Origin of the sequence: Pseudomonas sp. Pse35, from assembly GCF_024519715.1 — a bacterium.
Taxonomy (GTDB): domain Bacteria; phylum Pseudomonadota; class Gammaproteobacteria; order Pseudomonadales; family Pseudomonadaceae; genus Aquipseudomonas; species Aquipseudomonas paracarnis.
The window spans coordinates 125,298-182,968 of the sequence record NZ_JALJRP010000008.1; the positions used below are offsets into that span (position 1 = coordinate 125,298).

47 protein-coding genes (1 of these 47 only partly in view) are annotated in these 57,671 nt (G+C 61.0%); 26 read left to right on the top strand and 21 right to left on the bottom strand.

The features are described from left to right. Nucleotides 1-29 precede the first annotated feature (29 nt). Nucleotides 30-1,193: an MFS transporter gene (locus tag OC445_RS10015; protein WP_410055952.1), complete on the top strand. Its 1,164-nt coding sequence runs from the start codon at nt 30-32 to the stop codon at nt 1,191-1,193. Nucleotides 1,194-1,617: 424 nt separating this feature from the next. On the opposite strand, the gene OC445_RS10020 is transcribed toward OC445_RS10015, so the two are convergent. Further along, entirely contained in the window at nt 1,618-1,932 is a 315-nt protein-coding gene (locus tag OC445_RS10020) for a DUF2834 domain-containing protein (RefSeq protein WP_034127600.1), read from the bottom strand. Between the two features lie 191 nt (nt 1,933-2,123). On the opposite strand from OC445_RS10020, the gene OC445_RS10025 reads away from it, so the two are divergent. Beyond that, nucleotides 2,124-3,833, top strand: a complete 1,710-nt coding sequence (locus OC445_RS10025) for an amidase (RefSeq protein WP_198791711.1) — start codon at nt 2,124-2,126, stop codon at nt 3,831-3,833. Between the two features lie 161 nt (nt 3,834-3,994). Here the strand turns inward: OC445_RS10025 and OC445_RS10030 are convergent, their stop codons facing one another. Beyond that, on the bottom strand, nt 3,995-4,228 hold the full coding sequence (locus OC445_RS10030) for a DUF6434 domain-containing protein (protein WP_198791710.1): 234 nt from the start codon (nt 4,226-4,228) through the stop codon (nt 3,995-3,997). Between the two features lie 153 nt (nt 4,229-4,381). On the opposite strand from OC445_RS10030, the gene OC445_RS10035 reads away from it, so the two are divergent. Continuing rightward, the gene (locus tag OC445_RS10035; protein ID WP_198791709.1) at nt 4,382-4,813 is read left to right on the top strand and encodes a nuclear transport factor 2 family protein; all 432 of its coding nucleotides are present in this window, start codon (nt 4,382-4,384) and stop codon (nt 4,811-4,813) included. 7 nt (nt 4,814-4,820) lie between these two features. On the opposite strand, the gene OC445_RS10040 is transcribed toward OC445_RS10035, so the two are convergent. Continuing rightward, nucleotides 4,821-6,146, bottom strand: coding sequence for a PLP-dependent aminotransferase family protein (locus OC445_RS10040; protein ID WP_198791708.1), 1,326 nt, complete (start codon nt 6,144-6,146; stop codon nt 4,821-4,823). Between the two features lie 89 nt (nt 6,147-6,235). On the opposite strand from OC445_RS10040, the gene OC445_RS10045 reads away from it, so the two are divergent. Genes OC445_RS10045 through yghX form a run of 3 tightly spaced genes read left to right on the top strand, consistent with a single transcriptional unit; the run spans nt 6,236 to nt 8,604 of the window. Beyond that, nucleotides 6,236-7,126, top strand: coding sequence for a DMT family transporter (locus tag OC445_RS10045; protein ID WP_072446345.1), 891 nt, complete (start codon nt 6,236-6,238; stop codon nt 7,124-7,126). Between the two features lie 51 nt (nt 7,127-7,177). Further along, the gene (locus OC445_RS10050) at nt 7,178-7,672 is read left to right on the top strand and encodes a PaaI family thioesterase (RefSeq protein ID WP_054897340.1); all 495 of its coding nucleotides are present in this window, start codon (nt 7,178-7,180) and stop codon (nt 7,670-7,672) included. Between the two features lie 44 nt (nt 7,673-7,716). Continuing rightward, the gene (gene yghX / locus OC445_RS10055) at nt 7,717-8,604 is read left to right on the top strand and encodes a YghX family hydrolase (RefSeq protein WP_089041807.1); all 888 of its coding nucleotides are present in this window, start codon (nt 7,717-7,719) and stop codon (nt 8,602-8,604) included. A 121-nt stretch (nt 8,605-8,725) separates the two neighbouring features. Here the strand turns inward: yghX and OC445_RS10060 are convergent, their stop codons facing one another. Next, nucleotides 8,726-9,598, bottom strand: a complete 873-nt coding sequence (locus OC445_RS10060; protein ID WP_089041808.1) for a LysR family transcriptional regulator — start codon at nt 9,596-9,598, stop codon at nt 8,726-8,728. 129 nt (nt 9,599-9,727) lie between these two features. Between OC445_RS10060 and ampC the strand changes: the two genes are divergently transcribed. Next, nucleotides 9,728-10,870, top strand: coding sequence for a class C beta-lactamase (ampC, locus tag OC445_RS10065; protein ID WP_181125321.1), 1,143 nt, complete (start codon nt 9,728-9,730; stop codon nt 10,868-10,870). Between the two features lie 193 nt (nt 10,871-11,063). Here the strand turns inward: ampC and dctM are convergent, their stop codons facing one another. From dctM to OC445_RS10105, 8 genes are all read right to left on the bottom strand, one after another. Beyond that, a complete protein-coding gene (gene dctM, locus OC445_RS10070) occupies nt 11,064-12,344 on the bottom strand; it encodes a C4-dicarboxylate TRAP transporter large permease protein DctM (protein WP_014718351.1) in 1,281 nt (426 codons plus the stop codon). Then, the gene (locus OC445_RS10075) at nt 12,344-12,976 is read right to left on the bottom strand and encodes a TRAP transporter small permease (protein WP_198791707.1); all 633 of its coding nucleotides are present in this window, start codon (nt 12,974-12,976) and stop codon (nt 12,344-12,346) included. Before OC445_RS10075 ends, dctM begins: the two co-directional genes overlap by 1 nt. A gap of 200 nt (nt 12,977-13,176) precedes the next feature. Continuing rightward, on the bottom strand, nt 13,177-14,160 hold the full coding sequence (locus OC445_RS10080; protein WP_262020139.1) for a TRAP transporter substrate-binding protein: 984 nt from the start codon (nt 14,158-14,160) through the stop codon (nt 13,177-13,179). A gap of 218 nt (nt 14,161-14,378) precedes the next feature. Further along, a complete protein-coding gene (locus OC445_RS10085) occupies nt 14,379-15,194 on the bottom strand; it encodes an HpcH/HpaI aldolase/citrate lyase family protein (protein ID WP_198791705.1) in 816 nt (271 codons plus the stop codon). Nucleotides 15,195-15,208: 14 nt separating this feature from the next. Continuing rightward, nucleotides 15,209-16,402: a CaiB/BaiF CoA transferase family protein gene (locus OC445_RS10090; protein WP_198791704.1), complete on the bottom strand. Its 1,194-nt coding sequence runs from the start codon at nt 16,400-16,402 to the stop codon at nt 15,209-15,211. 10 nt (nt 16,403-16,412) lie between these two features. Next, a complete protein-coding gene (locus OC445_RS10095) occupies nt 16,413-17,762 on the bottom strand; it encodes an MmgE/PrpD family protein (RefSeq protein WP_198791703.1) in 1,350 nt (449 codons plus the stop codon). Nucleotides 17,763-17,773: 11 nt separating this feature from the next. Next, the gene (locus OC445_RS10100; protein ID WP_072446330.1) at nt 17,774-18,937 is read right to left on the bottom strand and encodes an acyl-CoA dehydrogenase family protein; all 1,164 of its coding nucleotides are present in this window, start codon (nt 18,935-18,937) and stop codon (nt 17,774-17,776) included. A gap of 28 nt (nt 18,938-18,965) precedes the next feature. Continuing rightward, nucleotides 18,966-19,784, bottom strand: a complete 819-nt coding sequence (locus OC445_RS10105) for a MaoC family dehydratase N-terminal domain-containing protein (protein WP_127881906.1) — start codon at nt 19,782-19,784, stop codon at nt 18,966-18,968. Between the two features lie 245 nt (nt 19,785-20,029). Here OC445_RS10105 and OC445_RS10110 point away from each other — a divergent pair, with 245 nt between their 5' ends. The 3 genes from OC445_RS10110 to OC445_RS10120 all read left to right on the top strand — a co-directional run bounded on the left by OC445_RS10110 (nt 20,030) and on the right by OC445_RS10120 (nt 23,677). Then, nucleotides 20,030-20,929 (top strand): LysR family transcriptional regulator, encoded by a 900-nt coding sequence (locus OC445_RS10110; RefSeq protein WP_034126002.1) that lies wholly within the window; start codon nt 20,030-20,032, stop codon nt 20,927-20,929. A 116-nt stretch (nt 20,930-21,045) separates the two neighbouring features. Beyond that, entirely contained in the window at nt 21,046-22,869 is a 1,824-nt protein-coding gene (locus OC445_RS10115) for a serine hydrolase domain-containing protein (RefSeq protein WP_262020140.1), read from the top strand. A gap of 16 nt (nt 22,870-22,885) precedes the next feature. After that, on the top strand, nt 22,886-23,677 hold the full coding sequence (locus OC445_RS10120) for a MipA/OmpV family protein (RefSeq protein WP_072446325.1): 792 nt from the start codon (nt 22,886-22,888) through the stop codon (nt 23,675-23,677). A gap of 137 nt (nt 23,678-23,814) precedes the next feature. On the opposite strand, the gene OC445_RS10125 is transcribed toward OC445_RS10120, so the two are convergent. Both OC445_RS10125 and OC445_RS10130 read right to left on the bottom strand, forming a co-directional pair. After that, nucleotides 23,815-25,092 carry an ATP-binding protein gene (locus tag OC445_RS10125; RefSeq protein WP_054897953.1) on the bottom strand — a complete coding sequence of 426 codons (1,278 nt, stop codon included), beginning with the start codon at nt 25,090-25,092 and terminating at the stop codon, nt 23,815-23,817. Continuing rightward, entirely contained in the window at nt 25,093-25,800 is a 708-nt protein-coding gene (locus OC445_RS10130; protein ID WP_054921321.1) for a winged helix-turn-helix domain-containing protein, read from the bottom strand. Nucleotides 25,801-25,957: 157 nt separating this feature from the next. On the opposite strand from OC445_RS10130, the gene OC445_RS10135 reads away from it, so the two are divergent. Continuing rightward, nucleotides 25,958-27,157: an MFS transporter gene (locus OC445_RS10135; protein ID WP_198791701.1), complete on the top strand. Its 1,200-nt coding sequence runs from the start codon at nt 25,958-25,960 to the stop codon at nt 27,155-27,157. Here OC445_RS10135 and OC445_RS10140 read toward each other — a convergent pair. Continuing rightward, entirely contained in the window at nt 27,113-27,715 is a 603-nt protein-coding gene (locus OC445_RS10140) for a tRNA-(ms[2]io[6]A)-hydroxylase (RefSeq protein WP_032892116.1), read from the bottom strand. The genes OC445_RS10135 and OC445_RS10140 overlap by 45 nt on opposite strands. A gap of 149 nt (nt 27,716-27,864) precedes the next feature. Here OC445_RS10140 and OC445_RS10145 point away from each other — a divergent pair, with 149 nt between their 5' ends. Beyond that, nucleotides 27,865-28,728, top strand: a complete 864-nt coding sequence (locus tag OC445_RS10145; RefSeq protein WP_034126007.1) for a universal stress protein — start codon at nt 27,865-27,867, stop codon at nt 28,726-28,728. A gap of 130 nt (nt 28,729-28,858) precedes the next feature. Here the strand turns inward: OC445_RS10145 and OC445_RS10150 are convergent, their stop codons facing one another. Continuing rightward, nucleotides 28,859-29,329 carry a DUF1289 domain-containing protein gene (locus tag OC445_RS10150; protein WP_032892118.1) on the bottom strand — a complete coding sequence of 157 codons (471 nt, stop codon included), beginning with the start codon at nt 29,327-29,329 and terminating at the stop codon, nt 28,859-28,861. A 395-nt stretch (nt 29,330-29,724) separates the two neighbouring features. Between OC445_RS10150 and acnB the strand changes: the two genes are divergently transcribed. Continuing rightward, a complete protein-coding gene (acnB, locus tag OC445_RS10155) occupies nt 29,725-32,334 on the top strand; it encodes a bifunctional aconitate hydratase 2/2-methylisocitrate dehydratase (RefSeq protein ID WP_003190828.1) in 2,610 nt (869 codons plus the stop codon). 211 nt (nt 32,335-32,545) lie between these two features. On the opposite strand, the gene OC445_RS10160 is transcribed toward acnB, so the two are convergent. Then, nucleotides 32,546-33,823, bottom strand: coding sequence for a serine/threonine transporter (locus OC445_RS10160; RefSeq protein ID WP_057975748.1), 1,278 nt, complete (start codon nt 33,821-33,823; stop codon nt 32,546-32,548). 551 nt (nt 33,824-34,374) lie between these two features. Here OC445_RS10160 and OC445_RS10165 point away from each other — a divergent pair. The 5 genes from OC445_RS10165 to OC445_RS10185 all read left to right on the top strand — a co-directional run bounded on the left by OC445_RS10165 (nt 34,375) and on the right by OC445_RS10185 (nt 38,448). Further along, a complete protein-coding gene (locus tag OC445_RS10165; RefSeq protein WP_262020141.1) occupies nt 34,375-34,875 on the top strand; it encodes a DUF4822 domain-containing protein in 501 nt (166 codons plus the stop codon). Between the two features lie 54 nt (nt 34,876-34,929). Then, the gene (locus OC445_RS10170) at nt 34,930-35,364 is read left to right on the top strand and encodes a hypothetical protein (RefSeq protein WP_054921314.1); all 435 of its coding nucleotides are present in this window, start codon (nt 34,930-34,932) and stop codon (nt 35,362-35,364) included. Nucleotides 35,365-35,508: 144 nt separating this feature from the next. Next, nucleotides 35,509-36,462: a 2-hydroxyacid dehydrogenase gene (locus OC445_RS10175; protein ID WP_057975747.1), complete on the top strand. Its 954-nt coding sequence runs from the start codon at nt 35,509-35,511 to the stop codon at nt 36,460-36,462. Between the two features lie 129 nt (nt 36,463-36,591). Then, the gene (locus tag OC445_RS10180) at nt 36,592-37,659 is read left to right on the top strand and encodes a phosphotransferase family protein (protein ID WP_198791700.1); all 1,068 of its coding nucleotides are present in this window, start codon (nt 36,592-36,594) and stop codon (nt 37,657-37,659) included. Nucleotides 37,660-37,680: 21 nt separating this feature from the next. Further along, the gene (locus tag OC445_RS10185; protein WP_034126013.1) at nt 37,681-38,448 is read left to right on the top strand and encodes an SDR family oxidoreductase; all 768 of its coding nucleotides are present in this window, start codon (nt 37,681-37,683) and stop codon (nt 38,446-38,448) included. Nucleotides 38,449-38,489: 41 nt separating this feature from the next. On the opposite strand, the gene OC445_RS10190 is transcribed toward OC445_RS10185, so the two are convergent. Together OC445_RS10190 and OC445_RS10195 are read right to left on the bottom strand one after the other, a co-directional pair. Then, nucleotides 38,490-39,971, bottom strand: a complete 1,482-nt coding sequence (locus OC445_RS10190) for a hypothetical protein (protein ID WP_233097400.1) — start codon at nt 39,969-39,971, stop codon at nt 38,490-38,492. A 291-nt stretch (nt 39,972-40,262) separates the two neighbouring features. After that, on the bottom strand, nt 40,263-43,631 hold the full coding sequence (locus OC445_RS10195; RefSeq protein ID WP_262020142.1) for a calcium-binding protein: 3,369 nt from the start codon (nt 43,629-43,631) through the stop codon (nt 40,263-40,265). 197 nt (nt 43,632-43,828) lie between these two features. On the opposite strand from OC445_RS10195, the gene OC445_RS10200 reads away from it, so the two are divergent. After that, nucleotides 43,829-45,262, top strand: a complete 1,434-nt coding sequence (locus OC445_RS10200; protein WP_054897961.1) for a PLP-dependent aminotransferase family protein — start codon at nt 43,829-43,831, stop codon at nt 45,260-45,262. A gap of 84 nt (nt 45,263-45,346) precedes the next feature. Continuing rightward, nucleotides 45,347-45,748 (top strand): cupin domain-containing protein, encoded by a 402-nt coding sequence (locus OC445_RS10205; RefSeq protein ID WP_019820196.1) that lies wholly within the window; start codon nt 45,347-45,349, stop codon nt 45,746-45,748. A 143-nt stretch (nt 45,749-45,891) separates the two neighbouring features. Here OC445_RS10205 and OC445_RS10210 read toward each other — a convergent pair whose 3' ends face one another. Next, nucleotides 45,892-46,521, bottom strand: coding sequence for a DNA-3-methyladenine glycosylase I (locus OC445_RS10210; protein WP_198791697.1), 630 nt, complete (start codon nt 46,519-46,521; stop codon nt 45,892-45,894). A 215-nt stretch (nt 46,522-46,736) separates the two neighbouring features. Here OC445_RS10210 and OC445_RS10215 point away from each other — a divergent pair, with 215 nt between their 5' ends. The 3 genes from OC445_RS10215 (at nt 46,737) to OC445_RS10225 (ending at nt 49,625) form a co-directional block, all read left to right on the top strand. Further along, the gene (locus OC445_RS10215) at nt 46,737-48,062 is read left to right on the top strand and encodes a C4-dicarboxylate transporter DctA (protein WP_169918802.1); all 1,326 of its coding nucleotides are present in this window, start codon (nt 46,737-46,739) and stop codon (nt 48,060-48,062) included. A gap of 158 nt (nt 48,063-48,220) precedes the next feature. Then, the gene (locus OC445_RS10220; RefSeq protein ID WP_054897963.1) at nt 48,221-48,922 is read left to right on the top strand and encodes a FadR/GntR family transcriptional regulator; all 702 of its coding nucleotides are present in this window, start codon (nt 48,221-48,223) and stop codon (nt 48,920-48,922) included. A 16-nt stretch (nt 48,923-48,938) separates the two neighbouring features. Continuing rightward, a complete protein-coding gene (locus OC445_RS10225) occupies nt 48,939-49,625 on the top strand; it encodes a GntR family transcriptional regulator (protein ID WP_054897964.1) in 687 nt (228 codons plus the stop codon). Between the two features lie 183 nt (nt 49,626-49,808). Here the strand turns inward: OC445_RS10225 and OC445_RS10230 are convergent, their stop codons facing one another. After that, on the bottom strand, nt 49,809-54,677 hold the full coding sequence (locus OC445_RS10230; protein ID WP_105227007.1) for an NAD-glutamate dehydrogenase: 4,869 nt from the start codon (nt 54,675-54,677) through the stop codon (nt 49,809-49,811). A 482-nt stretch (nt 54,678-55,159) separates the two neighbouring features. On the opposite strand from OC445_RS10230, the gene OC445_RS10235 reads away from it, so the two are divergent. The 3 genes from OC445_RS10235 to OC445_RS10245 form a co-directional block, all read left to right on the top strand. Further along, entirely contained in the window at nt 55,160-55,513 is a 354-nt protein-coding gene (locus OC445_RS10235; protein ID WP_054897966.1) for a hypothetical protein, read from the top strand. Nucleotides 55,514-55,883: 370 nt separating this feature from the next. After that, nucleotides 55,884-56,843 (top strand): AAA family ATPase, encoded by a 960-nt coding sequence (locus OC445_RS10240; RefSeq protein ID WP_020301524.1) that lies wholly within the window; start codon nt 55,884-55,886, stop codon nt 56,841-56,843. 5 nt (nt 56,844-56,848) lie between these two features. After that, nucleotides 56,849-57,671, top strand: partial view of a DUF58 domain-containing protein gene (locus OC445_RS10245; RefSeq protein ID WP_198791696.1) — the 5' portion only. 110 nt of this gene lie beyond the right edge of the window; 823 of the gene's 933 nt are visible here — the first part of the coding sequence; its start codon is at nt 56,849-56,851; its stop codon lies beyond the right edge, outside the window.

A 57,671-nucleotide genomic window follows, 5' to 3' on the forward strand; every position in this document is an offset into this window, starting at 1 on the left:
CACCCGCCGCACCTTCGACCAGCCCGCAAATAAGCCCCTTAGTCATGCGCGTCCTGGGCGCCTGTGCCCTGGCGCACCTGATCAATGACTTGATCCAGGCTGTGCTGCCATCGATCTACCCGATGCTCAAAGCCAACTACGGCCTGAGCTTCACCCAGGTCGGCCTGATCACCCTGACCTTCCAGTTGACCGCCTCCCTGCTACAACCGTGGATCGGCTACCACACCGACCGCCACCCCAAACCCTGGTTATTACCAGCGGGCATGGTGTGCACCTTGATCGGCATCCTGATGTTGGCCTTTGTCGGCAACTTCCCGGCGATATTGCTCGCGGCGGCGCTGGTGGGTGTGGGCTCATCGACCTTCCACCCGGAAACCTCCCGCGTCGCACGCCTGGCTTCCGGTGGGCGCTACGGCCTGGCGCAATCGACCTTCCAGGTCGGCGGCAACACCGGCAGCGCTTTCGGCCCGTTGCTGGCGGCGGCGATCATCATTCCCTACGGCCAAAGCCACATTGCCTGGTTCGGCCTGTTTGCGGTGTTCGCCATCCTGGTGCTGTACGGTTTGAGCCGCTGGTACCGCCACCACCTCAACCTGTTCAAGCTCAAGCAAGGCAGCCAGGCGACCCACGGTTTGTCCAAAGGCCGCGTGACCTTCGCCCTGGTGGTATTGGCTGTGCTGGTGTTCTCCAAATACTGGTACATGACCAGCCTGACCAGTTACTTCACGTTCTACCTGATCGAGAAATTCCAGCTGTCGGTGGCCAGCTCGCAGATGTACCTATTCCTGTTCCTCGGCGCGGTGGCCGTGGGCACCTTTGCCGGTGGCCCGATCGGCGACAAGATCGGCCGCAAGAAAGTCATCTGGTTCTCGATCCTCGGCGCCGCACCGTTCACCCTGGCCCTGCCCTACGTCGACCTGTTCTGGACCGCGGTACTCAGCGTGGTCATCGGCTTTATCATCGCCTCGGCATTCTCGGCCATCGTGGTGTTTGCCCAGGAATTGGTGCCGGGCAATGTGGGCATGATCGCCGGGATATTCTTCGGCCTGATGTTCGGCTTCAGCGGGATCGGCGCGGCGCTGCTCGGGATGCTCGCTGACCATCACGGCATCGAATACGTGTACAAGCTGTGCTCGTTCCTGCCGTTGGTGGGTATCCTCACGGTACTGTTGCCGTCGACCAAAGGCGTTTGATCGGTTGCGTCGCCCCATAGCCGTAGTTATCTACAACTTTGGGGCGACGCGGGACCTGTGGCGAGGGAGCTTGCTCCCGTGACGGCCTGCCAGCCGATGCATATTTATCTGACACCACTAGATCCAAATGGGGGAGCTGGCTTGCCTGCGATGGCGGCCTGCTAGCCGAAGCCTATCTACCTGCCCCCCCACGATCCAGATGTGGGTGGCTTGCCTGCGATGACCATAGGTATCGACACAATTCCGTAGCGCTCAACGGTAACCACGATGCGAAGCGAGCCGCTCTTGATCTGCTATGGATATGTCCACAATCCAACTGTGTTGACTGCCAGGCCGCCTTCGCGAGCAAGCCAGCTCCCACTTTGGATCGTGGTGTGTCAGTCAGATCAGCGTCGCTGGCAGGTCGTCACGGGAGCAACAAGCCTCACTTCATGGCCCGGCGAGAAAATCCATTAACCACGATATAGAGCAAAGGCCCTACCGACACAAACACTGCCGTCAGTAAAAAATACGGCAGCACTGAGACCATCGACCGCCCTCGCCTACGCGCATCCCGGTACATCCACACACACGCCAGCACCGCCATCAGATACAGGTCAATCACCACCTGCGCCGTATCGGGCCGGGACATCAGTTCCCATCCAAATGCCAGCAGGGACTGCTCGGCCGTGAGCATGGTCGCCACCGTATAGAGGGTAAACCCGAGCAAGGCAGCCAGGGCGATATAAGGTCTGTGCATGGTCTCTTCCTTGAAGTGCAACGTTAATCAGCGCGGCCACCTTAGCGACAAGAGGCTGCCGCTCGCAATCCTGCAGACGTCTTTCCCGAGATGTCCTGCGCGCCGCCTACACGAAGTATGCCGCGCTGGTTTTGTGAAATATCTGTACGTAGACTGCCGCCATACCCCCACTTGAAGGCGGCGAAAAAAACGTGATGCAAGTTACTGAAGTCTCTATTGCCCAATTGCGCGCTGCGCTTGAAGCCGGCCAGACCACGGCAGTTGAACTGGTGCAGGCGTACCTGGCGCGGATCGATGCCTACGATGGCCCGCAGACGGCCACTGCACTGAACGCCGTGGTGGTACGCAACCCCGATGCGCTCAAAGAAGCCCAGGCGTCCGATGCGCGCCGTGCCAAGGGGCAAACCCTGGGGCCGCTGGATGGCATTCCTTACACCGCCAAGGACAGTTACCTGGTCAAGGGGTTGACGGCTGCATCCGGCAGCCCGGCGTTTGCCAAGCTGGTGGCCCAGCGCGATGCCTTCACCATTGAGCGTCTGCGTGCCGGTGGCGCTATCTGCCTGGGCAAGACCAACATGCCGCCGATGGCCAATGGCGGTATGCAGCGTGGCGTGTACGGTCGCGCCGAAAGCCCCTACAACGCCGACTACCTCACCGCGCCGTTTGCGTCGGGTTCCTCCAACGGCGCTGGTACCGCCACCGCCGCCAGCTTTGCCGCGTTCGGGCTGGCTGAAGAAACCTGGTCCAGCGGTCGCGGCCCGGCCTCCAATAATGGCTTGTGTGCCTACACGCCGTCCCGTGGCGTGATTTCGGTGCGCGGCAACTGGCCACTGACCCCGACCATGGACGTGGTGGTGCCTTATGCTCGCACCATGGCCGACCTGCTGGAAGTGCTCGACGTCGTGGTGGCCGAAGACCCGGACACACGTGGTGACCTGTGGCGCCTGCAACCCTGGGTGCCGATCCCCAGCGTCACCTCGGTGCGCCCGGTGTCCTACGCCGCGCTGGCAGTCGACAGCGAAAACCTGGCCGGCAAGCGCTTTGGCGTGCCGCGCATGTACATCAACGCCGACCCGGATGCTGGCACCAGCGAAAAACCGGGTATCGGCGGCCCGACCGGACAAAAGATCCACACCCGCGCCACGGTGATCGAACTGTGGCAAGCCGCGCGCCAGGCATTGGAAGCGGCGGGTGCCGAAGTGATCGAAGTGGATTTCCCGCTGGTGTCCAACTGCGAAGGCGACCGCCCCGGCGCGCCGACGGTGTTTACCCGTGGCCTGGTCTCTAAAGAGTTCCTCCACGACGAGTTGTGGGAGCTGTCTGCATGGGCCTTCGATGATTTCCTGCGTGCCAACGGCGACCCGCACCTGAACCGCCTGGCCGATGTGGACGGGCCGAACATCTTCCCCCACGACCCCGGCACCCTGCCCAACCGTGAAGACGACCTGGCCGCCGGCATGGACGAATACGTGCGCATGGCCCAACGCGGCATCACGCCATGGGACCAGATCAGCACCGTGCCCGATGGCCTGTGCGGCCTGGAGCAAACCCGGCGCCTGGACCTGGAAGACTGGATGGACACCCTCGGGCTCGACGCCGTGCTGTTCCCCACCGTGGCCGACGTAGGCCCGGCGGATGCCGATGTGAACGAAGCGTCTGCCGACATTGCCTGGAGCAACGGCGTGTGGGTGGCCAACGGCAACCTCGCCATCCGCCACCTGGGCGTGCCCACCGTCACCGTGCCGATGGGGGTGATGGCAGACATCGGCATGCCGGTGGGGCTGACCTTCGCCGGGCGTGCCTATGACGATTCGGCGCTGTTGCGCTTTGCCTCGGCGTTCGAAGCCACCGGCAGCAAACGGATGATCCCGCCGCGTACGCCACCGCTGGCGACTATCTAGCTGGGCTCCTCACTCAAATGCGGGCTTGCTGTGGCGAGCAAGCTTGCTTGCGCTGGGGTGCGTAGCGCCCCCAAAAAGCCGGCTCCAGCTGCGCTGTCGAGCGGGAGCAAGCTCCCTCGCCACAGCAAGCCCGCTCCCACACTTTTTGTTCATATTTCAGTTCAAACACCGTGGTGCGAGGACCGAAGCACCTCGTTGCGACGCAGCCACTCCTCCACCACATCCCCCAAAGTCTTGGGTGCGCCGTTACGAATCCACGCCATGAATGGACGGTTGAACCTGAACGCCGGGCCACACTGCTCAAGCATAAAGCGGCGCACGTTCTGGGTGTTTTTATAGCTAGGGGTGACGGCTGTAGCGCGGGTGATGACGTCGCTGTGCCAGTCAAAATCCATGATGTACCTCGGCTGCGCGGATGGTGATGGAACTCTAGCGCCTCCTCACCTCAAGCTCCTGCAAAATTTCACTTTGCTTCCCGCTTGAGAATATTGCATCGTTGTACGACGACGTACCTCGTCGCATTTCCCAACAACAATAAGGAAATACCCATGCCCAACTTCAAAGTGCTGATCGGATTTCTGTGCCTGTTCTCCGGCTACGTCGCCGCCGCGCCCGGCACCGCCGAGAAGGATGTAGCCCAGGCAGTTGATCAATTGACCCAAGCCATGCTGCATCTGGACCTCAAGCAGCTTCATGCACTGACGTCCGACAAGCTCACCTACGGCCACTCCAGCGGCAAGGTGCAAAACAAAGCGCAATTCATTGCCGACCTGGAAACCCATACCAGCGCATTCAAAACCCTGGAGATGCAAAACCAGACCATCACCCTCAACGGCGATACCGCTCTGGTGCGCAACCACTTCCACGCCTTGGCAGTGAACAGCGGTGTGGACACACCAACCGATATCGACAACTTCCAGGTCTGGCAAAAACAGCATGGCAAATGGCTGCTGATTGGTCGCCAGGCTTACAAGTACTGAAGATCGCTCACCACGCCACCACCTTGCGCACCTTCACCAGCGCCTCACGCAACGCCGCCATGGGCACCGAACCCAGGGCCAGGCGCAGCGCGTGGGGCACCTGGGCCGAGACCGCGAAAGGTTCGGCGGTTGAAACCGAGATGCCCGCGCGCTGCAAGGTCATGGCGACCTGATCGGCGCGGGCGTCTTCCGCCAACGGTAGCCACAGAAAGTAGGAGGACGGGTGACTGATGGTCTTCACCCCTCTCAGCACCTGCGCCGCCAACGCTTGACGGGCCTGGGCATCCGCACGCTTTTGCGCCTCCAGTTGCGCCACCGTGCCGTCCTCGAGCCAGCCCACCGCAATCGCGCTCATCACCCCCGGCACGTTCCAGGTAGTGGCCATGATCGTGCGTTCCAAGCCGCTCACCCAAGCCATAGGCGCAGCGATAAAGCCCACGCGCAAACCGGTGGCGACACTTTTGGACAACCCGCCGATGTACACCGTGCGCTCCGGTGCAAGAGTTGCCAAAGGCGGCGGCGCTTCTTCGGCGAGAAACGCATAGGCGCCATCCTCGATGATCATCAGGTTGTGCTGCCGGGCGATTGCCACCAAGCGCTCGCGCTGCTCCAGGCTCATCACCCAGCCCAGCGGGTTATGCAGGGTCGGCATGCTGTACACCGCTCGCACCGGGCGCTGGCGACACAGGCTGTGCAGGTGGTCAAGATCAGGGCCGTTGGCTGTGACTGGGATGGCGACCAGTTCCAGGTGCAGGGTTTCGGCCAGTACCTTAAACCCCGAATAGGTCAGCGCATCCACCGCGACCACATCCCCAGGCTTGAGCAAGGTCATCATGCTCACCGCCAGGCCATGCTGGGCGCCGCTGACCACCAGCACCTGCTCGGCTTGCACCGTCAACCCTCGGTTCAACAAGTGCCGGGCCACGGCGGCGCGCTCGTGCACACGTCCGGCATGGGGCTGGTAACGCAGCAACGCCTCCAGATCGCCGGACAGGGCGAGTTGGCGCAACGCCGTGCGCAGCAGCTCGGCCTGGCCCGGCAAAGACGGATAGTTGAAATTCAGGTCCAGCAAACCCGCCGCAACCGTCATCTGCCCGCTGCCCTGCCCCGGTGGCAAGGCAATCTCACGTACGAAGGTGCCGCGCCCGGTTTCGCCACTGACCAGGCCCATGGCTTCCAGCTCGCTGTACACCCGGCTGGCGGTGACCAGTGCCAGGCCATGCTCGGCGGCCAATTGGCGATGGGTAGGCAACCGCGTGCCGGGCTGCAATTGGCCGCTGCGGATGGCCTCGGCGAAGGTATCGACCAGCGTCTTGTAGCGAGCACGGGGCATAGGGATGTATCCATGACAATTTTTTGATTGTCTTAATCTTCAATCCTAGGATGCCCAGCACGCAACTGCCATTTTCGGACAGGTCCCCCATGGAACGCACTTCTCCTCTCGGCACTCTGGACAGCAGCACCCAGGGTTGGATCAACGGTTTTATCGGTGTGGTGATTTTCAGCGGCTCGCTGCCAGCCACGCGCCTGGCGGTCATGGAATTCGATCCGGTGTTCCTGACCATGATCCGCGCCACTCTCGCGGCGCTACTGGGGTTGTGCCTATTGGGGGTATTCAAGGAAAAACGCCCCACGCGCCAGCAATGGGCACCGCTGGTTATCGTCGCGCTTGGCGTGGTGATCGGCTTTCCACTGCTGACGGCCCTGGCCCTGCAGTACGTGACCTCGGCCCACTCCATCGTCTTTATCGGCCTGCTGCCACTGGCTACGGCGGTGTTCGGTGTGCTGCGCGGCGGTGAACGGCCGAGGCCGGTGTTCTGGTTGTTTTCGATCCTGGGCAGCCTATTGGTGATGGGATATGCCGTTACCCAAGGCTTGAGCGCCGCACCCGCGGGCGATGTGTTGATGCTGTTGGCCGTGCTGGCATGCGGCCTGGGGTATGCCGAAGGCGCCAAGCTGTCGCGCAGCCTGGGCGGCTGGCAGGTGATCTGCTGGGCGCTGGTGGTGTCGCTGCCGGTGGTGGCGCCCTTGAGCCTGTTGTTGGCGCCGTCTACCCTCAGCGGTATCAGCTTGCCGGCCTGGTTGAGCCTGGGCTACGTGGCGGTGTTCAGCATGTTGATCGGCTTTGTATTCTGGTACCGCGGCCTGGCCCAGGGCGGGATTGCCGCGGTCGGCCAGTTGCAGTTGCTGCAACCGTTCTTCGGCCTGGCGCTGGCAGCGGGTTTGCTGCATGAACAGGTCAGCCTGGGCATGGTGCTGGTGACGGTGGCGGTGATCGGCTGCGTGGCCGGGGCGAAGAAGTTTGCTCGCTAACCCCTGGCCTGCTAAATAGAAGCGTCGCCCAAACAACAACAAGGACTCTGCATGCACAGCGCTTCTCTCCAGGACACCACGGCGCCGGAAGGCATCTGCTACGGCTGCGGCAGCAGCAACCCTCATGGCCTGCACATCAAGAGCCGCTGGGATGACGATGGCGTACACGTCATTGCCGAGCATCAACCCGAGGCCAAATACAGCGGCTGGCCAGACCTGGTCTACGGTGGCCTGATCGCCATGCTGGTGGACTGCCATTCCAACTGGACCGCCATGGCCTACCACTACCGCGCCGAACAGCGTGAACCCGGCAGCCTGCCGCGCATCGACTGCGTCACCGGTAACCTGGGGATCAAATTCATCAAGCCCACGCCCATGGGTGTGCCCCTGGTCCTGCGGGCGCGGGTCGAAGGCGAAATCGGTCGCAAAAGCCGGGTGGTCTGCGAAGTGTATGCAGGCAGCGTGCTCACCGCCGTCGGCGACTCGGTGTTCGTGCGCGTCGACACCGGGCAACTGGCCGCCGCCGCCCATGGCCGCGAGGTTTGATCCTGGTCTACAGTGACGGCAACCGCTAATCGAGGACTGCACCGATGACTCGTCTGACCGCGAAAGACTTTGCTCCCGAACTGCTGGAACTCTACGACGGCTATGCCCACGGCAAGATCAACCGCCGCGAATTTCTCGACCGCGCCGCGCTGTTCACCCTCGGTGGCCTCACCGCTTCGGCATTGCTCGCGGCCCTGAGCCCCAATTACGCCCTGGCCGAGCAGGTGAAATTCACCGACCCGGATATCGTCGCCGACTACATCACCTACCCCTCGCCCAAAGGCAACGGCACCGTGCGCGGCTATCTGGTGCGCCCAGCCAAGGCGGCAGGCAAGCTGCCCGCCGTGGTGGTGGTGCATGAAAACCGGGGCCTGAACCCCTATATCGAAGACGTCGCCCGACGCCTGGCCAAGGCCGGCTTTATCGCCCTGGCCCCGGACGGCCTGACCTCGGTGGGCGGCTACCCTGGCAATGATGAAAAAGGCGTGGCCCTGCAGCAGACCGTCGACCCGACCAAACTGATGAACGACTTCTTTGCCGCCATCGAGTGGCTGATGCAGCACGACAGCAGCACGGGCAAAGTCGGCATCACCGGGTTCTGTTACGGCGGTGGCATGACCAATGCAGCGGCGGTGGCCTACCCGGAACTGGGCGCGGCAGTGTCGTTCTACGGGCGCCAACCCGACGCCAAGGACGTGCCGCGCATCAAGGCGCCGGTCATGTTGCATTTCGGTGAGCTGGATACGCGCATCAATGAAGGCTGGCCGGCGTATGAACAGGCATTGAAGGCCGCGGGGACGAGGTATGAGGCGTTTATCTACAAGGGCGCCAATCACGGGTTCCATAATGATTCGACACCGCGCTATGACGAAGCAGCGGCGAACCTTGCCTGGGAACGCACCCTGGGATGGTTCCGCCAATACCTGATGTAGGAGCGAGCTTGCTCGCGAAAAACGACAACGATAACGCGGGCGTCCTGGATAGACGCGGCGCCTGGGAGTTTTTCGCGAGCAAGCTCGCTCCTAGATAAATGAGGGTCTGCCTCCCCAAATGTTATCCAACACTTGCCTGCAACCACCCTTTGAACGCCAACATCGCGGGTGTCTCAGCCCGCGACTGCAAGCGCGTCAACCAATAGCTGCCGGTGGTGATCCCCACCTCGAACGGCTGGCGGATCACATCGTTCTCCAATTGCCGTGAAAACATCAGGGCTGGCGCCAGTGCTACGCCAGTCCCTTGCAGCGCGGCCTCCATCATCGCCAGCGAAGAGTCGAACACCACGCTGCGCGGCATCCGTGTATCGCTGGGCAAACCGGCGGCCTGGAACCACAGGTTCCACTCATCGGCACGGTAGGAACGCAGCAAGGTGTGTTTCAGTACGTCAGCCGGGCTGTGCAGTTGTTCGGCAATCTGCGGCACGCACAACACCGTCAGCGGTGCCTCAAGCAAGGGGCAGGCGTCGGTGCCGTGCCACGCGCCGGCGCCAAAGCGGATGGCATAATCCAGGCCCTCGGCAGCGACATCCACGCGGTTGTTGTGGGTGGACAAGCGCAAGTCGATCAACGGGTAGCGGCTGTGAAAATCCGCCAGGCGTGGCAACAACCAGCCCACCGCAAAGGTACCGACCGCCCCCACCGTCAGGACTTCACGGTAATGCCCGCCTTCAAACTGATCCAAGGTCAGGGCAATACGGTCGAAGGCGTCACGCAGCACGGGCAGCAGGGATTCGCCTTCGCTGGTGAGCATCAAGCCCCGTGGCAGGCGCTTGAACAGCGTGACGTTGAGTTGCGCTTCGAGACTTTTGACCTGATGACTGACCGCCGCCTGGGTCACGCACAGCTCAATGGCCGCACGGGTAAAGCTCAAATGGCGCGCCGACGCTTCGAAGGCGCGCAACGCATTGAGCGGCAGGTGGGAACGCAACATGGCTTGACCCAAATTTTTCTAATGGCAGGTGCGAGATATCATCGTTTGCCGACGCCCGGAAATCTACCTACATTTGCCACGCCTGCGCAGGCTCCGATCGTCATTGCCTTATTTACATGGAAGCGAACCATGAAACACACTCTGAAAAAATATGCGGTTTCAGCTTTGTTGCTTGGCGCTGGCAGCTGCATGGCCGCCACCGATATGCGCCAGGTCGTGGACAGCCACGTCACCCCTCTGATGAAACAGCAAGGCATCCCGGGCCTGACGGTCGCGGTCGTCCAACACGGCAAGGTGCAATACTTTAACTACGGCGTCGCCGCCAAAGACACCCAGGCACCCGTCACCGAAAACACCCTGTTCGAAATCGGCTCAGTGAGCAAAACCTTCAACGCCACCCTCGGCGGATATGCCCAGGCCATCGGCAAGCTCAAGCTGTCGGACATGACCAGCCAACATCTGCCCGTCCTGGCTGGCAGCGCGTTCGATCGCATCAGCCTGCTGCAACTGGCCACTTATACCGCCGGCGGCCTGACGCTGCAGTTTCCGGATGCCGCCGACAGTGCAACCACCATGATGGATTACTTCCAGCATTGGAAACCCACTTATGCGCCGGGGGAACAACGCCTTTACTCCAACCCCAGCATTGGCCTGTTCGGTTACGTGACCGCAAAAAGCCTGGGCCAGCCTTTCACCGTCGCCATGGAAAAAACCCTGCTGCCCAAGCTGGGCTTGACCAATACCTATACTCGCGTCCCCGCCGACAAGGCTGGCCAATACGCCCAGGGCTATGACAGCCAGCAGAAACCGGTACGCGTCAACCCTGGCGCCCTGGACTTCGAAGCCTATGGCCTCAAGAGCAGCAGCCAGGACCTGGCCCGCTACGTGATCGCGAACATGCACCCGCAAACCCTGGAACAACCGGTGCAACAGGCCATTGCCACCAGTCACGCCGGCTACTACACCGTCAACGGCATGACCCAGGGGCTGGGCTGGGAACGCTACCCCTACCCCATCGGCCTGCAAGCGTTACTGGACGGCAACTCCACACCGATGGCGATGGAGCCGCACAAGGTCACCTGGTTGACACCCGCCCAGGCCGAGCCGGCCAACGTGCTGTACAACAAAACCGGGTCCACTGGCGGCTTTGGTGCTTACGTGGCGTACGTGCCAAGCAAGGACATGGGGGTGGTGATCCTGGCGAACCGGAACTACCCGAATGCCGAAAGGGTGAAAGTAGCGCACGCGATCTTGAGTGCGATGGACCAATAAGGCCGCCATCGCAGGCAAGCCTGCTCCCACATTTGGATCGCGGCGCGTCAGTTAGATCAGCGTCCGCCGTTGGGTAGTCACGGGAGCAAGCGCCCTCGCCACAGGGCCTGCGTCGTCCCTGAGTTATGTAGATACCTATGCCCCGATGAGGGAGTGTCTGACCCACCGCCATCGGGGCAAGCCCCCTCCCACCCTACATTCCGAGCCACTGCGGCAGCGCAAGGGAAATGAACGGCAAGTAAGTCACCATGATCAGGAACACCAGCAAAATCATCAGCCACGGCATCGCCGCGCGAATAGTCTGCCCCAATGTCAGCCCGGTCACCGCCGAGGTCACGAACAGGTTCAGCCCCACCGGCGGGTGCACCAGGCCGATTTCCATGTTCACCACCATCACGATGCCCAGGTGAATCGGATCAATGCCCAGCTTCATCGCAATCGGGAAAAAGATCGGCGCCAGGATCAGCACAATGGCCGAAGGCTCCATAAAGCTGCCGGCAATCAGCAGCACCACGTTGACCATGATCAAAAAGCCAATCGGCGTCAGCCCTTCCGAGATTACCCACGCAGTGATTTGCTGGGGGATCTGTTCGGTGGTCAGCACGTGGGCAAACAGCATGGCGTTGGCGATGATGAACATCAGCATGATCGACAAGCGCCCCGACTCCAGCAGCACCTTGGGGCAGTCGCGCAGCTTCATGTCCTTGTAGACGAACAGCGCGACGAATGCTGAATACACGGCCGCCACTGCCGCCGCTTCGGTCGGGGTGAACATGCCGCTGTAAATGCCGCCGAGGATGATCACCAGCAGCAACAGGCCCCAGAATGCCCGGCGTGCACAGCTCAGCCACTCACGGAATGTCGCCCGGGGTTGCGCAGGCAGCTTCTTGATGCGGGCGACGATATAGATCGCGACCATCAACATCAGGCCCAGCAGCAAGCCCGGAATCACCCCGGCCATGAACAACTTGCCCACCGAGGTTTCGGTCGCCGCCGAATACACCACCATCACGATCGACGGCGGAATCAGAATGCCCAAGGTCCCGGCATTGCAGATGATGCCCGCACCAAATTCCTTCGGATAACCGGAGCGCACCATGCCCGCCACGGCAATCGAACCCACCGCTGCCACCGTGGCCGGTGACGACCCGGACAGCGCTGCAAATAGCATGCACGCCAGCACCGCCGCAATCGCCAGGCCACCGCGGATATGCCCGACACAGGCGTTGGCAAAGTCGATCAGCCGCTGGGCCACGCCGCCGGTGGTCATGAAGGCACCGGACAACAGGAAAAACGGAATCGCCAGGAAGGTGTAGGCATCGCTGGTTTCAAACAGTTTGATCGCCAGGGAACTCACCGAGTCCTGGCTGAACATCAAAATCGACACCGCACCGGACAGCCCCAGGGCAATCGCAATCGGCACGCCCAGGAACATGAACACGAACAACAGCAAAAACAGACAGAGCACGGCCATCAGTGACGCTCCTCATGGCTGCCGGCCAACTTGCTGGCCTCACCGGCCTCGTCGGCCAACCCCAACCCGACCTGGCGGTGGGTAAAGATGCGGTAGAAAATTTCCAGGTAGCGGATCAATACCAACGCAAAGCCAATGGGCACGATCACCACGATGTCGCCGACATCGATGCCGAACTGGTCGAGGTCTTCGGCGCCGATATGCGCGGTCATCACCGCACTTACCCACTTGTAGCTGGCCACCATGAACAGCCCGGCATAGGCCAGGCAGCACAGGCAGGCGAGCATGCCGAGCAGGCGCTGCACCGGGCGCCGGGTCAGCCGCACCAGCGCGTCCACGCCCAGGTGGCCGGCGGTGCGCACGCCGTAGGAAATGCCGAAGAAAATCAACCAGCCGAACATGGCCTTGGTCAGCGCCACACTCCAGGTCATCTCTTGGGCCCAGGTCATGCTGCCGTCGCCCAGGGCATTGAAGAAGGGGCTGCTCCAGGCCCATTTGTCGGCCAGGGAAAAGAACAGGGTGTAGACGTTGTTGAGCATGACGTAGACGAATGTCACCAGGGTCATGGCGGCCAGCAGGAAAGCGATAAAGCCTTCCTCCAGGTGCTCCCAGACGCGCCTTAGCGTTTGCATGGCAAAACCTCGCGAGGCAGAGATAGGTAAAAGCCAGGTCAACCTGCTAGATCGTTCCCACGCTCCGCGTGGTAATGCCGCCCCGGACGCTCCACGTCCTGTATCACGCCGTGCGTATGGCAACGCGGAGCGTCACGGGATGCATTACCACGCGGAGCGTGGGAACGATCAGTCGCGGGCAAGCCCGCTCCCACAGGGGATTACTGATTGGACTGGTCCGCCGACTTGATCAGGTCTGCCCCAATCTCGCCTTCGAACTTCTGCCACACCGGGCGCATGGCTTCGCGCCACAGCGCACGTTGCTCGGGGGTCAGTTCGATGATTTCGCTGGTCTTGGCGTCGATGATCTTCTGCTTGGCCGACTGGTTCAGCGCTTCGGCCTGCTTGTTCACCTCCACGGTGACCTCGGCCATGATCTGTTCCAGGGTGCTGCGCACATCCGGCGCCAGGCCATTCCAGAACTTCGCGTTGGTGATCACCATGTAGTCGATCAGGCCATGGTTGGACTCGGTGAAATACTTCTGCACTTCATTGACCTTCTGGCTTTCATAGTTCGACCAAGTGTTCTCGGTGCCATTCACGGTACCGGTCTGCAGGCCCTGGTAAACCTCGGCAAAGCTCATCTTGCGCGGGTTGGCGCGGATCGCCTTGAACTGTTCTTCGAGCACACTGGAAGCTTGCACGCGGAACTTCAGGCCACGGGCGTCCTTGGGTTCATGCAGGGCCTTGTTGGCAGAGAGTTGTTTGAGGCCGTTGTGCCAATAGGCCAGGCCGAGGATGTTTTTATCCTGCATCGAGGTCAGCAGTTGCTTGCCCTGGGCCGCCTGGAAACGGTCGACGGCGGCCAGGTCGTTGAACAGGAACGGCAAGTCGTAGATCTGCACTTGCTTGGTGTAGTGCTCGAATTTGGCCAGGGACGGGGCCAGCATCTGCACATCACCCAGCAGCAATGCTTCCATTTCCTTGCCATCGCCAAACAGCGACGAGTTCGGGTACACCTCGACCTTGACCTTGCCGGGCAGGCGCTCTTCAGCAAGTTTTTTGAACAGCAGCGCGCCCTGGCCTTTGGGGGTGTTTTCGGACACCACGTGGGCGAACTTGATCACAATCGGGTCTGCCGCCTGGGCCAGGCCAGCGGTAAACAAGGTGGCGGCGCACAGCAGCGCCCGGGAAAGCTTGAGCATGGGAATCACCTTCTTATTGTTGTGTTTAAGGCAAGGTGCCTGATGTAACGCGTGTCGTGAATTTCGAATTTTAGATACCTGCGTTCGGCCTGGCCGAACGCGCCCAGTGTGGGAGCTGGCTTGCCTGCGATAGCGGTGTGTCAGGCAACACAGACATTGACTGTTCTGCCGCTATCGCAGGCAAGCCAGCTCCCACACTTTGTTCCCGGTTTTGTCAGTTACAGTTGCGCGGCCAGCAGCCTTTGAGCGCGCAGCAACACCGGCGCATCCACCATCTGCCCATCAATCTGATAAGCCCCTGCCCCATGGGCGCCCGCCTCCACCACCCGCCTGGCCCAGGCCAGCTCTTCGGCGCTCGGCGCCAGCGCGGCATGGATCACCGCGACTTGCTTGGGATGAATGCACAACGCCCCGGCAAAACCCATCTCATAGGCGTGCCGGATCGAACGGTGCAGGCCTTCTGGGTCGTCGATGGCCGGGTGCACGCCGTCCAGCGGCGCCGCCAGGCCCGCGGCGCGCGAATGCACGATCAACGCCAGGCGCGCCTGGTCGAGGGCCAATTCGGCGGCACGGGAGTGACTGCTCAGGTTCAGGTCCAGCGCCAGGTCCAAGCCACCGAACGACAGGCGCTCCACCTGGGGCGCCTGGGCAATCTGCGCCAGTGCCAGCAAACCGCGTGCGCTTTCGATAATCGGCCAGATAGCCTTGCCGGTCGCGGCCACCACCGCCACCTGGGCCGCGCTTTCGACCTTGGGCAGCAATACCCCGGCGACATTTGCATGGGCCTTGCAGAACGCCACGTCCTCAAAATGCTCGGCATGTTGCGGCGCGTTGGTGCGCACCCACACCTGGGCCTCAGGATGGACGTGCAGGAACGCGCCCAGATTATCCCGGGCCTGACGTTTGAGCGGCTCTTCCACCGCGTCTTCAAAATCCACAATCACTGCGTCGGCGCCGCTGGCCAGGGCCTTGGCAAACCGCTCCGGGCGGCTGCCCGGCACAAACAGCGCAGAACGTACTAAAGGCTTTGGCATCACTTGATTCCTGATTAGATAACGCCGCGCTCGCGCAGGTGGTTAATGGCCTCAACGGAGTAACCCAACTGGTCGAGGATGCCTTGGCTGTGTTGCCCCAGCGCCGGCACGCCGTCCATGCGCGGGGTAAACGCGGCGTTACGGGCCGGTGGCAGCAGCGACGGCAACGGCCCCGCCGGGCTGTCGACGTCGCGCCAGCTGTCGCGGGCCTTGAGTTGCGGGTGGTCCCACACGCCTTGCATATCGTTGACCCGGGCGCTGGCAATTTGCGCGTCTTCCAGGCGCTGGATCACCGCCTCGACGTCCAGTGGGGCAAAGCGCTCCACGATGATCTGGCGCAGCACCTCGCGGTTGGCCGAGCGCTTGAAATTGGCGCTGAAGCGTTCGTCCATGGCCAGCGCCGGGGTGAGCAGCACTTTGTCGCAGAACGCCGCCCATTCGCGCTCGTTCTGCAAGCCGAGCATCACGGTGCCGCCGCCCCCGGTGGGAAACGGCCCGTAGGGGTAAATCGTCGAATGCGCGGCACCCGCACGCGGTGGCGGCGCCGCGCCGTCGAAGGCGTAATACATCGGGTAGCCCATCCACTCCACCAGGCTTTCGAGCATGCTTACATCGATGCGGCTGCCCTGGCCGGTTTTGCCGCGTAGCAGCAGCGCCGACAGAATGCCGCTGTAGGCGTACATGCCGGCGGAGATATCCGCGATGGAGCAACCGGCCTTGGCCATCTGTTCTTCTTCTGGGCCTCCGGTCACCGAGAGGAAGCCGCCCTCGCTCTGGATCAGCAGGTCGTAGGCTTTCTTTTTCTCGTAGGGCCCGCCTTCGCCGTAGCCGGAAATATCGCAGACGATCAGGCGTGGAAAGCGCACGTGCAGCGCCTCGAACGATAAGCCCATGCGCGCTGCCGCGCCGGGGGCAAGGTTCTGCACCAACACATCGGCATCGGCCAAAAGCGCATCCAGAATAGCGCCCGCCTCGTCCTGCTTGAGGTCCAGGGTCAGGCTTTCCTTGGAGCGGTTGGTCCAGACGAAATGCGACGCCAGGCCACGCACCCGCTCGTCATAGCCACGGGCGAAGTCGCCGGTGCCGGGGCGCTCTACCTTGATGACCCGGGCACCGAGATCGGCCAGCTGGCGCGTGCAAAATGGCGCGGCAATCGCGTGTTCCAGGCTGACGACGGTGATGCCGTCCAGCGGTCGTTGTTCAGTCATGACAAATCCCTCAAAGCCAATGGGCCATGGACGCGGTAGTGCGCAGGTTCCACACCTGCTCGATCAGGCCTCTGGCCTGGGCCGGGGTGCGGGCGCCGCTGAATTGGGCCAGGCGCTGGAATTTATCCGCCAGTTCGGCCCGACTCAGGGTGTTGCCCGGGTCGCCCTTGGGTTCATCAATGGCACCGCGCAGCGTGCGGCCATCGGTGGTGGTGACCGTGACGCGGCCCAGCCAGCGTTGCGGGTAGGCGTTGTCGACTTCCGCGTCCAGGGTCATGCAGACCTTGTCGCGAAACGCCGCGACCGCAGGATCGGTCAACGCCAGCTCATGGAATTCAGGCAAACCGGCTTTGCCATGCACAGCGATCAGCCCAAGCACCGTGCCCATGGAAAATTTGGCCTGGTGCACGGTGGCCGGCACCGTCACTCGGCCGAGTACGTCAATGGCGCCTTGGTGCACGTGGGTTTGCACCTGGGAGATCTGCGCAGCGCTCAGGCCTTCACGCTGCATCACGTCCAGCAGCGCATCGGCAGCAGGATGGGTGTGGCGACAGGAGGCGTGGAATTTGAACGAGGTTTCCACCAGCGCCCAACGGCTGCCCAGCTCGGAAGACAATTTGCCCGGTTGGGCATCACTGGACATACCGGCCGCCAAACCTTGCTCACCTTCAAGGATATTGCGCGCGCCGGTCAGCCCATCGGCCGTAAGGTAAGCCGCCAGCAAGCCCTCCGCCGCCGCCTTGGCCGTGTGCAGTTGCTTGGAGTCGGCGGCATCGCGCAGAAACTCCCACAGCCCGGCAGCCTGGGTGCCGGCGCTGCCGAGCAGGTTGATGAATTGTTCTTCGTTGAAATCGAGCAACTTGCCCACCGCGACCGCCGCCGCCAGGGTGCCGACCGTGGCCGTGGTGTGGAAGATGCGGTAGTGCGAGCGGCCCATGAACTCACCGATGCGAATCCCCGCCTCGTAGCCGGCCACCGAGGCCAGCAACAGTTCACGGCCAGACTTGCCGAGGTCCTGGGCAGCCGCCAACGCGGCGGGAAACACCACGGTGGCCGGGTGCAGCACGGAACTGTTGTGCAGGTCATCCTGCTCCACCAGGTGTGAGGAGGCGGCGTTGACCAGTGCGGCGAAATACGCGCTGGTGCCGGTGCCGTTGACGATCATCTGGGCCGGGCCGCTGCTCGGGCCCATCTTCTGCGCGTAGCGTTCAAACAAGGGGATCGGGTGCGCGCCTTGGCTGGCCAAGGCTGATGCGAGCCAATCCAGGTACAGCTCTTCGGTGCGCGCCAGCACGGGCTCGGGCAATTGTGAGTACGTCAGCTCGGCCAGGAACCGGCACAGGGCTTGGGTATGATGCATGCTCAAGGCCCTCAGAAGCTGCGTGGCAATTCGAGCAAATGCTCGGCCACGTAGGACAGGATCAGGTTGGTGGAGATCGGCGCCACCTGGTACAGGCGGGTTTCGCGGAACTTGCGCTCCACGTCGTACTCGCAGGCAAAGCCGAAGCCGCCGTGGGTTTGCAGGCAGGCGTTGGCCGCTTCCCAGGACGCCTTGGCCGCCAGGTACTTGGCCATGTTGGCACTGGCCCCGGCGTTCTTGCCGCTGTCGTATTCCTCGCAGGCACGCCAGCGCATCAGGTCGGCCGCTTCGATCTCGATATGCGCCTCGGCAATCGGGAACTGCACGCCCTGGTTCTGCCCGATTGGCCGGCCAAACACCACACGGTCGCGGGCATAGGCGCTGGCCTTTTCGATGAACCAGCGGCCGTCACCGATGCACTCGGCGGCAATCAGCGTACGCTCGGCATTCAGGCCATCGAGGATGTATTTGAAGCCCTTGCCCTCCTCGCCAATCAGGCTGTCCAGGGGCAGCTCCAGGTTGTCGAAGAACAGCTCGTTGGTCTCGTGGTTGACCATATTGGCGATGGGCTGCACGGTGAGGCCGTTGCCGATGGCCTGGCGCAGGTCCACTAGGAAGATCGACATGCCTTCGGACTTTTTCTTTACGTCGGCCAAAGGCGTGGTGCGCGCCAGCAGGATCATCAGGTCGGAATGCTGTACCCGAGAGATCCAGACTTTCTGGCCGTTGATCACGTACTTGTCGCCGCGCTTGATCGCCGTGGTCTTGATCTTGGTGGTGTCGGTGCCGGTAGTGGGCTCGGTGACGGCCATCGACTGCAGGCGCAATTCACCGCTGGCCAGCTTGGGCAGGTAGTAGCGTTTTTGCGCCTCGCTGCCGTGACGCAGCAGGGTGAACATGTTGTACATCTGGCCGTGTACGGTGCCCGAGTTGCCGCCGCAGCGGTTGACTTCCTCAAGGATCACCGAGGCTTCGGCCAGGCCCAGGCCGGAACCGCCGTATTCCTCGGGGATCATGGCCGACAGCCAACCGGCGTCGGTCAGGGCCTTGACGAAGGCTTCAGGGAAGCCTTTTTTTTCATCGATCTTGCGCCAGTAAGCGGCATCGAACTCGGCGCACAAGGCGCGCACGCCTTCGCGGATGGCCTTGAGTTCTTCGTTGTCATGGGCATTCATTAACGGCTCTCCGCCTGTTGTTATCGGGTTATTCGAAATGCACTTGGGCGGTCTGCGCCAGGCCTTCAGTGTTGCCCGCCCAGAGTTCTGCGACGCCGGTTGCGGTGATACGCCCGCCCACCTCAAAAGGCTGTGGCGCAATCAGTGGGCGCACGCCGCGATAGGCAAAGCGGCGCAGGGTCGCCTCAGGGTGCGCCCGGCAGAACGCACGCAGGTTCAAAGTGGCGATCAGCGGGCCATGCACCACCAGGCCGGCATAGCCTTCGGTGCCGGTGACATAGGGATAGTCGTAATGAATGCGATGGCCGTTGAAGGTCACGGCGCTGTAGCGGAACAGCAAAGTGGGGGTCGGTTCGACCGCTTCTGTCCATTCGCCCCGGACCAGGGCATCGCCGCTGCCGGGCTTGGGCGGCGTGGGTTCGCGGTAGACGATGTCCTGTTCCTCGCGAATCGCCAGACGCCCGGCCTGGGAATAGTCGTGGCGCACCGTGACAAACAGCAGCGAACCGGTGCGACCGGTCTTTTCTTCAACCTGAGTGATGGTCGACACACGGGTGGCCGATTCACCGGCACGCAGCGGGTGCAGAAACTCGATACGCCCACCGGCCCACATGCGATTGCGGTTATCGGCGGGTGGCAAGAACCCGCCGCGGGCCGGATGACCATCGCCGCCCAGGGCCGACTCCGGCAACGGGTCCTGGAAAAAACACCATTGCCACAGCGCAGGTACGGCTTCACCGTCGGCGGGCACTGCTTCACCGAACGTGGCGGCGATGCGTTTGAGCAGGTTATGGCTGAGGTGGTCGTGGGCGGTCTCACTTCGGCCGATCCAATCAGTGGCGCTCATCGGGTGCAGGTCCTCAGGCAGTGGGTGTCTGCCGTGGATCATGCAAGGGCCTGCCCGTTCTGAGAATTTGCATTTCAATAAACCAGCGTTCGGTTAAGCTGAACGCACCATTCCTATGCGTACCTCTTGTGGCGAGGGAGCTTGCTCCCGTTGGGGCGCGAAGCGGCCCCAAAAAACAGGTCTGCTTCGCAGTCCAGCGGGAGCAAGCTCCCTCGCCACGGGTGATCACAAGCCTGGAGTTTTGCATGCACTTCGATCTCGCCGACCTGCGCCTGTTTATCCATATCGCCGAATCCCCCAGCCTCACCCAGGGTGCCAAGCGCGCCTTCCTGTCGCCGGCTGCCGCCAGTGCGCGGATCAAGGCCCTGGAAGGTCAGCTCGACACGCGCCTGTTGTACCGCGATAGCCGGGGCGTGGAGATCACCCCGGCAGGCGAGCGCCTGTTACACCATGCGCGGTTGATCATGCGCCAGGTGGATTACCTCAAAAGCGAGTTCACCCAATACGGCGTGGATTCGGCCGGGCATATCCGTATCTTCGCCAACACCACGGCGGTCACCGAGTTTTTGCCGGAGGTCTTGGCAGGCTTTCTGTCACAGCGCCCGGGCGTCACCGTCGACCTGCAGGAGCGCCTGTCGCGGGACATCGTGCGTGGGGTGCTCGATGGCACCAGTGACATGGGCATCATCGCCGGCCCCGTGGAAGCCTCCGGCCTGCAAGTGTTGCATTTCAGCACCGACGAACTGGTGCTGATGGTACCCGTCGGGCATCCGTTGGCCGACCAGCCTTCGGTGACCCTTGAGCAGACCCTGGCGTATCAGCATATCGGCCTGCATGAAGGCAGCACGCTGTTGAGTTTCCTGCGCGAACACGTCGAGCGTCTGGGCAAGCAATTGTCGCTGCGTATCCAGGTCTCGAGCTTCGAGGCGATCTGCCGGATGGTCGAGGCCGGCGTGGGCATCGGTATCATTCCTGAGTCCGCCGCCCTGCGTCACAGCCGCACCATGCAGCTGGTGACGGTAAAACTGGACGAGCCCTGGGCGATTCGCGAGCGCAGCATCCTGGTACGCGAGCTGGAAGCGCTGCCGGGGACCATTCGCGCCCTGATCGCCACGTTGATGCCCGCCCCTCTGGGCAAATCCTGATGTTTTTATAAGCGGCCGTTAACAGTCTTTGACAGTTTCCCGACAAAGCACTCAAAGATTCTCGGCCCCCGCCGCCCTAGCATTCCAGCATCCAAATCATCATTCGGGTGCTCTTGATGTTTCGCAGATTGCGCGGTATTCCGCTCTTGGGTTGCCTGTTGGGCAGTATCGGTTGCCACTCGCAACCGCCTGCCCCGCCGCCGATTCAAAAAGGCGATTACGGCGCAATTATCCGCTACCTGCAAACCCGTATTCCCCGGGAGATGGCTCGGGACAATGTGGCGGGATTGTCGATTGCCCTGGTCAATGGCCAGGAGCTGATCTGGGCCCGCGGCTTTGGCCTGGCTGACAAAGACCTGGGGGTGCCGGTCACGCCCAATACCGCGTTTCGCGCAGGTGGCATCTCCAAGCTGCTGAGCGCCACGGCAGCGCTGCAACTGGTGGAGCAGCAACACCTGGCGCTGGATGCGCCGATCCAGAAGACCCTGCGTGAGTTCTACGTACGCTCCCGCTTTCACAGCGACCAGGCCGAGGCGGATCGAGCGATCACCTTGCGGCGCTTGCTCAGCCATCAATCCGGCTTGCCCAGCGAGCACCTGCGCGACCTGCGCAGCACCTATGCCATGGGGCAGATGCCGATGCGTGTGTCGGGTGTGTGGCTGAGCAGCCTGCCGGGTTCCCAGGTGGCGTATTCCAACCTTGGCTATGCCTTGGTGGGCGCCGCCATTGAGCGCAGCAGCGGCAAAAGCTTCGAAGCCCAGTTACAAAGCAGCCTGCTCACACCCTTGAGAATGAACCAGTCCAGTTTCCTGGGCACCGGTGCGCAAATGAGCTATCGCGCCCACGGCTACGAGGATGGCAAGGCCAGCACCGACCCACAGGTGCGTGACCTCGCCGCCGGCGGCCTGTGGACCAGCCCCAAAGACCTCAGCCGCTACGTACGCATGCTGTTTGCCAAGGGCACCTACAAGGGCAGCCAGATCCTCGGCAGCACGTCTATCGACGCCATGTTTACCCAGCAAAACACCGGCAATGCCTTGGATTTCGACTGCCAGATGGGCTTGGGCTGGTTCTTGGCGCCCTGTGGTGACGAGCCCATCGGCCCCGGTGTGCGCACCTACCAGCACAGCGGTGGCGGCGACGACTTCGTGGCCCAGTTGACCCTGCTGCCGGATCAGCAACTGGCCGTGGTCATCATGGCCAACGACAGCAACGCCGAAGACATGGTGGTGTCGCTGACCACCGACAGCCTGCGCCTGATGCTCCAGGCTCAGACCGGCAAGCCCGTATGCGCCGATGACTGCCAGGCCCCCAGCCACGGCCTCAAGCTGCGCCATGTACCGGCGGCGGTGGATCGCAAGCGCCTGGCAGGCTTCTACGCGACCGCCTGGGGCGTGTTCCGCATCAGGGATGAGCATGCGCGCTTGAGCGGTGAACTGGCCGGCTACGATTTCCAGCTATTGCGTGATGAGCAAGGCTGGCTGCGGGCGCAGAAAAAGATACTGGGGTTCTGGCGCAAGGACCTCGGCGAGTTGGGCCGCGTGCAGCTGGATGTGCTCACGGTACAAGGCCGCCAAATGCTCACCGCCCGCAGCCACGGCCAACGCATTGCCATCGGCGAGCGCATCGAGCCGCCGCCCTTGTCCGCCGCGTGGGCCAACACGGTCGGCACCTACCAGGTGCTCAGCAGCCATGAACCCGACGCGCCATTGAGTGGCATCAGCGTGCGCCAGGAGGACGGTTTCCTGGTGATTCGCGGCCAATTGCACGGCGAGCCGCTGACCGACTACATCCTGCTGCCCATCGACAACGCCCATGCGGTGCTGGCCGGCAACGGCTACGGCCTGGGCGATACCGTCAGCCGCCAGGTCAACGGCCTGAGTGCTTCGGGCTACTCGTTCAAACGCACCCATTCACCCCACACACCCTTGAACCTCTAACCAGGAAAACACCCTGATGCACTCAAAAAACCTGTGCCTGTCATTGACCTCACTGTGCCTGCTCGCCGCCGCCGATACGGCGCTTGCCGAAGACTGGCAATACAGTCTCGAGGCCGGCATGGCCAACGCCCCCCGCTACAGTGGCAGCGACGAACGTATGACGGCGCCTGTGCTCGGCGGCAGAATCATCAGCCCCTGGGGCGTCTTCCTCGACACTGATACGGGCTTGGGCTGGGGTTACGAAGGCAATGCCCTGAGCTTCAGCGCATACGTTGGCGCAAGCGATTCGCGCAAGGATAAAAATGAAAGCATGCATGCCGGCTCCAAACGCCTCAAAGGCATGGGCGAGATCAAGTCACGTCCGCAATTGGGGGTGAGTGCCGCCTACAACCTCGGAGGTGTGATCATCGGCGCCACCCTGGAACATGCGCTTGAAGAAGATAAACACAAGGAAACCGGCAAGGCTTTTACCCACCTGGAGTTGAGCCTGGGTACCAATCTCTATGAAGGCCGCTACGGCTCCGTCGATGCCGCCATCAACAGCCACTTCGGTGACCGCAACTACCTGCAAACCTGGTACGGCGTGACTGCCGACCAGGCCACCCGCAGCCGCTTCAAGGAATACAAGGCAAGGGCCGGCAATATCAGCAATGGCATGAACCTCTCATGGAGCGTGCCGATCAACGAACACACGCAGTTCTCGACCTTGCTGGATGTGCAATACCTGGCGGATGAAGCAGGCAAGAGCCCGATCGTGGAGCAGCGGCTGCAGGCATCGGTGTTGGGGGAGCTGCAGTACACCTTCTGATCTGACTTGCCCTCTGTAGGAGCGAGCTTGCTCGCGAAAAACTCGCAGGCGCCGCGTTTATCCAGAGAACACGCGTTATCGTTGAGGCTTTTCGCGAGCAAGCTCGCTCCTACAGGATGGCATTGGGGCAAGCCCCCTTACTCTGCATAGGCCCACGTCATTCGAAACGACGCCCCGCCCCACTCCGAATCCTGCACTTCCACCTGCCCGCCATGCCACTGGCTGACACGCTTGACCAGCGCCAGGCCCAGACCAAATCCGCCTGTGCGGCGGTCGCGGCTGGCGTCAAGGCGCAGGAAGGGTTCGAATATCTTGGTGCGACCCTCCAGCGGTACTCCCGGCCCATCGTCGTTGACCCGCACTTCGTAACCGCTGCCAAACTTGACCAGCGACACTTCCACGCGACGATCGGCATAACGAATCGCGTTGCGCAGCAGGTTGATCACGGCCCGCGCCATAAAGCGTGGCTCGATCTGGATAACGTCCACCTCGCAGGTGCGCAACGACAACTGCACCCCTTCCGCTTCGGCCTCCAGGGCCACGCTGCCGATCACACTGTCGAGCCAACTGTGGGCCTCGATATGCTCGCGGGTGACCTGGGTAGCGCCTGGCTCAAGGCTGGCATAGGTCAACAGCTCGGAGACCATTTCTTCCAGCTCACCGAGGTCGGCGTACATGTCGTTGATCAACGCTCGGCTTTGCCGTGGGTCGCTCTGCTGCCTGAGCTGGTCCAGCTCGAATGACAGCCGCGCAATCGGCGTACGCAATTCGTGGGAGACCGCGTTGGTGAGTTCGCGCTGGTTGGCGATCAAACCTTCGATGCGCTCGGCCATCTGGTTGAAGTGCCCGGCCAGTGAACGCACGGTGGAGCGAGTCGGCAGCAAGATGCGCGAGCCCAGGTCATTGTCACCGAAACGTTGCGCTGCCAGGCGGATGTGCTCCAGGTCGCGCCAGTGTGGACGCACCCAGAAATACAGGACGATGGCCAGGCTCACGCCCAGGAAAGCGTAGGCCCAGAGGTACAACCACTTGGGTTCCTCCGGCAATCTGATTTCGAGCAGTTGCGGGCCGTCGTCGATAGGCGCAAGAAATTTCATGAAGTCCTCGCGCACCACCACCTGGCCAGCCGCCAGGAGTTTCTGTTCCCGTTCGCTCAAATCCTGGGTGTCGCGCTGCACCAGTTCGAGCCGCAAGCCGTAATGCGGTTGCAGTTCGTCCAGGCGTGCCTGGCGCGCCTCTGCCTGCACGGGGCGCAACTGTTCCACCAGGGCCCAGGCCGGGCCGCGCAGGGCTTCACGGTTATAGGTTTCGTTGGATTCGGGCATGTAAGCGTCCAGGCCGAAGTTGACCAACCAGATCGACCCGGCCAGGCCGAGCGCGAGAATCAAATAGAGGCGCAGGTACAAGCGCAGCATCTACACCTCCCACGCGAACGGATTGAACAGGTAGCCCTTGCCCCAGATGGTCTTGATGCACACCGGCTCGCGGGGGTTGTCATTGAGCTTGCCGCGCAGTTTGCTGATGTACACGTCTACGCTGCGGTTCAGCCCGTCAAAGGCAATGCCGCGCATGCGGTTCAGGATGTCGTCGCGAGAGAGGATCTTGCCCGCGCTGCTGGCCAGCAACCACAGCAACTCGAACTCCATGGTGGTGAGGTCAATGGTCTCGCCGCCCAGGCGGACCACCCGGCAACTGCGATCAATCGACAAGCGGCCAAATTCCAGGGCACCGCGCACGGTGGGCTCGGGTACCTGGCGGCGCTGCAGCGCACGCAGGCGCGCCAACAACACCGGCGGTTTGATCGGCTTGATCACGTAGTCGTCAGCACCGGACTCAAGGCCAAGGATATGGTCCAGGTCATCTTCCTTGGCGGTGAGGATCACGATGGGCGTGTCCGACACGTTGCGAATCTCGCGGCAGACATGCAGCCCGCTCTGACCCGGCAGCATCAGATCGAGCACGACGATCTTCGGCTTGAAATCCAGGAACGCCACCAGCGCTTCATCGCCCCGGTACACCACCCGTACCTCGAAACCATGCTGCGACAGAAAATGCGAGACCAGCCCTGCCAGCTTTTCATCGTCCTCAACGAGCAGGACCTTGCCCAGACCCAGGTTTTCCATAAGTTCTCAGTGTGGATGCGCGGATTGAAATGGGGCCATTATAGGTGGCAAGCTGGCCGACAGAGGTGGCTGACCAGTCCACAGCGAAGAAGCTTCATGCTTTTAAGAGTTTTTAACAAATAGCCTGCAGTTTTTAACGCCATTGACAGGGAGCTCCATGCGCAAGGATTACCTGGCGTTCTTCATTTCGCTGTTCCTTTCACGGCTGGCCGACCAGGTTCTGCTGTTTATCGTGCCACTGATCGTGTTCCAGACCACGCAAAGCGTGTCGTGGGCGGGGTTGGCGTTTTTTATCGAGTCACTGCCGCGCTACCTGGCGTTTCCGGTGTGCGGCGCGTTGTGCGACAGGTTTTCACCGGTGCGTATCCTGCATATCAGCCAGGTGTATCGGGCCCTGGCCTGCGTGGTGGCGATGGCGCTGTATGGGCTGTTCGACGGTATCCATTGGCTGGTGATGCTGTCCGCGTTGTGCGGCGTGCTGACCACCCAGGGCATCATGGCGCGGGAAGTGGTGATGCCGCATATCTTCGGGCAGTACACCTACGCCAAGACCTTGTCCTATTCGCAGATCGCCGACCAGGGCGGACTGGTGCTCGGGCCATTGGTGGCGGCGCTGATGCTGGAAGTCTGGGCGTGGCCATGGGTAGTGCTGGGCGTCGCCGCGCTGTTTGTGCTGGCAGACCTGGCGATGCTGATCTGGCAGCGCAACACCACGGTGGACCTGCACATCCATGAACAACAGCCGGGTAACTGGCTGCAACCCCTGCGCACCGCTTTTGGCCACATCCTCAACCGGGTGGAGTTGAAACGCATCATCGTCCTGGCGGTCGGTGTGAACCTGATGGTCGGCGTGACGCTGGCTACCTCGGCTGCCATGGTCACCGGCCACTACGCAGCGGGCAAAGACGCCTATGCCCTGCTGCAAGCCGCCGGGGCGCTGGTGACAATCGCGATTCTGTTCTACCTGGCGCATTCATCACTGAAGCTGAAGGTACTGGGCGGGTTGTCGTACTCGATGATCACCGTCGGCGCGCTGATCACCGCGCTCAGCCCCGGCGTGTGGGCCTACACGGTGGGTTTCCTGCTGGTGACCGGTTTCGACAAGATGTTCAACGTGTACCTGCGCAGCACCCGCCAACGGGTGATCCCGGTGCAGGACTTCGGCAAGACAGTCGGCGTGATGACCTTGCTCAACAACCTGGCCCAGCCCTTGGCGGGCTTGATGATTGCCGGGCTGGCAGCGCCTTTGGGCACGCCGACGGTGATCCTGTTGCTGACCGGGATCACCGCCTTGATCGGTGTGGCCGTGGCCTCAGGCTGGCACGCCACTGTGAAAGCGGAACTCGACGTCGGGTGATTCGATCAGGTCCTGCTCGGTGGCCCGCACCCGCTCGATCACCTGGGCGATATCCTTGGCGTCGCCGTACTGGTATGCCAGTTTCAAGTAGCCTTGGAAGTGCCGCGCCTCGCTTTTGAGCAAACCGAAATAGAACTTGCCGAGTTCTTCGTCCAAATGCGGCACCAGCGCTTCGAACCGCTCGCAACTGCGCGCTTCGATAAAGGCCCCCACCACCAGGGTATCCACCAGCTTGACCGGCTCATGGCTGCGCACCACCTTGCGCAAACCCGAGGCGTAACGGCCGGCGTGCAGTTGACGCAGTTCGACCTTGCGCTTTTTCATCAGGCGCATGACCTGCTCGTGGTGCACCAACTCTTCGCGGGCCAGGCGCGACATCATGTTGATCAGGTCAACGTGGCCGTAGTACTTGGCCATCAGGCTCAAGGCGGTGCTGGCGGCTTTGAATTCGCAGTTCTTGTGGTCGATCAGCAGGGTTTCCTGATCGGCCAACGCGGCCTGGACCCAGGCATCGGGGGTGCGGCAGCCGAGGAATTCATGGATTTCGGGCAGGTTCATCGGGCTCACGGGCAAAGGATCACAAAAGGGCGCCGATTATACCGCCCCCGCCGCAGACCACCAGCCACCGGCCTTGATGTGTATCAACATGACGGCTGCGTAGCAGCAACTATAGTTATCCAACGCCTGCCCTTTTGGAGATCCCGACCATGCAAGCCATCCGCAGCATCCTGGTGGTCATCGAGCCCGAGCATTCGGAAAGCCTGGCCCTCAAGCGTGCCAAGCTGATTGCCAAAGTCACCGACGCGCACCTGCACTTGCTGGTCTGTGACAAGAAGCACGAGCATTCGGCGCTGCTGAGCCTGCTCAAGGAAGGCTTGAAAGAAGACGGCTACAGCGTCACCACCGAGCAGGCCTGGAACGACAGCCTGCATGAAACCATCATCGATGTGCAGCAAGCCGAAGGCTGTGGCCTGGTGATCAAACAGCACTTCCCCGACAACCCTCTGAAAAAAGCCCTGCTGACCCCGGCGGACTGGAAGTTGCTGCGCTACTGCCCAACGCCGGTATTGCTGGTCAAGACCGCCACCCCCTGGGCGGGCGGCGTGATCCTGGCGGCCATCGACGTGGGCAACGCCGACGGCGAACACCGCTCGCTGCACAATTCGATCATCGACCATGGCTTTGATATCGCCAGCCTCGCCAAAGCGCAGTTGCATGTGATCAGCGCTCACCCCTCGCCCATGCTGTCGGCGGCAGACCCGACCTTTCAGCTCAAGGAAACCATCGAGGCGCGTTACCGCGAGCAATGCAAGGCCTTCCAGGCCGAGTTCGACGTGGACGACAGGCACCTGCATATCGAGGAAGGCCCGGCCGATGTGCTGATCCCACATATCGCCCATCGGTTGCAGGCGGCGGTGACCATTATCGGCACGGTGGCGCGCACGGGGATTTCCGGCGCGTTGATCGGCAATACCGCAGAAGTGGTGCTGGATGCGGTGCAAAGCGATGTGCTGGTGCTCAAACCGCAGACGCTCATGGACCATCTGGAAGAGCTGGCGACCAAGCCCTGACACCGACCTTCAGGCAATGTGGACCAAATGTGGGAGCTGGCTTGCCTGCGATTGCGGTGGGTAAGCGGGCGCATTTGCTCCTGACACACCGCTATCGCAGGCAAGCCAGCTCCCACATTGACCTCGCCAGTCAGTTACCCAGCGCATCTTTCAAGAACCCCGGCGCGATATAGCGCTGGTAATGCGCCTCGGACAAGATAAAGAACTCGCGATCAATGGCATCGCGCAGTTCAGGCAGCGCCCAGTCGCGAAACTCCGGCAACAGCACCATGCCATAGGCCTCCAGGTTATTGATCACCCGGGCCCCACGGGCGATCAACTGGTAGGCCCAGCAATACTCGGACTGGTGTGGCACAAAGCGAATCTTGCGTTGCTCCAACTGCCCGCGCAGGGTCTTGGGGTCGAAAACCTCCACTTTACCGGCCATGACCTGCACCAACAGCTGCTCAAGCCTGAGCCAGACCGCGCGTTTTTCTTCTTCGTTATAGCCGTTCCACTGGATCACTTCATGGTGGAAGCGCTTGCATCCACGGCACACGAGATCGCCGTAGACCGTGGAGCACAGGCCGACGCAGGGGGTCTTGATGGTTTGGTTGGGCATAAGCAGCAACACGCAAATCAGCGAAACAGTGTGCCATGTTAGCCCTTTGTCTAAGGTTGATCACCCAGCAAACTTGAGCAGGCAACTTACCTTTAGATTTTTTTTGCCGTAGAATCACCCGGCCTTGTAAGGCGCCAATAATCCGCTGGAAGCTGTTTTCAAAGCGTCACGAGCACAGTCGTTCCTTCAGAACGGTGTTGGCGCAGGTTCGACCCGGTAGGTCAGAGCCCGCGCCAACCCTCATCAGCTCCGTTCTGCAGGCGTAAAACTTTGAAAGCAGCTTCTGTAAGGAATGCCGGCAGCGCTGGCTTTGCGGCCCAAAAAGCCCCCGAGCGCATGCGTGCCGTTCATTTCTGGATGAGCGTCCCGTGGGACCACTGATGAGGGTAATAACTGTGCTTGAAGCCTACCGCAAACATATCGAAGAGCGTGCAGCACTGGGTATCGTTCCCCAGCCGCTTAACGCCGAACAAACCGCAGGCCTGGTCGAGCTGCTGAAAAATCCTCCGGCTGGCGAAGAAGAATTCCTCGTTGACCTGATCACCAACCGTATTCCACCAGGCGTTGACGAAGCCGCTTACGTCAAGGCCGGTTTCCTGTCTGCCCTGGCCAAGGGCGAAGCCACTTCCCCCCTGATCGACAAGAAACGCGCTGTTGAACTGCTCGGCACCATGCAGGGCGGCTACAACATCGTGACGTTGGTCGAGCTGCTGGACGACGCCGAACTGGCGCCCGTCGCGGCCGCCCAACTCAAGCACACCCTGCTGATGTTCGATGCGTTCCACGACGTCGCCGAAAAAGCCCGCAACGGCAACGAGCACGCCAAAGGCGTGATCCAGTCCTGGGCTGACGGCGAGTGGTTCCGCAACCGCCCTACCCTGGCCGACAAGATCAGCCTGCGCGTCTTCAAGGTCACCGGCGAAACCAACACCGACGACCTGTCGCCTGCGCCTGACGCCTGGTCCCGCCCTGACATCCCGCTGCACGCCCTGGCCATGCTGAAAATGGCTCGCGAAGGCATTGTGCCGGACGAGCAAGGCAAGACCGGCCCGATGAAGCAGATCGAAGAAATGCGCGGCCAAGGCTTCCCGATCGCCTACGTGGGTGACGTGGTCGGTACCGGCTCGTCGCGTAAGTCAGCGACCAACTCGGTACTGTGGTTCTTCGGTGACGACGTACCTTACGTGCCGAACAAGCGTGCCGGCGGTTTCTGCTTCGGCAGCAAGATCGCTCCGATCTTCTACAACACCATGGAAGATGCCGGCGCACTGCCAATCGAATTCGACGTCACCAACATGAACATGGGCGACGTGATCGACCTGTACCCGCATGCTGGCAAAGTCTGCAAGCACGGCACCGACGAAGTCCTGACCACCTTCGAAATGAAGACCCCAGTGCTGTTGGACGAAGTTCGTGCCGGCGGCCGTATCCCGCTGATCATCGGCCGTGGCCTGACCGACAAGGCACGCGCTGAGCTGGGCCTGGGCCCGACTGACCTGTTCAAGCTGCCTGAAGCGCCTGTCGACACCGGCAAAGGCTTCACCCTGGCGCAGAAAATGGTCGGCAAGGCCTGTGGCCTGCCAGAAGGCAAAGGCGTTCGTCCAGGCACCTACTGCGAGCCGAAGATGACCACCGTGGGGTCCCAGGACACCACCGGCCCAATGACCCGTGATGAACTCAAAGACTTGGCGTGCCTGGGCTTCTCGACCGACCTGGTGATGCAGTCCTTCTGCCACACCGCGGCTTACCCGAAGCCGATCGACGTGACCACCCACCACACCCTGCCTGACTTCATCATGACCCGTGGCGGTGTATCGCTGCGTCCAGGCGACGGCATCATCCACAGCTGGCTGAACCGCATGCTGCTGCCGGACACCGTCGGTACCGGTGGCGACTCCCACACCCGTTTCCCGATGGGCATCTCGTTCCCGGCCGGTTCTGGCCTGGTCGCGTTCGCCGCAGCCACTGGCGTAATGCCACTGGACATGCCGGAATCGATTCTGGTGCGCTTCAAAGGCAAGATGAAGCCTGGCATCACCCTGCGTGACCTGGTTCATGCCATTCCTTACTACGCGATCCAGGCTGGCCTGCTGACCGTAGAAAAGAAAGGCAAGAAGAACGCCTTCTCTGGCCGCATCCTGGAAATCGAAGGCCTGAACGACCTGACGCTGGAACAGGCTTTCGAGCTGTCCGACGCCTCGGCTGAACGTTCGGCTGCCGGTTGCACCATCAAGCTGTCCAAAGAGTCCGTCACCGAGTACCTGAACTCCAACATCACCCTGCTGCGCTGGATGATCGGCGAAGGCTACGGCGATGCACGCACCCTGGAACGTCGCGCCCAAGCGATGGAAGCCTGGGTTGCCAACCCGGAGCTGATGGAGGCCGATGCCGACGCCGAATACGCCGAAATCATCGAGATCGACCTGTCGGAAATCAACGAGCCGATCCTCTGCGCGCCAAACGACCCGGACGACGCCCGTCTGCTGTCCAGCGTCGCTGGCGAGAAGATCGACGAAGTGTTCATCGGTTCGTGCATGACCAACATCGGTCACTTCCGCGCTGCCGGTAAGCTGCTGGAGCAGGTCAAGGGCCAGCTGCCTACCCGTCTGTGGCTGTCGCCGCCGACCAAGATGGACGCTCACCAACTGACCGAAGAAGGCTACTACGGCATCTACGGCAAGGCTGGCGCACGCATGGAAATGCCAGGCTGCTCGCTGTGCATGGGTAACCAGGCACGCGTTGAGCCGAACTCCACCGTCGTGTCGACCTCGACCCGTAACTTCCCGAACCGCCTGGGTGATGGTGCCAACGTCTACCTGGCATCGGCTGAGCTGGCGGCAGTCGCCTCCACTCTGGGTCGCCTGCCGACAGTCGAAGAGTACATGGGCTACGCAGCGAAACTGGACACCATGGCCAGTGACGTCTACCGCTACCTGAACTTCGACCAGATCGCCGAGTTCCGCAAGATCGCAGCAAGCGCCAACATCCCGGTGATTCAAGCTTAACGGTGTGTTGATGTGAAGAACGCCGCGTATCGCAAGGTACGCGGCGTTTTTTATGCCTGGAATTAACCTTTACTGCCAACACAAAACAAATGTGGGAGCTGGCTGCCCTAATCCAGTGTAGGAGCGAGCTTGCTCGCGAAAAACTCACCGGCGCCGCGTTCATCCAGGAAGCACGCGTTATCGTTGACGTTCTTCGCGAGCAAGCTCGCTCCTACGCAACCAGCGAATACACCAACGCCGTAATGGCAACCAAGCCAACTGCAGTCACAAACACATTCGACGCCTGCCCACGGTACTTGGCCATGGCCGGCACCTTGCGGATGGCGTACATCGGCATCAGGAACAGAATCGACGCAATCACCGGCCCACCCAGGGTCTCGATCATGCCAAGGATGCTCGGGTTAAGCGTGGCGACGATCCAGCACACCACCAGCATGAAGGCGGCGGTCATGCGGTCCAGGGTCTTGGGTGCCGGACGGCGGCCAGTCTTGACCACCAGGCCCTTGAGGCCCTCGCTTGCACCGATGTAGTGGCCCAGGAACGACTTGGCAATCGCCACGAACGCAATCAACGGTGCGGCAAAGGCAATCGTCGGGTTATCGAAGTGGTTGGCCAGGTACGACAGGATCGACAGGTTTTGCGCTTTCGCTTCCGCCAACTGCGCGGGCGACAGGGTCAGCACGCAACTGAACACGAAGAACAGCACCATCGCCACCATCAGCAAGTGCGCGCGGGACAGGATCTGCGAACTGCGCTCCTCGGCGTGAGCGCCATACTGGCGCTTCTGGTCCACCGCAAAGGCCGAGATGATCGGCGAATGGTTGAACGAAAACACCATCACCGGAATCGCCAGCCACAGCGTGTTGAGCAACGCCGACGGTGCCGGCACTTCGCTGGCGGTACTGAGAATGCCGCCGGTCCAGTGCGGCACCAGGTACACCGCCAGGAACAGCAAGGCCACAATAAACGGGTACACCATCAGGCTCATGGCCTTGACGATCACCTGTTCACCGCAGCGCACAACGGCGAGCAGGCCGAGGATCAATACAAACGACAGGATCGCCCGGGGCGGCGGCAGGATGTGCAGTTGGTGCTCCATGAAGCTGCTGACGGTATTGGTCAGCGCCACGCTGTAGATCAGCAGGATCGGGAAGATCGCGAAGAAGTACAGCAAGGTGATCAGTGCACCGGCCTTAATACCGAAATGCTCTTCCACCACGTCGGTGATGTCGGAACCTTCGCGGCCGGACAGCACGAAACGGGTCAGCCCACGGTGGGCAAAGAACGTCATCGGGAAGGCCAGCAGCGCCAGGATCACCAGCGGCCAGAAGCCCCCCAGGCCCGCGTTGATCGGCAAGAACAAAGTACCGGCGCCAATGGCGGTACCGAACAGCCCGAGCATCCAGGTGGTGTCCTGGCGGCTCCAGCTTGTGAGCGTTGCAGGTGTCGTTGCATAGCGTTCGTCGACGCTATTGGCCTGATCATTCATCCGGTCGGATCTCCGCATTCACACGGCCAGGACGAGTCAGAAAAACCTGACAGGCAGCGCCCTGACCTTAACAGGGGCGCGATTGTCCGGGATTCTTGTGAATAAGCAAAGACTTAGCTGAGGAACGGCACTGCAGTGCAAAGCCTGGAAGGCGGTCCATGGGCAGCTCAGTTGATTCAACGCCAGATGCGCACCGCCTTTACCCACCTCACGAGCCTCCCTGCCGGCGTGGCATTGGGAGGGTCGATCACGCAAGGCCGGCGAAGCTGTGTTTAAACAAATCCAGTCATTCAAAGTTCTCCAGTGGGAAGCCGCTGACAGAAACCCAACATCAATTAAAGTTACGCACCCTCACATATAAGAAAGTTCTTACAGACAGTTAATCAGCGCATCTGGACTGAAACTTTAATTATTGCGGGTTTTGTTGCAAGGGTTTTCCCAAGCATTGAGAGCCCCTCCTATCACGTCTATATTCCAGCTCAGCTCAAAAAACAAAGTCCTCTAAACCCACGACAGCAGAATTAAAAACCTCACTCGCCAGGAGCGACTTGATGAAAAAACACAACCTTATTTTCTCCCTGATACTTGCCACCGGAATGCTCAGCCAATTGGCCAGCCAAGCACAACCGGCAGTAGAAAACTCCGACGCAAGTGCCCTGGGCACATCCCCCCGCTGGCTGACGACAAAAGTTTATATAGAGGGCGCCCCAGAGATCGATGTAAAGGACAAGTACCCAGGTGTCGTTGGAATATCAGCGTGGGACCCTGAGCGTAATCGCTACGAATTTTTCTACACCGATACCGGGCTATCAAAATATGACAACGGCGGCGGCGGTTACTTCATGGTAACAGGGGACAGGAAAAACCATATCCTGATACCCGATAAAGGTGCAACGAGAACCATCGTCAGAAAACTTGAGACGTTGAACAATCAGGAATTCACTTACTCTCGTGAAGTGCCGCGCGACATGATCGACGCCAACCCTCTTGTTCGAATACATGTGGTTCATGCGCCCTATACCGGATCAGTAAAAACCACCCCCACCCACTAACCCTCAACACTCACCCCCACGAGTAGCGACAATACTCATAAAAGGCCTCACTCAATGAAAACGCTATTAAAGCCTTTATTGGCGTCTGTTTTATTGTTCTCTACCCTTGTTTCAGGCGGCCTTCATGCGCAGGCTTCCACATCAGGAAAACCTGTCGCCATCAGCGCTGACAATGCGGTGCTGCTGACCGTTTTCCTCAAACATGACCAATCTCGCAACTTGAACGAAATAAGAACAAAACTCACCGAACAGGAACTCTTTAAAGTATTCCCTCCTGAAGGGGTAGAGATCGTCAGTTGGACCATCGCCATGGGGATCGGCCACGTCATCGTTCTACGCTTCCCCGCCTCGCGCCTGCGGGAGGTCAATCTCGCCATCGAACGCTCTGCATGGGGCCCCTTCAGGACAGAGTTCTTTCCTACCTACGATTACATGGACATCGTAGCGGCCGAACAGAGCAAGGTGCGCAAGCCTGCACCCGCTAAATAATTCGCCCGCGTGCAAACAGCGTCTCCCGCTCGCCGAGACGCTGGCACCTTTCGCAAAATCAGTCGCGCTTTCTCGGGCCCTCGGCATTTCGCGCAACAAAAATGCAGCATACTCAGAGCATCGAACTCACCGGAGAGCTGCCCCATGCCCACCACCGTTCTGGTCCTGGTTGAAACCATCAACGAGTACCTGCAAATCATCGAGAGCAATGACTTTCATGTGATTCTGGCGCCGACGCCCGCCGAACGCGCTCAGGCGATCAAGTTGCACGGTGGGCAGATCAAGGCCGTGCTGACCCGTGGCCCGCTGGGGTTGTACGCCGATGAAATCGCGGCATTGCCGTTGTTGGAAATCATCTGCGTGATCGGTGCCGGCTACGAACACGTGGACCTGCAGGCCGCGAGCAATCGTGGGATCGTGGTGACCAACGGTGCAGGGGTAAATGCGCCGTCAGTGGCCGACCATGCCATGGCGCTGCTGCTGTCGCTGGTGCGTGGCGTTCCCCAGACGGATGCAGCGGTGCGGCGTGGCGAATGGCCGAAAGTGATGCGCCCTTCCCTGAGCGGTAAACACCTGGGGATTCTCGGGCTGGGTGCGGTGGGGATGGAGATTGCCCGGCGCGCCGCCCTGGGGTTCGGCATGGAGGTGAGTTATCACAACCGCCAACCCCGCGATGACGTGGATTACACCTACTGTGCGACGGCTGTCGAGCTGGCGCGTACCTCGGATTTCCTGGTGCTGGCTACGCCCGGCGGTGCCAGCACCCGTCACCTGATCGACCGTCACGCCCTGGACGCCCTGGGGCCGCACGGCTTTCTGGTCAACATCGGGCGCGGCAGCGTAGTGGTGACCGCCGACCTGGTCGCCGCGCTGGAGCAGCGCCGCATCGGCGGCGCCGCGCTGGACGTGTTTGACGATGAGCCTGCAGTGCCCGACGCCCTCAAGCGCCTGAGCAATACCGTGCTGACGTCCCACGTGGCCGGCCTGTCCCCGGAAGCGGCCCATGACACGGTGCAGCGCGTCGCTGATAACCTGGTGGAATACTTTGCCGGCCGCCCCGTGCTTACACCGGTGGCCTTGCCAGCGCCCGCAAAATGACCAATCAGGCACGCTGATCACCCTTCAACACGCTAACCTATTAAACCGCCCCGACCTTGTCGCTGGGCGGCTATGCGCATTAGATTAGGAAATAGTCCAAGGCCTTTAGAATAAGCAGAAGGGATAAGCATGGCGCTGAACGACCAATCGACCCAGATTCGCCCAGGCGAAGAACTTGATGCCAGCCTGATCGATCCCTACCTCAAAGCTCATATTCCGGGCCTGAGCGGTACCGTCAAAATCAGCCAGTTCCCTGGTGGCGCGTCGAACCTGACTTACCTGCTGGAATACCCCGACCAGGAATTCGTGCTGCGTCGCCCGCCATTTGGGCACAAGGCCAAGTCTGCCCACGACATGGGCCGCGAATACCGCATTCTCAACCAGCTCAAAGATGGCTTCCCGTACTGCCCCAAGGCTTATATGCACTGCACCGATGAATCGGTGATCGGCGCCGAGTTCTATGTGATGGAGCGCGTCAACGGCATCATCCTGCGTTCCGACCTGCCGGCTGAGCTGGGCCTGGACGCTACCCGCACCGAAGCCTTGTGCAAGAGCTTTATCGACAAGTTCGTCGAACTGCACCAGGTCGACTACCACGCCTGCGGCCTGGCCGACTTGGGCAAGCCTGAAGGCTACGTGGCGCGGCAGATTCGCGGCTGGGGCGAGCGCTATGAAAAAGCCCTGACGCCCGACGCGCCAAAATGGGAGGCGGTACGCGCCTGGCTCAACGACAAGATGCCTGCCGACCACCCCACCTCCAGCATCGTGCACAACGACTACCGCTTCGACAACGTGATCCTCGACCCGCACAACCCGATGCAGATCATCGGCGTGCTGGACTGGGAACTGACCACCCTGGGCGACCCGCTGATGGACCTGGGCAACACCCTCGCCTACTGGATCGAGGCCGCAGACCCGGCGCCGGTGCAATTGATGCGCCGCCAGCCGAGCAACGCCCCCGGCATGCTCACCCGCCGCCAGTTTGTCGACTACTACGCCGAGCGCTCCGGCATCCAGATCGACAATTTCGATTTCTACTACACCTATGGCCTGTTCCGCCTGGCCGGGATTGTGCAGCAGATCTACTACCGCTTCTTCCATGGCCAGACCCAGGACAAACGCTTCGCGCAGTTCATCCACATGAACAAACTGCTGGAGCAGATGAGCCTGAATGTCATCGGCAAATCAGCGCTCTGAGTGCAACTACAAGGAACCCTCATGTCCAAGACCAACCTGTTCGACCTCGATGGCAAGATTGCGTTTGTTTCCGGCGCCAGCCGTGGCATCGGTGAAGCCATCGCCAAGTTGCTGGCCCAGCAAGGCGCCCATGTGATTGTCTCCAGCCGCAAGCTGGAGGGTTGTCAGCACGTGGCCGATGCGATCATCGCCGAGGGCGGCAAAGCCACGGCCATTGCCTGCCATATTGGTGAAATGGAGCAGATCACCCAGGTGTTCGCCGGCATTCGTGAACAGTTCGGCCGCCTGGATATCCTGGTCAACAACGCCGCTACCAACCCGCAGTTCTGCAACGTGCTGGACACCGACCTGGGCGCATTCCAGAAGACCGTTGACGTGAATATCCGTGGTTACTTCTTCATGTCGGTGGAAGCCGGCAAGCTGATGCGCGAGAACGGCGGCGGCAGCATCATCAACGTAGCCTCGATCAACGGCATCTCGCCGGGCGTGTTCCAGGGCATCTACTCGGTGACCAAGGCCGCCGTGATCAACATGACCAAGGTATTCGCCAAGGAGTGCGCGGCGTTCGGTATCCGTTGCAACGCGCTGCTGCCGGGCCTGACCGATACCAAGTTCGCCTCGGCACTGGTCAAGAACGATTCGATCCTGAAAGTTGCCCTGGCGCAGATCCCGCTCAAGCGCGTGGCCGACCCCAGCGAAATGGCTGGCGCGGTGTTGTACCTGGCCAGTGACGCATCGAGCTACACCACGGGCGTTTCTCTCAACGTGGACGGTGGCTTCTTGTCCTGAAGCCGCCTGTACTGTCGGTGGCGAACGGGCTCGCCTGTTTGTCACCGCGCACGTACAGCGCTCATGTCGATCTTAAATAGCACCAGTTTGCCATCTGGCAGGGTCGCACCAATGACCTTGAAAAGCCGTTGACGTGCCAGTGCATCCGCAACCTGCTGCCCGGCACCTGGATCGTGACTGTCCAGTTTGCTCAGGACCCGTGTGACCCAGCCATCCTCCATCTGGAAGTGCTGATTGACCCTAGCCATGCTGACGTGGCTGGATTTGGCATGTTTGACTTCAAGCACATAGACATCGCCCGCCGGCCCCATGAATACCAGATCGAAGCCATTCTGGCTGCCGCCGTAGGTCCCACCGGGAATGATTCGATAGCCATCATTTTTAAGTAACTCACGGTACATTTGCTCATTGGCCGCCCCACGCTGCCTGGTCTGCTTAATGTCCAACGCCCTCCATTGATCAAAAAAATCCTGTTCATCCCCGCGCCTGCCGCGATAGGGATAATGAAGCTGATCATTGACGGCAACGGCCTCTAGATTGAACGTTCCCTCACGACGGGCCGCCACGGTGGCCATGCCTTGAAACGCATCAAACTGCACAACACCCGGTGGTAGTGCGACACCCTCAGCCCTGGCGTGCATCCCGAGCAACAGGCGGTCATACGGGTAGCCATGGGTCCAGATGTGTGCATCAATCATGCGATCTCGCTGCTGCACGGGCGCGTTGCGGATACGCGGGTTATCGAATGCAATCATCTGCCGCGCATATTGGCGCATATAGCAGTACGTCTGCTTGTCCACCGTCGACATCAAGCCCTGGCTCATATCACTGGTAACACCGGTGTAGCCCAGCGATTTGCGGGCGGCGTTAATGATTGCGCCGATGCTGTCCAAGCGCATTTCGGGCACCCACGATGCCCGGCTGCCGCCAGTATCCAGGTAAATACCCGGCGCGCTGTTGGAACCATTCGGGATCAGTTGGTATTTATTTCTCGTGCTATCAAGCTCGACGCGAACCAGCACGCTCCCCACCTCCAAATAGGCGACGGCCGGGTCACCAGAGAGCTGAATCATCCCGTCTTCGGTGATGGAGCCGCGAGGCTGCAACACACCATTCGCATTCTGCATGTAGAGCCTGTTATCGCCTGCCTTGTAGTGGTCCAACGAAAACAGTTCATCACCGTAGTAGTTTTGCCCGCCAATGACGTACTGTTTTTTCCCCGGGATAGGAGTCCCCGTCGCTGCACCAGCACCTCGCGCATCGTAGAGCTGCAGATCCCACTGCGGATCTCGCGGCCCGGGTGCTGGCATCGTCACTGGCGTGGCTATCGGAACACTGGAATGCGCTGCGGTCGTCACGTTTGTCCAGGTTGAAGTATTCCCAACCCTCTGTACCACAGCGGAGCCGGCAGCCAGTTGATGCGCCAAGCGCGGGTGATAAGTACCACTGGCCGGCTGATGGACCACTTGCACCGTTTGCCCGGTATCCAGATTGACGTAACTGCGGCCGTTCACATCATGCATACCCTCGGCATTGACGGCTCCAAGCGTATCGCCTGTCACCCATACAGCCGTTGGCGGTGGCGGCCCAGGCAGATCCAAAGCACTTATTTGCGGGACCCCAAGCAAACCACCATTGCGGTATCGCGTGCGCTGCGCGCCTTGATACGCCGGTTGAGTGGTACTGGTCGGGCGGCCATAGTCCCTGACCATGACAGTGTCAGCACCGTCACCGGCACGCCCAGAGGGTCGGCCGGCAGTTCTGGGCGATTGCGGTTTTTGCTGCATAAATAAAAAATCCCTTTTAATGATCAATCAGACTGGGTCAACACCGCTGAACCGCAAGTCCGCAGACGTTACGGTACGCAGCGGATCAACATCCGCCCCCCAGCAATCGCGGCCTGAATCGTAATGAACGCCTGACACCGTGCCGTCGCTCAGCTCCAAGCCGATAACGCGCAGCTGACGCGCCATCAAGGTTGACCACTGGCGAGAACGCCGCAACGCTTCCCAGACCTCGGCTACAGTCTGATAAGGGGAGGCATCCAGTTGCGCGAGATAGATGCCCCCCAGGTCCTGGCGGATGTCGTATTGCTCGCCCTGCTTGGTGAGTACGCTGGCTTGTTCCAGCGGCACCGAAGGGTCTGTCACGGGTAGCAGCAGCACCTTCACGCTGCCGAGGGTCAGCGTGTTTTCGATCAAGACGATGTGCGCCCGCTCAATCAGCTCACCAAGCTTGGCCGTGTTGATCCGCCAGAACGATGCGTCCGACTTTTTGGCCAGCGCGCCCGGCGTGGACAGGTAGATCGTTGAGCCGGTACTGGGCACCACTTCATAGGTCGACGCCCGCCCCATCAACGAGTAAGACTTTTGATAATGCGGTGGGGCAGGAATAACGACTTTCTGCGGCGACGATTGCAACCAGACCCCCTTGGCACTGTGCGGTCGAAAAAAACCGTGTATCCCTGGCTTTTTTACCAATGCCGAGCTGCCATCGAAGGTGTTGAAACCTGGTGAGGCGCGGTCCTGGCTATAGGTTTGCTGGGCCGCCTGTATCCGGTATGAGACGCCATCATTCATGACCAGTACAAACTGGCAGTCCAGTTTGAGGCTGACCGCGATGATGTTTGACGTCACGTTGGTGCGTATCGAGGATCGATCACTGGCATATTCGCAGAGCACCAACTGACTGCCGTCGGTGAAACTGATGGTTAATTTCACGTCGCTATAGGTCAGCGAATCGAAGTGAACCAACCTGCGTAGGGTCACACGGTAACCGGCCAATACCTGGAGAATCTCCTGCGACGAATAATCCACGTACAACACGCAAGCAGTCGCGTCGCTTTTAAGACGAACTTCGACCACCTTTCTGTGTGGCCCACGTTCGATGAAACAGCGGGTCGAACGCCCATGGGGCACCACGAACGTTCCGGCGTTCAACACCCTGTCCAGGCTGACGTCCTGGCCACCTGCTCTCACGGCGACGGTCACGTCGGCGTCCTCGTTGCCAACCAATGTCGGTTCGAGAATCGGCTCAAGCATGTAGCCGTCCTCCGTGAGAAACAGCAGGCTGTGCTTGTTCAACCAGCGCCGGTCATCACCTTGCGTATACAGCTGCTCAAGCTTGATCACGTGCTGCGGCAGTTCGCCATTAACGCCCCGCCAGACCACAATGACCAACGCACACCCCTGGATGCCCCAATGGGCGATAGCCGAGAGAGGCCAGCGCATCTCGATCACGGCACCCTCGGCCCAGTCCTGCTCGTATAGCGAGACCGTGCCGCGGTTGGTGGCCAGAACATAACGGTCCTTGCCCGCTCCGCCGTCCACCCAGGCGTTGGAACCCAGCACGATCACCGTATCATTGCCCTGCGCGGCCTCGATCCGATCGCCATCGCCGTTTGCGATTATCGTATTGGCCTGTTCCGAACCCTTGACTTGGCTGGCAACCCCGGCTGGCGTGGCGATATTTTCTATCGAGTCGAGGCTGATCGAGTGATGAGGCAGCGGTTTGTCGATATCTTTGCGCCGCACGACGGTGCCCGCCTGCAGGTCGATGGCATAACCCTGCGTCTGGTGCTCATAGATGGCCGAGTTGGACAGGTAGAGCGTATCGCTGCCTGCCTCGCCACGCAGCTGACTGGCCGGGCGATGTGCGTCGGCCTCGTCCAGTGTGCCCGTCGGCATGTCATAGCTGAATACGTCGTCCCTGGCGCCACCGGTCAGCTGCTTTTGGCCTTCACCGAACTGAAAAATATTGGGGATCTCAGCGAAGCCTTTGACATCGTCATTGCCGCCCCCCAGCCGCCAAAGCACCGCGGAATTCGCATCACCCTGACCAAGCACCACACCCGGCAGACGGCCAACCGAGGCGCTGGAAGCATCTATTTGATCATTCTGGTCGACGAGCATCGGCTCGGTGGTGTCGATGTAGGGATCCTCACCCTCGGCTTCGTTCCATCGATGCTTCCAATGCCGGACCGGGCTCAGCCGCACCTCAAACCCACCATTGACTACCGCCTGTACGGTGCCTCTGAGCGCCCCCCTGAGCCAGGTCTGGGCCTGATTGGTCAGGTGCTGCGCATACCAATTTTCCATCCTGGCCAGGGCGAACCGCTCACGTATTTCTTTCTCCGGTTCCTTGCCCTGAAATGCCAACCAGCCCGTGTGCAGCCGCTCGAAAACACTCAGCTCGATATAGTCATCAATTTCATCCACCTGACGAACCGCCGCATAGAGTTGCGCGCCAAACATCAATACGGCGGCGGCGGCAATACCCAGCGGGCCGGCCACGCCGAATCCAGCCAACGCTGCAACCCCCAGGGCCACACTGACGCTGGCGCTCACGATACTGAAGCCGGCGTTGACGTAATGATCAAGCGCTTCCTTGCCAGTGCTGTTCGCCGCCTTATGCAGCGATTGCTTGGCATTGTGATAGTCAAACGGCAACGTCAGCACCAGAGCGAACAGGCCGGCGCCCCGTCGCAGGGCCTGGCCAAGAGAACTGGCGCTGAAACCTGCTAACACCTTATGCCCGTTTTCCAGCAGTCGTCTGCCCAAGTGCTCCAGCGCCAACTCCAGTGCCGTGCCCGTGAGGTTGGCAAACAACTCTGCGCCTGTGACTACCGCCTCATTGATATCGCCGGTCTTGATCGCTTCGGCCAACGCGTTGATCGCACTGTAGTACCCGTAAACCTCCAGCCCCGCGCCCATTACCGCCAAGCTTCGGCTTTTCTTCGGCTCGACCCAACCAGGCATTCCCTCCAACTGCGCCGCTTGGTTGAGATTGGTTTTCTGCACTGAACGTAACAGCCTATCGAGCTTGCCCACTGCACCGGGATTTTCGTCTCCCGGCTTGACCACCAGTAAAGGCGCAGCTTGTGTAGAGCGCAACGCCGCGAACTCAAATAGCACAGCGGCGCTGCTGTCGCTGACAGAACTACTCCCACGAAGATAACGCTGCAGTCTGGATGCCGAGAACCGGATTGAATCCAGCAGCGTCTGATCTGCCTCGCGTACCGCCAGACGATGGGTCTTGACCGGTTTTCCCGCCACCTGGGCACCCATGGCGGCCAGGTCTATACGCGAGACAGTCAACTCGCCAACCACCAGCGGTCCCAGGCTCTGGTCCAGGGCGAGCAAGGTCTCAAGCCTCTTTTTAGTATGTGTTTTCGATGTCGTCATGAGTCCGGCTCCCTATGCCATCACGTTGAATAACGCGGGCGGCAGGCAATCGGTGCCTGCTATAGGGGAAATCATGGCGGCCGGTAATAGCCAGGCGACGGTAGATGCTTATACGCAGGGGCGACTGACTCATAGATATTTTGAGCCCGCACCGCAAGCGAGTAGTCTTGGCGCGGAGTGAAGCCTTGGGATGAAACATGGAACTGCACGTGGTAATCAATGGCCGCAAGGACCTGGCCGAACAGCTCTACCAGCAGTTGCGCGAAGCCATCGCCACCGGGCGGCTGTCGGCAGGCGCACAGCTGCCCCCCAGCCGACTGCTCGCCGAACAACTGGGCATCTCGCGCAAGACCGTGTCGGACACCTACGCCACCTTGACCTACGAGGGCCTGCTGATTGGCAAGATCGGCCGCGGTACTTTCGTCAATGCCTGGGCGCCACAGCCCGACCGCGTGCAAACCGCCACCGACCTGGCGTGTGCCGCCAACCTGGGCAAATGGGCCGCACTGCCCTCACCCATGGGCCACCCCGCCCGCGAGGAGCTCCTGCGCTACGAATTTATCGGCGGCGCGACGACACGCCACCAATTCCCCCAGGATGAATGGCGGCGTTGCACCCAGGATGCGTTGCGTCGCATCGCCCAGAACAGTGGTTTTTACAGCCAGCCAGAAGGCGTGCCCGCCCTGCGCGATGCCATCGCCGGGCATATCGCGTTTTCCCGTGGGGTCAAATGCGGCGCCCGCGATATCGTAGTCACCAACGGCGCACAGCAGGCGCTGGACCTGCTTGCCCGCGTGGTGCTTGAGCCCGGCAGCATGGTCGCGATGGAAGACCCCGGCTACAGCCCCGCACGCCAATTGTTCGTCGCGATGGGCGCCCGCGTCGCCAGTGTTGCCGTCGACGAACAGGGCCTGCAGGTCGACCAGATCCCGGATGGCACGCGCCTGATCTATGTGACGCCGTCCCACCAATTCCCCCTCGGCATGCCCATGAGCCAGGCGCGGCGCGAAGCCCTGCTGGACCGCGCCATTGCGCTCGGCGCGATCATCATCGAAGACGATTACGACAGCGAATTCCGCTACGAAGGCCGCCCCACCGACTCCCTGCAAAGCATGGATACCCGCGGCGTGGTCACCTACGTCGGCACCTTTTCCAAAACCCTGTCGCCGGAGTTACGCCTGGGCTATGCGGTGCTGCCGCCGGCCATTTATGGTGCGGTGCTCAAGGCCAAGCAATTGACCGACCAGCACAGCGCTACCTTGCCGCAGTGGGCACTGGCCAAGTTCATCAGCGAAGGCTACCTGCTCAAGCATATTCGCCGCTGTCACGGGGTCTACGCGGGGCGTCGCGAACGCATCCTGCAGCGTCTGGCGGGCGATCTGTCGCCGTGGTTCGAGGCAGTACCGACGGTGGCGGGCTTTCACCTGGCGGCCCTGTGCAAGGTGCCGGTGAATATTCCATTGCTGATGGAACGGGCGCGTCAGGTCGAGGTGGGTTTATATCCCTTGGACGTGTTTTTTCACGACAAGCCGGTGCGCTCGGGGCTGATTCTGGGGTTCGGCGCCATCGAGACTCTGGATATCGACCCGGCGCTGGACAAGGTCCGCGATATTCTCCTGCAGATTGGCTAGGCGGTTTTCCGGCGCATTGGTCATTGGTGGCAAGCCCTCGACGGCGTAGGGTGAAGCGGTCTTTCACCCGATGGAACCCTCATCATGAAACGCTTGTTCGCTGCTACCCTAATGCTCGCCTCCCTCAGTGCATTTGCCCACGACCCGGTCTACAACAAGGAAACGCTCAAGGTGCTGCAAGAACACGCCTTGACCAACGTGCCGGGCAAGAAAACCATCATGCTCACCGTGGACTACGCCCCCGGCCAGGCCACCGTGCCCCACAGCCACACCGGCACCGCCGTGGCTTATGTGCTCGAAGGCGAGATCACCTCGCGGGTCAATGATGAAAAGGCGATCACCTACAAAGCCGGGCAATCGTTCTACGAACCGGCCGGCTCGCGGCATTTTGAGTCAAGCAATGCCAGCCAGACCCAACCGGCCAAGCTGCTGGTGGTGATGGTGCTGGATGACAAGGCTGAGGTACTTACCCCACTTCCCAAGTAATCAGCAACACCACAAAACCCATGTGGGAGCTGGCTTGTGTGGGAGCGGGCTTGCTCGCGAATGCGGTATATCCGTCACAGATGTGTTGCCTGAGACACCGCTTTCGCGAGCAAGCCAGCCCCCACAGTTTTAACCGTATCTGGTCAGGGACGTTTGAACAGGTTGCGCTGGTGTTCAATGCGCTGGCGGCACTCACAACCCTCCAGATGATCATTGACCATCCCCACCGCCTGCATCAACGCATACATCGTGGTCGGGCCGACAAAGGTCCAGCCGCGTTTCTTCAGGGCTTTGGACAAGCGCACCGAAGCCGCTGAGGTCGGGTTGGCCGTCCAGTAAGCCATGTCCACCACTGCCGGCCGCTCTTGCGCGTCGGGTTCGAACGCCCACAGCCAGCGCGCCAGCGAACCGGTCTCCGCCACCAGTTCACAGGCCCGGCGCGCGTTGTTGATGGCCGAGACGATCTTCGCGCGATTGCGCACGATGCCCGGGTCGCTCATCAACCGCTCGATGTCCGCCTCGCCGTAGTGCGCCACCCGGCGAAAATCAAAACCCTCGAACGCCTGTCGAAAGTTTTCGCGCTTGCGCAAGATGGTGATCCACGCCATCCCCGCCTGAAAGCCCTCCAGGCAGATCTTCTCGTACAACGCGATGTCATCCGCCACCGGCACGCCCCATTCGTGGTCGTGGTAATGCAGGTAAGCGGGCGCTGCAGTGCGCCAGGCGCAATACATGCGCCCTGCTTCGTCGGTTGTCAGCCCTGATTGGTCCATCCATCACCTCGTATGCCGAGGGCGATGATACGCAAAAAAAATTAATCTCCGCCAACCGCTCAAGCATCGTACTTACCGACCAACTGGTCAGACCGGGACCTGCCAACCGCCAAATATTTACTTGTGATTTGAAAAAAACCGAGCGTAGACTGGCCCCGCACTGGACTTACCGGTAAGACCACAACAATTAAGCCCTGGAACCACCAGGGCACCGAATAGAGATCCCTCCCATGCTCAGATGGTGCTCGCGTTCGATTTTCCTGCAAGTCGTGATTGGCCTGATGCTCGGCATCGCCTGCGGCCTGGCCCTTCCCGAATTCTCCTCGCAACTCAAACCCCTGGGTGACGGCTTTATCAAGCTGATCAAAATGCTGATCGGCCTGATCGTGTTCTGCGTGGTGGTCAGCGGTATTTCCGGCGCGGGCGACTTGAAGAAGGTCGGACGCATCGGCCTCAAGTCGGTGATCTATTTTGAGATGCTGACCACCGTCGCCCTGGTGCTCGGCCTGATCATGGCCTTCAGCACCGGCATCGGCAGCGGCGCCAATATTCACCTGGAGCAACTCTCTTCCGCCGGTTTGAATGAACTGGCCGACAAGGGCCAGCACATCCGCGGCACCAGCCAGTTTCTGATGGAGTTGATCCCCAACTCGGTAGTTGGCGCCTTTGCCGATAATAACGTGCTGCAAGTGCTGTTGTTTTCGGTGCTGTTCGGCAGCGCGCTGAACCTGGTGGGCGAAGCGGCCAGCGGGATTTCGCGACTGATCAACGAATTGAGCCATGTGATCTTCCGCATCATGGGCATGATCGTGCGCCTGGCGCCGATTGGCGTATTCGGTGCCATCGCGTTCACCACCAGCACCTATGGCCTCGATTCACTGCAACACCTGGGCAGCCTGGTGGGGCTTTTCTACCTGACCTGTTTTGCCTTTGTGGCGGTGATCCTCGGGCTGGTGATGCGCGTGTCGGGCCTACGCATGTTGCCGCTGCTCAAGTACCTGCGCGAAGAACTGCTGATCGTGATGGGCACCGCTTCGTCCGACGCTGTGCTGCCGCAGATCATGCGCAAGCTGGAACATTTGGGCATTGGCAGCTCCACCGTGGGTTTGGTAATCCCCACCGGATACTCGTTCAACCTCGACGGTTTCTCGATCTACCTGACCCTGGCCATCGTCTTTATCGCCAACGCCACCGGCACACCGCTGTCGATGACCGACTTGCTGACCATCCTCCTGGTATCGTTGATCACCTCCAAGGGCGCCCATGGCATTCCAGGCTCGGCATTGGTGATCCTGGCGGCAACGCTCACAGCGATTCCTGCGATTCCGGTGGTCGGCCTGGTGTTGGTGCTGGCCGTGGACTGGTTCATGGGCATCGGCCGTGCGCTGACCAACCTGATCGGCAACTGCGTCGCGACTGTGGCGATTGCCCGTTGGGAAAAAGACATTGATATCCAGCGCGCCAACAAAGTGCTCGACGGCCAGCAAGGCTATGCCTTCCAGGCCAAGAAGCCGGTGCTGCCGGCGCATCAGGAGTTCTAGGACAACACCCACCCAATGTGGGAGCTGGCTTGCCTGCGATAGCGGTGGGTCAGCGTCAACTGTAGTGCCTGACACTCAGTCATCGCAGGCCTGCCAGCTCCCACACTGGACCTTCGCCAGACTGAATACTGTATGAGCAACATCAAGGAGCCTTCGACGTGATCAGCACTTCAACCGTCGTCAATTCAGTGGTAGAAAAACTGCGCGCCGCCTTGGCGCGGGGCCAGTGGCGCCGCGGTGAAATGCTGCCCGGTCAACGCGAACTGGCCGAACAGCTAGGTATCAGCCGCCCGAGCCTGCGCGAAGCGGTAATCGTGCTGGAGACCCTCGGCCTGGTGCGCTCCATGCCGGGCAAAGGCGTGGTCGTGCTGGAAACCAGCGTCAGCGAGCCGCAATCGAGCGACGCCGTGGCCGATGCCAGCCTCGAGGACATCCTGCAACTGCGCTACACCCTCGAACCTTTCATCGTCGGCCTGGTGGCCCAGTCGATCAGCAGCAAGGAAATCGGCCAACTGCGCCTGACCCTGATGGACATGCGCGAAGCGTTGGATGTCGGCGATGCCGAAGCCGGCATGAACGCCTATATCGACTTCCATGAAGAATTGTTCGCCCTGACCTCCAACCCTATCTTCCAGAACGTGGTGCAGCAAACCAGCACCGCGCTCAAACAAAGCGCCCAGGTATTGCGCAACTCCCCTGAACACCTGGCCGAACGCTTGCAAGAGAACGAAGCCGTGGTACGCGCCATCCGCAACAAGAACAGCGCCCTGGCCAGTGCCGAAATGCGTCGGCACATCCTGCAGGAAGGCCTGCGCATGGGCATTCGCTTGAATATCCCGGACGACCATCTGGGCAGTTGATTTTCGGAGACCGGCCATGAACGCTCACGCCCTGCAACGCGACTCCACCCTCACGTCCCTACGCTGGACGCCCGAAAAAAAGCCCTCGGTGGACGATATCTACCCACGCTTGTTCGACGCCATTCTTGAGCAACGCATTGCGCCCGCCAGCCGCTTCACCGAAGAAGGCCTGGGCGAACTCTTTGGCGTGAGCCGCAGCGTGATTCGCCGGGTGCTCGCCAAGCTGTCCCATCAGCAAGTGGTCATCTTGCGCCCCAACCAACGCGCCCAGGTCGCCGCGCCGGATGCCCAGCACACACGGCAGATTCTGGAAGCACGGCGCCTCACCGAAATGACCGTGGTGCAACTGGCCTGCGCCCAGGCCACAGCGATGCAAATTCGCCAACTGCGCGAGCTGATTGCACAGGAGCGCAACGCCATTGAGTGTGACCAGCGGGGGCCGGCGATCCGGTTTTCGGGAGAGTTTCATCTGCAACTGGCGCACATGGCAGGCAATGCGCCGTTGGCACAGTTTCTCAACAGCCTGGTGCCGTTGACGTCGTTGATCATTGCGCAATTTGAAACAAAGGCCTGCACCTATTGCGCATGGCAGGAGCATGTGGCGATTGTGGATGCCGTGGAACAGCGCGACGCCCACACGGCTGTCGCCCTGATGACCCAGCACCTGGATCACCTGGAAACCCGACTACTCAAACACCACTGACTCCAAGTGAGTAAAGTTAAAACTGTGAGAGCTGGCTTGCCTGCGATAGCGGTGTACCAGTGACCAAATTATTAACTGACCCGCCGCTATCGCAGGCAAGCCAGCTCCCACATTGATCGCATTCCAGATCAAACAAAAAGCCCCCGCATCTCACGATGCGGGGGCCTTTGGTTTAGCGAGGCATCAAGCCGGTTGCAACACCGACTGGCCACTCAACGCCAGGTCCAGCAACTCACGGTTGGCCACCGCGTACATGGCGTAGTCCGTGCCCACTGCGGCACGAATTTCCACCATCATGGCGCGCCAGCGATCCGCCATGTCCTGATGCTGCTCAAGCCACAGGGCCACGCGGGCTTCCATGTCTTGTGGTGCATCGGCCATTTGCAGGACCGAAATGGTGATCGCCCGTTGCTGCCAGTCCACGTCATCGCGGAAGGCTTCGCGGGCCTGGGCCTGCCAGTTGTTGGCCACTGGCAGATCACTGATCTGCTGCAGGTACCAAGGCAGGTCCAGGGCGCTGCCCACGGCGAAGTAAGCCTTGGCCACTTCGGCGGCGTCATGCCCGGTCACGTCGGCGGCTTCGATGATCGGCAGCAAGGTGTACAGGTGGGTAGTACCCGCAACCATGCGCGCCAACAACTCCGGTACGCCGGCCTGGGTGTAGGCCTGGTAGCGGTTCTGCCAGCCTTCGCGGGTCGGACCTTCCAGCAGTTCGTCGAGCTTGAGGCCCAGCGCCGCCAGGTGCGGACCGAAGTGCGCAGTGTCGCGCCCGGCGTCTTGCTCGTTGCGACGGCTGCGCAGGAACCAGCGCGTAGCGCGACGGCCCAGGCGCATCAACTCGTCCATCAGCTCCAGTTGCACGTCAGCGGAAACCTGGTGGTCCAGGGCTTCGATCTGACGGAACCAGTGCGGGAGATGGAAGATGTCCCGCACGATCACATAAGCGCCCGCCACGTTCGCTGGGCTCATGCCGGTCGACTCTTTGAGTCGCTGCACGAAGGTGATGCCCATGTGGTTGACCAGGTCGTTGGCGATCTGGGTGCTGACGATCTCGCGCTTCAGACGATGGCGACGCATGGCTTCGCCGAACTTGGCCACCAGGCTCGGTGGGAACGCGGTCTCCATGTCACGGGTCAGGTACTCGTCATCCGGTACCAGCGACTTGAGCAACGCTTCCTTGAGGTCGATCTTGCTGTACGAGATCAGTACCGACAGTTCCGGACGGGTCAGCCCCTTGCCAGCGGAAGCGCGCTCGGTGAGCTGCTCTTCGGTCGGCAGGTACTCGATGGCACGGTCCAGCTTGCCACGGCCTTCCAGGTCGCTCATCAGGCGCTTGTACTCGGCAGCACGCTCGTAAGCCTTGCGCGCAGCCAGGGACAGGGCCTGGGTCTGCTTGTAGTTGTTGCCCAACACCAGGTTGCCAACTTCGTCGGTCATGCTCGCCAGCAGTTGGTTGCGCTGCTTGTCGGTCATGTCACCGGCCTGCACCACTTCGTTGAGCAGGATCTTGATGTTCACTTCGTGGTCGGAGCAATCCACGCCACCGGCGTTGTCGATGAAGTCGGTGTTGGAACCGCCGCCATTGAGGCCGAATTCCACACGGCCCAGTTGGGTCATGCCCAGGTTGCCGCCCTCGCCCACTACCTTGCAGCGCAGCTCGTTACCGTTGACGCGCAGTGCATCGTTGGCCTTGTCGCCCACATCGGCATGGCTCTCGGTGCTGGCCTTGACGTAGGTACCGATACCGCCGTTCCACAACAGGTCCACCGGCGCCTTGAGCAAGGCGTTGAGCAGTTCGGTCGGGGTCAGCTTGTCGGCCTGGATGTCGAAGCGTTCTTTCATCTGTGGCGAGATGGCAATGCTTTTCGCGCTGCGCGAGAAGATACCGCCACCTTCGGACATGATGCTGGTGTCGTAGTCGGTCCAGGCCGAACGCGGCAGTTCGAACAAACGCTTGCGCTCGACGAAGCTGGTGGCCGGGTTCGGGTTCGGGTCGACGAAGATATGCAGGTGGTTGAAGGCTGCGACCAGTTGCAGTTTGTCCGACATCAACAAGCCGTTACCGAACACGTCACCGGCCATATCGCCGACGCCTACCACAGTGATGCTGTCTTCCTGCACGTTGATGCCGCGCTCACGGAAGTGACGCTGTACACCTACCCATGCGCCCTTGGCGGTGATGCCCATTTTCTTGTGGTCGTAACCAGCCGAACCACCGGAGGCGAACGCATCGCCCAGCCAGAAGCCATAGTCGATGGCAATGCCGTTGGCGATGTCGGAGAAGGTTGCAGTGCCCTTGTCCGCCGCCACCACCAGGTACGGGTCATCGTCGTCATGACGCACGACGTTGGCCGGCGGCACCAGGGCGCCGTCTTTCAGGTTGTCGGTGATGTCCAACAGGCCGGAGATGAAGATGCGGTAGCAGGCGATGCCTTCGGCCGCGATCTCGTCCCGGCTGCCGCCCAATGGCAGGCGACGCGGCAGGAAGCCGCCCTTGGCGCCCACCGGCACGATTACCGAGTTCTTCACTTGCTGGGCTTTTACCAGGCCAAGCACTTCGGTGCGGAAGTCTTCTTCACGGTCAGACCAGCGCAGGCCGCCACGAGCGACGTTGCCGAAGCGCAGGTGCACGCCCTCGACCCGTGGCGAGTACACGAAGATTTCAAACTTCGGCACTGGCTTGGGCAGCTCGGGGATGGCACGCGGGTCGAACTTGAAGCTGAAGTACGACTTGTTCTGGCCGTTGGCATCGGTCTGGTAGAAGTTGGTACGCAGGGTGGCCTTGATCAGGTCCAGGTAGCGACGCAGGATGCGGTCTTCGTTGAGCACCTGAACGTCGTCCAGGGCGCTGAGGATCGCTTGCTCCAGGCGTTGCTGCTTGTCTTCCAGGTCGTCGGCAGTGAGCTTGCGCGCCAGGTAGAAGCGGGTCTTGAACAACCGGGTCAACTCGCGGGCGATGTCGGTGTGGTTGTTCAGGGTGCTGGCGATGTAACCCAGGTCGAAGCCCAGGCGAATCTGCTTCAGGTAACGGGCATAGGCACGCAGCAGCGCCACGTCGCGCCATGGCAGGCCGGCGGTGAGGACCAGGCGGTTGAACGCATCGTTCTCGGCGTCGCCATGCACGATATGCACGAACGCATCCTGCAGGGTGTCGTTGAGCTGCTGGATATCCAGGTTCACGCCTTCGGCGGCGATGAACGCAAAGTCATGGATCCAGAACTCGCGGCCATTGGCATGGCGCAGGCGATACGGGAACTCGCCCAGCACACGCAAGCCGAGGTTTTCCAGAATCGGCAGCACGTCGGACAACGCCAGCGGCGTATCGGCGTGATACAGCTTGCAATGCAGCTCGCGCTGGCCCGAGACCTGGCCCAGCGGCTGATAGAAGCTCATTACCAGCGGGTTGGCTTCGGTCAGGCTGTTGAGGTGCTGCATGTCGACCACAGCCGAATGCGCGGCGAAACGCTCGCGGTAGCCGGCCGGGAAGCCTTTGGGGAAATCCGCCAGCACGTTGGTGCCCTGGGCTTCGCCGAAGCTTTCCACTACCAGGCTGGCGTAGTCGTCCTGCCAGCTGCGGCAGGCCTGCACCACTTCTTTTTCCAGTTGCAGCGGGTCGATGTCCAGGCGGTTCTTCGGGTCAACCCGCAGAATCAGTTGTACACGGGCAAGCACGGACTCGGAGAAGAAGGTCCAGAACTCGCAGTCCGAGGCCTTCAGGCGGTCCATCAGCACTTGCTGGATCTTCTGGCGTACTTCGGTGGAGTAGATGTCGCGTGGCACGTACGCCAGGCAGTAGCAGAAACGACCATAGGGGTCTTTGCGCAGGAACACGCGGATCTTGTTGCGTTCCTGGATCTGCACAATCGACATCACGGTGCTGAACAGCTCGTCGACCGGAGTCTGGAACAGGTCGTCACGGGGCAGTACTTCCACCACCTGGGCAAGCTCTTTACCCAGGTGCGCCTTGGCCTGGAAACCCGAACGACGTTCGATTTCCGCGACCTTGCGACGGATGTAAGGGATCACCCGCACGCTTTCGCCGTACACCGAGGAGGTGTACAGGCCCATGAAACGGTGTTCCTTGATGACCTTGCCGTCGGCGCTGATCTCGCGGATCGACACGTAGTCCGGGTAAGCCGGACGGTGCACGCGGCTTGGGTGGGCGGCCTTGGCGAACGACAGTACGGTCGGCTCGCGCAGGTAGGCCACGGCGTAGTCTTCGATGCGCAGGTCTTCGGCGGTAAGGCCGGCGCGCAGCAGCTTGGTCAGACCGAGGAAGGAGCTGGCGTCATATTCGATATGACCGCCGTCCGCCTCGTCACGTACCACGAACTCTTCGTAGCCCAGGAAGGTGAAATGGTTGCCCACCAGCCATTCGAGGAAGTTCTTGATTTCGGCTTTTTCTTCGCCGTCGATGGCGAACGCGCTGGCGTCGATACCGGCCAGCAGGTCCTGGACCTTGGCTTTCATCGGTTCGAAATCGGCCACAGCCACGCGTACTTCACCCAGCACCTGCTCAAGCTCTTTGCTCAGCACGTTCAGTTCGGCGGCGTTGGCGCAGCGGTCGATCTCCAGGTACATCAGCGATTCTTGCAGGATGCCTTCGCCCTGGGTGCCCTTGGGCAGGATTTCCAGCAGCTCGCCCTTGCTGCCACGACGCACGCTGAGCACGGTGGTTTGCAGGGTATGGATGCTGTAGCCCCGGCGGTTCAGCTCGGTGCGTACCGAGTCGACCAGAAACGGCAGGTCATGGTGCAGCACTTCGACCGCGGTGTGGGTCGATTGCCAGCCATGACGTTCGTAATCGGGGTTGTAGACCCGCACTTGCGGTTGGGTGTGATCAAAGCGCTCAAGCAGGCGCCAGGCAGACAGGGTGCAACCGGCCAGGTCGGAAAGGCGACGCTGGGTCAGTTCGTCCAGGGAAATGATGCCGAAGAATTGTTCAGCGAACAGCGCCACTTGTGGCAGTGCCTGTTCACTGAGGTGCTGCGCCAGTGCCGCTTGCAGTTGATGCTGGAAGTCGGCCTTGCTGGCTGCGGTGAAGAACGCCATCTGTGGTACTCCGCTTGGGCTTGTTATTGATGAAAGCGTCGCGTGTTATCCCCTTGCGGGGAGACCGTCAGCTCTGTTCGCTGGTGTGCTGACAAGCACCATAAACGAATCAGGGTGACAGGTGGGTGAAGCTGGACAGGACAGTCGGGTCACATACAACTTCCATACGGCATGCCGTTGGCCAGATGACGATACGACGGGCAGGTCAGGCGCCTGGCACAGGGCACATCCGTTGCGCAGCTTAACGAGTGTAGGAAGAACGCTGCTTGCGACGCTGCGACATATTCGGTCATCGGTAAGCAGGGTGTCGGTTGCAACTTGGGCAACCCCGGATTTTCGGTAGAAAATCTTGCTACTTTGCACACCATCAGTACCAGAAATGACCGATCCGGCCCGTGAGGTCATGCCTGACTTCCGACACAGGATGAAGCACAAAATTCGCCGCAGTGGCACAATTGCCCTCCCCTACACAGGATTGCCCCATGCTGCAGCTGAAAACCGACGCCCTGATGGCCACCCCGTGCGACGACGAAGAAGACAACATGGCCATGCTTTGCTGTCACGGCAAGAACGGCGAAATGTTCATGCTCACCCGTTACCCGGATGAAGACGAAGTGGAGCTGACCTGGGACTACGAACCTTCGACCCTGGATGGGCTGAAAGTGACGTTGGGCGAGACCACCTTATTGATCGAACTGGCGGCCGGCGATGCCGATGCCCTGGGCGGCAAGGACCAGCTGGAGATCACCCACGGCACCGCCGCGTCAGACATGGCCGAAGTGCAGGAAACCCTGCAGAACATCCTCACAGGCACCGGCACGTTCATTCGGACTTGAAACCGGTCACTTGAAACTTCGTCACGACGCTAAATCTGTGGCGAGGGAGCTTGCTCCCGTCACGGCCTGACAGCCGACGCTGATCTGGCTGAGGCACGGCGATCCAAATGTGGGAGCTGGCTTGCCTGCGAAGGCATCGACTCGGTGTGCCTGAATCACCGAGTTGACTGGATCGCAGGCAAGCCAGCTCCCACAGGGACCGTGCTCTACCTACCCAGCTGTTATGCCTCTCACACCGCAATCCTGTAAGTTTCGCCAAAAATACCCATCAAGCCGTTAGTCGCCGCACCCCGCGATGCATTAAAGTAAACCCCCCAGGCCCGGTGTTCTGTCACGACACCCAGGCTCATCTTTCCAGGAACCGTCATCGATGGAACATCGTGAAGCGCTGCTTGCGCTGCGAACCTTTCTTTCTACGCAGATTCTCGGCCAGGAAAAACTCATCGATCGCCTGTTGATCGCCCTGCTCGCTGACGGCCATATGCTGGTCGAAGGCGCACCGGGGCTGGCCAAGACCAAGGCGATCAAGGAGTTGGCCGAAGGGATCGAAGCGCAGTTCCATCGTATCCAGTTCACCCCCGACCTGTTGCCCGCCGATATCACCGGCACCGAGATCTATCGTCCGGAAACCGGCAGCTTCGTATTCCAGCAGGGGCCGATCTTCCATAACCTGGTGCTCGCAGACGAAATCAACCGTGCCCCGGCCAAGGTGCAGTCGGCCTTGCTCGAAGCCATGGCCGAGCGCCAGGTCAGCGTGGGCCGCAGCACCTACGAGCTGTCGCCGCTGTTCCTGGTGATGGCCACGCAAAACCCCATCGAGCAGGAAGGCACCTACCCGCTGCCCGAAGCCCAACTCGACCGGTTCCTGATGCACGTCAAGATCGGCTTCCCGGACGCCGCCGTCGAGCGCCGCATCCTGCAGCAAGCTCGTGGCGAAGCATTGAATGGCGAAACCAAGCCCGAGCGGCGCGTCAGCCAGCAGGCGATCTTTGCCGCCCGCAAGGAAATCCTCGGCTTGTACATGGCCGATGCCGTGGAGGAATACCTGGTGCAACTGGTGATGGCCACGCGCACCCCTGCGAAGTTCGATCCGGAAATGGCCGAGTGGATCGCCTATGGCGCCAGCCCGCGTGGTTCCATCGCCCTGGACCGTTGTGCCCGGGCCCATGCCTGGCTGGCCGGTCGCGATTTTGTCAGCCCGGAAGATATCCAGGCGGTCTTGTTCGACGTGCTGCGTCACCGCATCATCCTGTCGTTCGAGGCCGAGGCCGCCGGTGTCGACCAGGACCGCGTGGTGCAACGCATTCTCGACGTCGTTGCCGTCGCTTGAAGTCGATGAACGCAAGCGATGACATCCGCGTAACCCTCAGTGAATTGATTGAGATGCGCCACCGCGTGCGTGAGGTGCAGTTGTTCTCCACGCCTGGCCAGCGTAGCCCGCTGGTGGGCCTGCATCACTCCAAGCTGCGCGGGCGTGGCGTCGATTTCGACCAGGTGCGCGTGTACCAGGCCGGCGACGACGTGCGCACCATCGACTGGCGCGTGACGGCGCGTACCCAGGAACCGCACACCAAGCTGTTCCACGAAGAGCGCGAGCGACCGATTTTCATCATGGTCGAGCAAAGTTGCCGGCTGTTTTTCGGCTCGGGGCAAATGTTCAAGTCGGTGCTTGCCGCCCAGGCCGCCAGCCTGATCGGTTGGGCCGCCCTGGGCCATAACGACCGGGTGGGCGGGCTGGTGTTCGGCGACAACGAGCACTACGAGATCAAGCCACGGCGCAGCAAGCAGAGCCTGTTGCAACTGCTCAACCGGCTGGTGCGGGTCAACCAGAGCCTGAACACCGAGCGTCAACCGGAAGCGGATGCCCTGGGCATGGCCTTGCGCCGTGGCCGCGAGGTGCTGCGCCCGGGCAGCCTGGTGGTGGTGATCTGTGATGAACGCGCCCTCACCGAAGGCGCCGAGCAACAGCTGAGCCTGCTGGCGCGCCATTGCGACCTGCTGTTGTTGCCAATCTCTGACCCGTTGGACCACGCCCTGCCCGCCGCCGGGCTGCTGCGTTTCGCGCAAAGGGGCGCGCAACTGGAACTGGATACACTGAATATCGACCTGCGCCAGGCCTACAAGGCTCAGGCCGAAGCGCGTATCGCCCGCTGGGAAC

Bases quoted from the DNA above. Each gene is read 5' to 3' on its own strand.
- OC445_RS10020 (WP_034127600.1), bottom strand. From the start codon at position 1,932: ATGCACAGACCTTATATCGCCCTGGCTGCCTTGCTCGGGTTTACCCTC.
- OC445_RS10030 (WP_198791710.1), bottom strand. From the start codon at position 4,228: ATGGATTTTGACTGGCACAGCGACGTCATCACCCGCGCTACAGCCGTC.
- OC445_RS10035 (WP_198791709.1), top strand. From the start codon at position 4,382: ATGCCCAACTTCAAAGTGCTGATCGGATTTCTGTGCCTGTTCTCCGGC.
- OC445_RS10040 (WP_198791708.1), bottom strand. From the start codon at position 6,146: ATGCCCCGTGCTCGCTACAAGACGCTGGTCGATACCTTCGCCGAGGCC.
- OC445_RS10045 (WP_072446345.1), top strand. From the start codon at position 6,236: ATGGAACGCACTTCTCCTCTCGGCACTCTGGACAGCAGCACCCAGGGT.
- OC445_RS10050 (WP_054897340.1), top strand. From the start codon at position 7,178: ATGCACAGCGCTTCTCTCCAGGACACCACGGCGCCGGAAGGCATCTGC.
- yghX (WP_089041807.1), top strand. From the start codon at position 7,717: ATGACTCGTCTGACCGCGAAAGACTTTGCTCCCGAACTGCTGGAACTC.
- OC445_RS10060 (WP_089041808.1), bottom strand. From the start codon at position 9,598: ATGTTGCGTTCCCACCTGCCGCTCAATGCGTTGCGCGCCTTCGAAGCG.
- ampC (WP_181125321.1), top strand. From the start codon at position 9,728: ATGAAACACACTCTGAAAAAATATGCGGTTTCAGCTTTGTTGCTTGGC.
- dctM (WP_014718351.1), bottom strand. From the start codon at position 12,344: ATGGCCGTGCTCTGTCTGTTTTTGCTGTTGTTCGTGTTCATGTTCCTG.
- OC445_RS10075 (WP_198791707.1), bottom strand. From the start codon at position 12,976: ATGCAAACGCTAAGGCGCGTCTGGGAGCACCTGGAGGAAGGCTTTATC.
- OC445_RS10080 (WP_262020139.1), bottom strand. From the start codon at position 14,160: ATGCTCAAGCTTTCCCGGGCGCTGCTGTGCGCCGCCACCTTGTTTACC.
- OC445_RS10085 (WP_198791705.1), bottom strand. From the start codon at position 15,194: ATGCCAAAGCCTTTAGTACGTTCTGCGCTGTTTGTGCCGGGCAGCCGC.
- OC445_RS10090 (WP_198791704.1), bottom strand. From the start codon at position 16,402: ATGACTGAACAACGACCGCTGGACGGCATCACCGTCGTCAGCCTGGAA.
- OC445_RS10095 (WP_198791703.1), bottom strand. From the start codon at position 17,762: ATGCATCATACCCAAGCCCTGTGCCGGTTCCTGGCCGAGCTGACGTAC.
- OC445_RS10100 (WP_072446330.1), bottom strand. From the start codon at position 18,937: ATGAATGCCCATGACAACGAAGAACTCAAGGCCATCCGCGAAGGCGTG.
- OC445_RS10105 (WP_127881906.1), bottom strand. From the start codon at position 19,784: ATGAGCGCCACTGATTGGATCGGCCGAAGTGAGACCGCCCACGACCAC.
- OC445_RS10110 (WP_034126002.1), top strand. From the start codon at position 20,030: ATGCACTTCGATCTCGCCGACCTGCGCCTGTTTATCCATATCGCCGAA.
- OC445_RS10115 (WP_262020140.1), top strand. From the start codon at position 21,046: ATGTTTCGCAGATTGCGCGGTATTCCGCTCTTGGGTTGCCTGTTGGGC.
- OC445_RS10120 (WP_072446325.1), top strand. From the start codon at position 22,886: ATGCACTCAAAAAACCTGTGCCTGTCATTGACCTCACTGTGCCTGCTC.
- OC445_RS10125 (WP_054897953.1), bottom strand. From the start codon at position 25,092: ATGCTGCGCTTGTACCTGCGCCTCTATTTGATTCTCGCGCTCGGCCTG.
- OC445_RS10130 (WP_054921321.1), bottom strand. From the start codon at position 25,800: ATGGAAAACCTGGGTCTGGGCAAGGTCCTGCTCGTTGAGGACGATGAA.
- OC445_RS10135 (WP_198791701.1), top strand. From the start codon at position 25,958: ATGCGCAAGGATTACCTGGCGTTCTTCATTTCGCTGTTCCTTTCACGG.
- OC445_RS10140 (WP_032892116.1), bottom strand. From the start codon at position 27,715: ATGAACCTGCCCGAAATCCATGAATTCCTCGGCTGCCGCACCCCCGAT.
- OC445_RS10145 (WP_034126007.1), top strand. From the start codon at position 27,865: ATGCAAGCCATCCGCAGCATCCTGGTGGTCATCGAGCCCGAGCATTCG.
- OC445_RS10150 (WP_032892118.1), bottom strand. From the start codon at position 29,329: ATGCCCAACCAAACCATCAAGACCCCCTGCGTCGGCCTGTGCTCCACG.
- OC445_RS10160 (WP_057975748.1), bottom strand. From the start codon at position 33,823: ATGAATGATCAGGCCAATAGCGTCGACGAACGCTATGCAACGACACCT.
- OC445_RS10165 (WP_262020141.1), top strand. From the start codon at position 34,375: ATGAAAAAACACAACCTTATTTTCTCCCTGATACTTGCCACCGGAATG.
- OC445_RS10170 (WP_054921314.1), top strand. From the start codon at position 34,930: ATGAAAACGCTATTAAAGCCTTTATTGGCGTCTGTTTTATTGTTCTCT.
- OC445_RS10175 (WP_057975747.1), top strand. From the start codon at position 35,509: ATGCCCACCACCGTTCTGGTCCTGGTTGAAACCATCAACGAGTACCTG.
- OC445_RS10180 (WP_198791700.1), top strand. From the start codon at position 36,592: ATGGCGCTGAACGACCAATCGACCCAGATTCGCCCAGGCGAAGAACTT.
- OC445_RS10185 (WP_034126013.1), top strand. From the start codon at position 37,681: ATGTCCAAGACCAACCTGTTCGACCTCGATGGCAAGATTGCGTTTGTT.
- OC445_RS10190 (WP_233097400.1), bottom strand. From the start codon at position 39,971: ATGCATGATGTGAACGGCCGCAGTTACGTCAATCTGGATACCGGGCAA.
- OC445_RS10195 (WP_262020142.1), bottom strand. From the start codon at position 43,631: ATGACGACATCGAAAACACATACTAAAAAGAGGCTTGAGACCTTGCTC.
- OC445_RS10200 (WP_054897961.1), top strand. From the start codon at position 43,829: ATGGAACTGCACGTGGTAATCAATGGCCGCAAGGACCTGGCCGAACAG.
- OC445_RS10205 (WP_019820196.1), top strand. From the start codon at position 45,347: ATGAAACGCTTGTTCGCTGCTACCCTAATGCTCGCCTCCCTCAGTGCA.
- OC445_RS10210 (WP_198791697.1), bottom strand. From the start codon at position 46,521: ATGGACCAATCAGGGCTGACAACCGACGAAGCAGGGCGCATGTATTGC.
- OC445_RS10225 (WP_054897964.1), top strand. From the start codon at position 48,939: ATGAACGCTCACGCCCTGCAACGCGACTCCACCCTCACGTCCCTACGC.
- OC445_RS10230 (WP_105227007.1), bottom strand. From the start codon at position 54,677: ATGGCGTTCTTCACCGCAGCCAGCAAGGCCGACTTCCAGCATCAACTG.
- OC445_RS10235 (WP_054897966.1), top strand. From the start codon at position 55,160: ATGCTGCAGCTGAAAACCGACGCCCTGATGGCCACCCCGTGCGACGAC.
- OC445_RS10240 (WP_020301524.1), top strand. From the start codon at position 55,884: ATGGAACATCGTGAAGCGCTGCTTGCGCTGCGAACCTTTCTTTCTACG.